Raw genomic sequence first — 57,123 nt, 5'->3', positions numbered from 1 at the left:
TCTCCTACAGAAATTGTAAACTTCTCACGACGTAAAACTCCTTGTAAGTCGTTTACTTTAATCTTATAGTTATGAACTAACTCAACAACTAATTGATTTAAGTCTTTATCGGTAGTCCAAGTTCCACTTAAATGTGTAAAGTCTTCAACAGAGTTTAACATTTTTTGTGTGAACTTTTTACCTTTTGGTAATACTTCTTCTCCTAAATCATTAAACACTCCTTGAGAAGTTTTACCTGATACTAAGTTGAATAATTTCTCAACTAAAACATCTTTTAACTCTTCAAATTTAGATACATAAGATGCTTCTAAAGCTGCAATTGCTTCTTTATCACGAGCACGCTTATTCTTATCTTTTACTGCGCGTTTGAATAATTTTTTATTAATTACAACACCTCTTAATGATGGAGAAGCTTTTAATGATGCATCTTTTACATCACCTGCTTTATCACCAAAGATAGCACGTAATAATTTTTCTTCTGGAGTTGGATCAGATTCTCCTTTTGGTGTAATCTTACCAATTAAGATATCACCTGGATTTACTTCTGCTCCAATACGAATCATTCCATTTTCATCTAAGTCTTTTGTAGCCTCTTCAGAAACGTTAGGAATATCGTTTGTTAATTCTTCAGCTCCTAATTTCGTATCACGAACATCTAATGAATATTCATCAATATGAATAGAAGTAAAAATATCTTCACGAACTACTTTTTCAGAAATCACAATCGCATCCTCAAAGTTATACCCTTTCCAAGGCATAAAGGCTACTTTCATGTTTCTACCTAAAGCTAATTCTCCTTTTTGTGTTGCATATCCTTCACAAAGCACTTGACCTTCTTCAACTCTATCACCAACTTTTACAATTGGTTTTAGGTTTATGTTAGTACCTTGGTTAGTTTTTCTAAACTTAATTAAGTTATATGATATTTCGTCAGAATCAAAGCTTACCATACGCTCTTCTTCTGTTCTATCATACTTAATTGTTATTTTATTTGCATCTACATACTCTACAGTACCTGCTCCTTCAGCGTTGATTAAGATACGAGAGTCTTTTGCTACTCTACGCTCTAAACCTGTACCTACGATTGGAGATTCTGGACGTAATAATGGAACTGCTTGACGCATCATGTTTGATCCCATCAATGCACGGTTCGCATCATCATGTTCTAAGAAAGGAATTAACGATGCTGAAATCGAAGCAATTTGGTTTGGAGCAACGTCCATATAGTTAATTGCTTCAGGACTTTCAACTGGGAAATCACCTTCTTCACGTGCAATTACTCTATCTCTCTCTATCTTACCATCTTCTGCTATTGGTAAATTAGATTGAGCAATCTTCATTCCTTCTTCCTCTTCTGCACTTAAATAAATAGGCTCTTCTCCTAAAACACTTCCTTCTTCTACTTTCTTATATGGTGTTTCAATGAATCCCATATTATTTACTTTAGCATAAACAGCTAAAGAAGAAATAAGTCCAATGTTTGGTCCTTCAGGTGTTTCAATAGGACATAAACGACCATAGTGTGTATAGTGAACGTCACGAACCTCGAAACCTGCTCTTTCACGTGATAAACCTCCAGGTCCTAATGCCGATAAACGACGCTTGTGAGTAATCTCTGCTAATGGGTTGGTTTGATCCATGAACTGAGATAACTGGTTGGTACCAAAGAAAGAGTTAATTACTGAAGATAAAGTCTTAGCGTTAATTAAGTCGATTGGAGTAAATACTTCATTATCACGAACATTCATTCTTTCACGAATTGTACGTGCCATACGAGCTAAACCTACACCAAATTGACCTGCTAATTGCTCTCCAACAGTTCTAACACGACGGTTAGATAAGTGATCGATATCATCTACTTCAGCTTTTGAATTGATTAACTCAATTAAATACTTAATAATTGTAATGATATCGTTCTTAGTTAATACCTTTTGATCTAAATCTTCATTTAACTGAAGTTTAGTATTCATTCTAAAACGTCCTACCTCACCTAAGCTATAACGTTGCTCTGAGAAGAATAATTTTTCAATAATTCCTCTTGCAGTTTCCTCGTCTGGCGGTTCAGCATTACGTAATTGTCTATATACGTGCTCTACAGCTTCTTTTTCAGAGTTTGTAGGGTCTTTTTGTAATGTATTATGAATGATGGCATAATCTGCTTGCTGGTTGTCTTCTTTATGTAATAATACAGTTTTAGCTCCAGATTCAATTATTTCATCAATATGTTCTTTTTCTATAATAGTATCACGGTCGAAAATAATTTCGTTACGTTCAATAGATACAACTTCTCCTGTATCTTCATCTACGAAATCTTCGTGCCAAGTTTTTAATACTCTTGCTGCTAATTTACGCCCTAATACTTTCTTTAATCCAGCTTTAGAAACTTTTACTTCTTCTGCTAAATCAAAGATTTCTAAAATATCTTTATCTCTTTCAAAACCTATGGCTCTGAATAACGTTGTTACTGGTAATTTTTTCTTTCTATCAATATAAGCATACATTACTTGATTGATATCTGTAGCAAATTCGATCCAAGAACCTTTAAATGGAATTACTCTTGCTGAGTATAGTTTGGTTCCGTTAGCGTGGAAAGATTGCCCAAAGAATACACCTGGTGAACGGTGTAATTGTGACACAACAACTCTTTCTGCACCATTTATAATAAAGGTACCAGAGTTTGTCATATAAGGAATTGTACCTAAATAAACATCTTGAACGATTGTTTCGAAATCTTCGTGTTCTGGGTCGGTACAATATAATTTTAAACGTGCTTTTAGAGGTACACTGTGAGTTAATCCACGTTCAATACATTCTTGAATGCTGTATCTTGGTGGATCTACAAAGTAGTCTAAAAATTCTAATACAAATTGATTACGTGTATCTGTAATCGGGAAGTTATCCATGAAAGTTTTATACAAACCTTCTTCTCCTCGCTCTTCAGCTTTAGTTTGCAATTGGAAGAAATCTTGGAAAGATTTTACCTGAATATCTAAAAAATCTGGATAATCAGCTCCTAACTGCGATGACGCGAAGTTAATTCTTTCAGTAGTATTTATCGTTGCCAAAAGAGATGCTATTTTTAATTAAAAATATTATTTTTGAAACTTAACAGTTTCAATACTGCAATTTTAATTGCTGTTACTGATTAAAAATCAGCACTTTATAATCGTAAATTCACAATTCTGCAAATTGTGAAAAATAAAGAACGAATATATACACAAAATGGTTTAGGCCTAAAAACATAAGTTTTTAGTACCTAAACCTTTATTGTTTTTTCCCGTTTTTTAATAATTCGGGAGTATAGCTTACTTAAGCTCTACCTCAGCTCCTGCTTCTTCTAAAGACTTCTTAAGACCTTCTGCCTCATCTTTAGATACAGCTTCTTTAATTGGTGCTGGTGCGCTATCTACAATACCTTTAGCTTCTTTTAATCCTAATCCAGTTAATTCTTTAACTAATTTTACAACTGCTAATTTAGAACCTCCTGCTGCTTTTAAGATTACATCAAACTCAGTTTTTTCTTCAGCTGCATCTCCACCACCTGCTGCTGGTCCTGCTACTGCTACTGCTGCTGCTGCTGGCTCAATACCATACTCTTCTTTTAAAATATCAGCTAATTCATTAACTTCTTTTACTGTTAAGTTAACTAATTGTTCTGCGAAATCTTTTAAATCTGCCATTTTAATTGTTTTTTAAAAATTTTATTTATTTAGTTTATTAGTGCGCGAAATTATTTTTCTGATAATGTCTTTAAGATACCTGATAACTTACCACCACCTGATTGTAATGCTGAAACAACATTCTTAGCAGGAGATTGTAATAAGGTAATAATATCTCCAATAAGTTCTTCTCTAGATTTGATGTTAACAAGAGCGTCTAGTTGGTCATCTCCAATATAAACTGCTTCTTCAACATACGCTCCTTTTAATAAAGGACGATCTTTTGATTTTTTTCTGAACTCTTTGATAACTTTTGCTGGTGCATTAGCTGCTTCAGCAATTAACATTGAAGTATTTCCTTTTAATACATCTGGTAACTCTCCAAAATCTTTATCAGAAGCTTCCATTGCTTTTGAAAGCAATGTGTTTTTTACAACAGCCAATTGTACGTTTGCTTTAAAACAAGCTCTACGTAAGTTAGATGTAGTTGCTGCATCTAAACCAGAAATATCTGCTAAATAGATGGTACTTGTATCTGCTAATTGTGCTGTTAAATCTTGTATTACTTGTGATTTTTCCTCTCTAGTCATAATTAAAAAGTTTTAACTGCCTTACGATACAGATTTTACATCTATAGCAACACTAGGACTCATTGTAGAAGACATAAAGATGCTTTTAATATATGTTCCTTTTGCCGCTGTTGGCTTTAATTTAATTAATGTTTGTAATAACTCATTTGCATTTTCTTCAATCTTCGTAGCATCGAAAGACGCTTTTCCGATTGCAGCGTGTACAATACCAGTTTTATCTACTTTAAAGTCGATTTTACCAGCTTTAACTTCTTGTACTGCTTTTGCAACATCCATAGTTACTGTACCAGTTTTTGGGTTAGGCATTAAACCACGAGGACCTAATACACGTCCTAAAGGACCTAATTTACCCATTACACTTGGCATAGTAATAATAACGTCTACATCAGTCCATCCTCCTTTAATTTTTTGAAGGTATTCATCTAACCCAACATAATCAGCACCAGCTTCTTTAGCTTCTGCTTCTTTATCTGGAGTAACTAATGCTAAAACTTTTACATCTTTACCTGTTCCGTGAGGTAATGTTACAACACCACGAACCATTTGATTAGCTTTACGAGGATCTACTCCTAAACGTACTGCTAAATCAACAGACGCATCAAATTTTACGTTTGTAATCTCTTTAACTAATGCTGATGCATCTTGTAAGCTATAAACTTTAGAGCTATCTACCTTAGCACGAGCTTCTTTTTGCTTTCTAGTAATTGCCATTTCTAAATATCTTTTAAAGTTTAAGCAGGTGCATCACCTGTTACTGTTAATCCCATAGAACGAGCAGTTCCAGCAATCATTCTCATTGCAGACTCAACTTCAAAGGCATTCATATCTACCATTTTGTCTTCTGCAATTCCACGAATTTGATCCCAAGAAACGCTTGCTACTTTTTTCCTATTAGGTTCTCCTGAACCTTTCTTAATTTTGGCCGCTTCTAATAATTGTACTGCGGCTGGTGGAGTTTTTACAACAAATTCAAATGATTTGTCTGTATAAACTGTAATAACAACAGGTAATACTTTACCTTGTTTGTCCTGTGTACGAGCATTAAACTGCTTACAGAACTCCATGATGTTAACACCGGCAGCACCTAAAGCGGGTCCAACTGGTGGCGACGGATTCGCTGCACCTCCCCTAACTTGTAGTTTAACTAATTTACTTACTTCTTTTGCCATTGTTTAAGATTTAACGATGTGTTTAAATTGGAAGCTTAAACACCATCTAAATATAGGTGTAACTATTATATTTTCTCTACTTGCATATAGTTTAACTCTAATGGTGTTTTTCTTCCAAAAATCTTAACCATTACTTCTAACTTACGCTTTTCTTCATTTACCTTTTCAACAGTTCCATCGAACCCATTGAAAGGACCATCAATTACTTTTACAGTTTCTCCTACTGTATAAGGAATTGCGATATTTTCATCTTTAACAGAAAGTTCATCTACTTTACCTAACATCCTGTTTACTTCTGACTTACGCATTGGTACTGGATCTCCTCCTTTTGTTTCACCTAAGAAACCAATAACTCCTGTTACTGATTTAATTACGTGAGGAACCTCTCCTGCTAAATTAGCTTCTACCATTACATAACCTGGAAAGTAAACTCTTTCTCTGTTAATTTTCTTTCCGTTTCTTACTTGAATAACTTTTTCTGTAGGAACAATTACTTGGTTCACAAAATCAGACAACCCATGACGAGCAATCTCAGTCTCGATATAAGTTTTTACCTTATTTTCTTGACCTCCAATAGCTCTAACCACATACCACTTCATCACCGAATCAGCCATCATTAAAACATTTTAAAGAAGTTATCTAACCCTGTTTGAAAAACCCAATCTATTCCAGCCACAACTAGAGCAAATACAATTGTAAATGCTGCTACTACGACAGTAGACTTTTGAGCTTCTTCACGAGAAATCCAAGTCATGTTGGTATTTAATTCTTCAAAAGAATCTTTAATGTATTGTACAAAGTTACTCATATTTTATCCTTTTAACGAGTTGCAGTTTTCACCACAACTCGTTTTAGTTTTTTGCACGGGTTGAGAGACTCGAACTCCCGACACCTGGTTTTGGAGACCAGTGCTCTACCAACTGAGCTAAACCCGTATTTTAAAGGAGTCTCTCTCTTAAAAAGAGACTCCTTATACTTTATTATTAAACTATAATTAGTCTAAGATTTCAGTTACCTGACCAGCTCCTACTGTTCTACCTCCTTCACGGATAGCGAACTGTAAACCTGTGTTTAATGCGATAGGTTGGATTAAATCAACTGTAATAGTTAAGTTATCACCTGGCATTACCATTTCAACACCTTCTGGTAAGTTAATGTTACCTGTTACGTCAGTTGTACGTACGTAGAACTGTGGACGGTAGTTGTTATGGAATGGAGTGTGACGTCCACCTTCTTCTTTCTTTAAGATATACACCTCAGCTTTAAACTTAGCGTGTGGAGTAATAGAACCTGGCTTACAGATTACCATTCCTCTCTTAATTTGAGTCTTTTCAATACCTCTTAATAAGATACCTGCGTTATCTCCAGCCTCACCTCTATCTAAGATTTGACGGAACATTTCGATACCAGTTACAGTAGATGTTAACTTTTCATCTCCCATACCGATAATCTCTACAGGATCTCCAGTATTTACGATACCAGTTTCGATACGTCCAGTTGCAACTGTACCACGACCAGTAATAGAGAATACATCTTCGATAGGCATTAAGAAATCTTTTTCAGTATCTCTTGGTGGCTCTTCGATCCAGTTATCAACAGCTTCCATTAATTCTAAAACTGTATCAACCCACTTTTGCTCTCCGTTTAATGCACCTAAAGCAGAACCAGCAATTACAGGACCATTATCTCCATCATATTCATAGAAAGATAATAAATCTCTTACTTCCATTTCTACTAATTCTAACAACTCCTCGTCATCAACCATATCAACTTTGTTTAAGAAAACAACGATACGTGGAATACCTACCTGACGACCTAATAAGATGTGCTCACGAGTTTGAGGCATAGGACCATCTGTAGCAGCTACTACTAAGATAGCTCCATCCATTTGTGCAGCACCAGTTACCATGTTCTTTACGTAATCGGCGTGACCTGGACAGTCAACGTGTGCGTAGTGACGGTTTGCTGTTGCATACTCTACGTGAGAAGAGTTAATTGTGATACCTCTTTCTTTTTCTTCTGGAGCGTTATCGATTTGATCAAAAGCTCTCTGCTCAGAAAATCCAGCATCTGCTAATACTTTAGTAATTGCAGCAGTTAAAGTAGTTTTACCGTGATCTACGTGACCAATAGTACCTACGTTTAAGTGCGGTTTCGAACGATCATAAGTTCCTTTTGCCATGATTATTAATTTTAATTCTTAGTTAAATATATTTAGTGTTATTTTTAAACTCTTGTCAAATAAACTCTAAAATAGAGCCAACAACGGGATTTGAACCCGTGACCTCATCCCTACCAAGGATGCGCTCTACCAACTGAGCTATGTCGGCAACGAATTTAGAGCGGGAGACCAGGTTCGAACTGGCGACATTCAGCTTGGAAGGCTGACGCTCTACCAACTGAGCTACTCCCGCAATAAAATTTTATTAAGATAGTGGGGAGAGCAGGATTCGAACCTGCGAAGTCGTAAGACAACGGAGTTACAGTCCGTCCCATTTGGCCGCTCTGGAATCTCCCCTAAACCTTAAATAGTATTTTAATGAACTTTTATTTTTTTAGAGCCGATGGAGGGACTCGAACCCACGACCTGCTGATTACAAATCAGCTGCTCTAGCCAGCTGAGCTACATCGGCTTTTGCTATAAAAAAACAATCCGCTATTTCTAACGGACTGCAAATGTAAAAAGTAATTTTTAATTTTTAAAACTTTTTTAATTATTTTTTATTGTTTTTATGACACTAAGGCATCCTTTGATTTTTCTTTTGATTTTTGCAACTGTCGTTTTAAAGATTCAACAGATACACTAATCCCTTCTTCAAAGGTTTTAGTTTGCTTTTTTACGATTAATTCATTTCCAGGTATGTTAATTTTTACTTCAGTTATTTTATTTTCTTTTTCACTCGTTTTTTGCACTTTCAAAAAAACTTCTGCATCAACGATCTTATCATGAAACTTTTCTAATCCCCCTACTTTTTTCTCAATGAAGTCTATTAATTTTTTGTCTGCTGAGAAATTTACTGATTGCGTGAATACCTTCATAATTCTTCGATCTTTTAAGTTGACCCTCTAGGATGAGCCTTATTATACACTTTCTTTATTTGCTCCAAGCTATTGTGCGTATACACTTGGGTAGAGGCTAAACTTGAATGTCCTAGCAATTCTTTAACCGAATTTAACGACGCACCGTTATTAAGTAAATGTGTCGCAAAAGCATGCCTTAATATATGAGGGCTTTTTTTTGCTTTTGTTGACACCCTACTAAAGTACAAATTTATTATTCGGTAAACAAGGGTTTCATAAATTTTAACTCCTTTTTTAGTCACAAAAAGCACCTCCATATCCACCTCTTTAATCTCTCTTTTTTGCCTTAAATATTCCTGTAAAGTTTTATATACCGATGGTAAGATTGTTACATACCTTTCTTTATTTCTTTTACCTAATACTTTTATTGTTTTACTAGTGTGATCTATATCTTTTTCTTTAACATTTATTAACTCAACCCTTCTCATCCCTGTTGAATACAACATTTCGACAATCAATCGATCTCTTATTGATTCAAAATCGGAACCTTCTCTTATTAATTCTAAAACTTCTTTTACTTCATTTTGATCAAAAGGTGTTTGGATTTTCTTTTGAACTTTTAACGCTTTATGACTTGATAATGGATTCGTTTCTATTTCACCTATTTTTTGTAAAAACTTATAGAAGGTTTTTAAAGAACTTATCTTCCTGTTAACACTTCTATTTGATATATTATTATTAACCAAACTAACTATCCATGTTCTAATTTGATTGTAATGAACATTCTCTAAATCCACTTGATCAAACTCAACCTCACAAAAATCTTTAAATGCAATTAAGTCTGTTTTATATGCTTGAATTGTATTTTTTGAATATTTTTTCTCAAATTCTAAATATTCCAAGAAAGCTTCTATCAGCATTATTAACTTTATTTATTAATTGAAGATACAAAAAAAACCTGTATTGATATCAATACAGGTTTTTATACTTTTTTTAGGATTATTACTATCCTACTTCTTCTTGAGTTCTTAATCTCTGAACGTAAGATGCTTTAATCATTTGAGCACGTTTTGCTACAGATGGCTTAGTAAATTGCTTTCTGTTACGTAATTGCTTCATCGTTTTTGTACGATCAAATTTACGCTTATAACGTTTTAACGCTCTATCGATATTCTCTCCTTCTTTAACTGGAATGATTAACATATTTTTGCACCTCCTTTCATCGTAGAATCTATATCTTTTTAAAAACTGACAACAAACAGTATATCAGCTATTTATATTATTTTATTTGATTTTGGACGGCAAAGATACAAAGTATTCTTTAAAATAAAATTATTTTTCCTCTTTTTAGTTAAAAAACAGTTGAAATAAAAAATCCTGCAAATGCAGGATTTTTCTTTCATCAACAGACTATATTGCTGTATTTACTCTTTTTATTATCAATAATCATTTTTGCAAATATGGAAATATTATGTAGCTGGTCTATACTCCTTCTTATCAATCACCATTTTTGCAATAATCTCTTTTAATATTTCAGAGGTTCCTCCTCCAATTGGACCTAATCGGCTATCCCTTAATAAACGTGCCATTGGATATTCTTCCATATACCCATACCCTCCTAACAATTGTAAAGCATCATATATAACCTCATCTGCCATTTTAGTTGATAGTAATTTACTCATACTAGCTTCTTTTACTACATAAATACCATCGTTTAAACGTTTTGCTATAGAATAGTTGTATTCTCTACACATATCTACTCTACTTGCCATTTCCGCTACTTTATGGCGTAAGGCTTGAAATTTATCTAATGTTTTCCCAAAAGCTTCACGTTCACTCATATATTGCACTACATAATCTACAGCATATTCAGCACGTGCATGAGCATTAATTCCCATAACCAAACGCTCTAATGCAAAGTGTTGCATAATATAGGGAAATCCTTTCCCTTCTTCTCCCATTAAGCTTTCAGCAGGTATCACTACATTATCAAATGCTATTTCAGCAGTATCTGAAGCTCTCCAACCTAATTTATCTAACTTGGTCGATGATATCCCTGGAGTATCTCTATCAACAATAAAAATACTCATTCCTTTATGTTTATCTTCTGGATTTGTTTTAGCAGCTACCACTAGATAATCAGAGTATACTCCATTTGTAATAAAGGTTTTTGATCCGTTGATTACATAAGTATCTCCTTTTTTAATTGCTGTAGTACGCATTCCTGCTACATCACTTCCTCCAAAAGGTTCTGTGATACATAAACACCCTATCTTATCTCCTTCAATACTTGGTGTTAGGTATTCTCTTTTAATTCGATCGTCTCCTTCTTTATTAACATGAGTCATTGCTAAATATGCATGTGCCCACATGTTCGCTGCAAAACCTCCTGAATTTATTTTCTGCAACTCTTCTAAAAAAATAACAGTATAAAAAAGGTCTAAACCTAATCCTCCATATTCTTCTGGCTGATTTAAACCAAAGTACCCCATTTCACCGAACTTCTTCCAGATAAAACGCTCTACCGTACCTTCTTTCTCCCATTTATCTATATGAGGAACTACCTCTTTTTGTAAAAAATCTCTAAAACTCTGACGAAAGGCTTCATGCTCTTCGGTAAAGTACATACTATTCATAGTGGTTTGTTTATTAAATTTTGTTGCTTGTTTATTTTGCTTCCAAATATAAGATTATTCTATCGTATTTATTTAACGGAAAATCTTTAATATTTCTTAATTCTGATATGTCTTGTAATTCTGCTACTTCATCTCGGTATTCAAAAATCTTTTTACATAACTCATAATTAATATATGGATTTTTCAACACCTCTTTAAATTTAGCTGTATTTACATTAACTTTTTTAATAGTTGGTTTTTCTATTACAGCAAAGGTTTGCATAACTCTATCTGCTATAACTTTATCTAAACCCCAAACTTCATATAATTGTTTAGAGTATGAGTATCCTTGTAGTTTATTTCTATATTTTACTATTCGAGAGGATAACACTTCTCCTACTCCACTAATAATCTCTAAATCTTGTTGAGTAGCTTTATTAATATCGTTTGTAGAAGTTTTATACTCTTTATTATACGAATGTATTTCAACTGAACTTGATTTGATTACACTTTTCTTCTTTTGATTTTCTTTTTTTACAACCCAATCCGGAAACTTAAAATACGGAGCTATTTTACCTAATAAACTATCCGATACTTTTGTTACTTGTTTAAAATCTTTAGCTGAGTTTATCCACTTGCCCTGTTTTCTATAATTATGTAATCTATCAATCTCTTCTACCGACATCCCTAATTGATAACCTTTAAAGTCCGTTATATAATTTGGATTGAATGGATATAGTTTTGGCTTCCTATTATCCTGTTCAATTCTTTTCAAACTATCAATACTTCCCTGAAAAGCTATCAACTCTTTCTTATTTACATTATATATTCTTTCTGAAGAAAAATCTACACAAACATATACAACCTGTAAAACAACTATTGTTAACAGTAAAAAGAAAACCCCATTTCGTTGGCGTTTGTTATACCAGAAATGGGGTTTAAATATTTTCATTAATTATATAATTTACATATGTTCTGTGACATCAATTGCACCGTCTTCTATCGCCTCTTCTTTCTTATTAATTGCATTCATATACTTAGACAGTTCTTTTTTAATCACTGGCGACAACATTACCACTCCAATAATATTTGGAACTACCATTGCAAAAATCATTGCATCTGAAAAGTCAATTACAGCTCCTAAACTAATAGATGCACCAACAACTACAAAGAATAAAAATAAAATTTTATATACTAAATCTGTAATTTTCCCTTTTCCGAATAAGAACTTCCAACCTTGCATACCGTAATAAGACCATGATATCATTGTTGAAAAAGCAAAAAGAATTACAGCAATGGTTAATACAATCGAAAAATGAGGTATTACAGAATCAAAAGCTACCGCTGTTAGCTCAACTCCTTCTTTAATTGGAACTCCATATTCCATAAACTGACCATCAAAGTTTGTTATAATAATAACTAAAGCTGTCATAGTACAAATTACAACTGTATCTACAAAAGGCTCTAATAAAGCTACGATACCTTCACTCGCTGGATACTTTGTACGAACCGCTGAGTGTGCAATCGCTGCCGAACCTACACCTGCTTCATTTGAAAAAGCTCCTCTTCGAATACCTTGAATCATTACACCAATTAAACCTCCTGCAATTCCTAATCCTGAAAATGCTCCTTCAAAGATTAACCCAAAAGCATCATCTATCAACGTAAAGTTTGCAAATAAAATAATAATTGCTGCTAAAACATAAATCCCAGCCATAAAAGGAACTACTTTTTCAGTTACAGAAGCAATTCTTTTAATACCTCCAATAATTACTATTGCTACTAAAACAGCCATTACTAATCCAAAATACAACCCTGCATTAGGACCTGTTAAGTCAAAAAGTTTAGTAAATTGAGCTGCAGCTTGATTAGCTTGAAACATATTTCCTCCACCAAAAGAACCTCCAATAACAAAAACAGCAAATAAAACCGCTAAGATCTTACCTAATTTACCAGCTCCCTTTTCTTTAAGTCCTTTTGTTAAATAATACATTGGCCCCCCATATACTACTCCATCTTCATCTACATCTCTATATTTAACTCCCAAAGTACATTCAGCAAACTTAGAAGCCATTCCTAATAATCCTGCTAATATCATCCAAAATGTAGCCCCAGGCCCTCCTATGGACAATGCAACTGCTACTCCAGCAATATTACCTAAGCCTACTGTGGCAGACAACGCAGCTGTTAATGCCTGAAAGTGAGACACCTCTCCTTCTGCGGAATCATCTCGAATGGTTTCAAAAATATCTCCTCCAGGAGTTTGATCTCCATACAAAGTATCTACCCCGTGCTTTTCAATGTCTTCGTATTTTCCTCTTACAACTTGAATTGCTGTTTTAAACCCTACAAAATTGATAAACTTAAAATACAACGTAAAATACACTGCACCACCTACTAAAACAATTAACACCCAAGGTATCTTAAAATTTTCTGAAAAAGGAATTTCATAAAATATTGCATTAACAAACCACCCTGTATAATCTTTAAAAATTGAATCTATTTTTTCTGTTGTACTTTCGGATGCGAAAGTGAACATTGGTGCTAAAGTAAAAAGCAACGTCAGTATTCTTTTATTCATGATTTGTATGATTAGATTTTTGAATTAGTAGCCCGCAATATCATAAAAAAATGTACTTACAACAAGTTTTCATTGTTAAATATAGTTTTTACGTTAGCTTTTCTTTAAATTTTTGTAAATCTTCGTGAAATGATTTTGGATTTAAGCCTAGATACTTCTTTGTTCTTGTTAAATCAAAGCCAGTTATTGCTGGGCGTTTAGCTCTTTGACTTAGAGTAGCTGTAGTAATTGGCTTTATTAAGCTTTTATTTAACTTAAAAACTTCTGCTATTTGTTGTGCTATTTCATAAATACTCAACAAAGTATTCGACGACACATTAAAGACTCCTAATGCTCTTTTATCAATTGAAAGCTTGCATGCTAACGCCAAATCTTCGACATAAGTTGGCATACGAAATTGATCATTCACAATAGTTATTTCTTTTCCCTCTTCCAACATTTTTTTTACCCACAATACTATATTACTACGAGACATATCGTATACTTTTCCATATACTAATATGGTGCGTAAAATAGTGTAATCTATTGTAGATTTTGTTAAAACCTCTTCTGATTTTAGTTTTGATATCCCGTAATGACTTAACGGGTTTGGGACATCAGTCTCTTTATATGGACCGTTTTCACCACCAAAAATAAAATCTGTAGAAATATGAATTAAATGACTATTGTTTTCTTCTGCATAATTTTTTAGGTACTGAACAACACCTATATTCAATTCATCACAAGCCTCTTGATTTGTTTCACAAGCATCAACATTTGTCATTGCAGCTGTATTAACTATTACATCTGGCTTATACTCAAAAAGTTTTCTATAAATCAAATCTTCATTTGTAATATCAATTGATATATATTCAAAATCACTTCTTCCACTTCTATTTTCTCCTCTAGAAAAACCTATTACTTGGTATTTTTCTTTCTCTTCTAATAAAAGGTTTACTAAAGTTTGCCCAAGCAAACCATTACTTCCAGTTACAACAACTTTCTTCATTAAAAAATTCTTCTAAGCGTTTCTATTTGCTCTGGTCGTCCTAAAACGATTAAATTTCCACCTGCTTCTAATTTTACAGATGCTTCTGGATTGATGATATAGTCTTTATCTGGTGTACGATATCCAATTACTGTACATCCTGTCTTTTTTCTTAAATCTAAGTCTAAAATTGTCTTGTCAATATATTTTTCAGGTAAGCCATTAATAGCTACTTCTTCTAAATTTGCAGTAGTTTCTCCTTCTATAGTTAACCTATCAACAAACTCAATAACATCTGGAGTTACTACTAAAGACGCCATGTGTGAACCTCCTAGCTTATCAGGCATTATCACATTATCTGCTCCTGCAATTTTTAGTTTACTATATGAAGTTTCTTTTGATGCTCTACTAATTACTTTACAATCTTTATTTAATTGTTTTGCTGTTAACACTACAAACAAGTTATCTGCATCAGAAGGTAAAGCAGTTATTAAATTCTTAGCATTCATAATACCTGCTCTCAACAATGTTTCGTCAAGCGTTGCATCTCCTTGAATAGTTAAAGCTCCTTTTTCATCTAATTGCCTCACTATTCCATCAAACTTTTCAACTATTACTACTTGCTTCTTGTAGTTTTTTAATTTTGAAATAGCTTGTTTACCATTTCTTCCATAACCACACACAATGGTATGTCCTTGTAACTGTTCTATTTTTTTTTGCACTTTTTTTACTTTTAGTTGATGGAAAAATTGTCCGCTAATTAAATATTCTGAAAATGAAGAAACCGCATAACCAAAAATAAATAAACTAGATATTATCAGTCCTATAGTAAATATTTTCTCTCCTGTACCAAAAGGATGTACCTCTCCGAAACCAATAGTACTAATGGTTATAATTGTCATATATAAGGCATCTATTAAAGAATACCCAAAAAACACTATATAACCTAACATTCCTATCGAAACAATCAATACAGAATAAATTATAGCTTTATATAATCTTGACTTAAATACGGTGTTTATCATAAATCGAAAACAGAAGTTCTTTTAGTGTAAATCATATCTTTTAATCTCAGTAAAAATGCCATAGTTAAATACAAACCAAAAGATAAACCTACTGTTACAAACGATATGTATATAAAAAACAAACGCACATTGGTAGCTCGCATACCCAAACGGTCTGCAAACCTAGAAGACACGTTAAAACCATGTCGTTCAAAAAAATGTCGTACAGAATGTATAAATTTCATTACACTATTTTTTTCAAGATATAAAAATTCTCATTTAAAATTAAATCTTTTTCTAACTTCACTTCATTATTATATTTTTCTGAAAGACTAAAATAATCTTGATGATTTAATAATTCATAGTTCTTATTCGTTCTATAAAAATCATCTTCTATTCTCTGCCAATCTGATGCTTCAGTTTTCACCATTTCTTTATTACAAAAATCGAGTAATTTTTTAAACCCTTTAGATTTTTTTAAATCTTTTTGAAATGAAGCACTTCCTATATAATCTCCTTTTCTTTGTAACATCGAGAAGAAATCAAAAAGCTTATCGGTATCTTTTCTTGATAAAAAGAACAATACTCCTTCTATTAAAACAAATGAGGTTTTATTTTTCTTGATTCGTTTTATTTTTTCTAGCAAAACCCCTACATAATCCTTACTAAAATCAACCCCTATAAAATGAATTATTCTATCAGGTAATTCTCCTTTCTTTTGAAATTCATTTACTCTCTCTTCCTTATAACCAATAATTTCTTCCTTATCAATTTCAATATTAATTATACTTTTATCCAACAAAAACGGATACATGCTAAAACCAGATCCAAAATTAATAACTACGGCTGGTTTTAACCTTTCTATCTCCTCTAGAAAAAACCTATTTCTTAAACAATGAGCTGAAACTTCTTCTTCACAAACGTTATTAAGATATTTTTTCACTAACTCGTCTGTCCGAGAGTTACTCCAAAGTCTCGCATATACATCTCTACTTAGCTCAGCATTTAAAGACCTAAATGTTGATGTAACAAACGCTGTTTCATGTATTTCTATTCCTAAACCACTCATTAATACGCAAGATACTATTTTCAACTTATTTGTTAACAATGGTTACTTCAAAATAAATTTGGTTTTGGTAACTTTGCTGTTTTTGGTAAAATCCTCACTTTGAAAGAACAAGAATACATAGAAGTTTACGGAGCACGCGCTCATAATTTAAAAAACATTGATGTTAAAATTCCTCGTGAAAAACTAGTTGTTATTACTGGTTTAAGCGGTAGTGGAAAATCTTCTTTGGCTTTTGACACCATTTATGCTGAGGGACAACGTCGTTATATCGAAACGTTTTCTGCTTATGCTCGTCAATTTTTAGGTGGATTGGAGCGTCCTGATGTTGATAAAATCGACGGACTTTCTCCTGTAATTTCTATTGAACAAAAAACTACCAATAAAAGTCCACGTTCTACAGTAGGTACTATTACTGAAATTTATGATTTTCTCCGTTTATTATTTTCTCGAGCAGCAGATGCTTACTCATACAACACAGGCGAGAAAATGGTTAGCTATTCTGACGAACAAATCAGAAATTTAATCTTAAAGGATTTTGACGGAAAGCGCATTGCTATTCTTGCACCTTTAATTAAATCGAGAAAAGGACATTACCGTGAATTATTCGAACAAATTTCTAAACAAGGTTTTGTTCGTGTTCGTGTGGATGGTGAAATTCGTGAGATTGAAAAAGGCATGAAACTCGATCGTTATAAAACACACGATATAGAAGTAGTTATTGATCGTTTAGTTGTAAATAACACCGCAGAAAAACGTTTAGAAGAAACTATAAAAACTGCTTTATACACTGGCGACAATATCTTAATGGTGATTGATGTTGATGATGAAAAACCACGTTATTTTAGCCGTGAATTAATGTGTCCTACCACAGGGATTGCCTACCCTAATCCAGAACCAAATACTTTCTCTTTCAATTCACCAAAAGGAGCTTGCTCTCAGTGTAATGGGCTAGGAATTACAAATGAAATAAATCATCAAAAAATAATTCCAGACAGTAGTATTTCTATTAAAAATGGAGGAATTGCTCCACTAGGCGAACAAAAAAATAGTTGGATTTTCAAACAACTTCAAACTATTGCTGAACGCTATAGTTTTAAGTTAACCGACCCTATTAAAAGTATTCCAAAAGAAGCTATGGAAATTATTCTTCATGGTGGAAAAGAAAAGTTTGAAATACAATCAAAAACTGCTGGTGTTACCAGAAATTATGAAATTGATTTTGAAGGAATCATTGCCTTTATTGAAAATCAATACAAAAACTCAGAAAGCACTTCCATAAAACGTTGGGCTAAAGGTTTTATGGATGAAGTTTCTTGTTCTTCCTGTGATGGAAAGCGCTTAAAAAAAGAAGCACTTCATTTTAAAATTACCGATAAAAATATTAGTGACTTAGCGCAAATGGATGTGCTAGAATTAGCTAATTGGTTCAAGAATGTAGATAAAAAACTATCAGAAAAACAATTAACTATTGCTGCTGAAATTTTAAAAGAAATACGCACTCGAATTCAGTTTTTGTTAGATGTAGGACTAGATTATTTAACATTAGACCGTACATCAAAATCACTATCTGGTGGAGAAGCACAACGTATCCGACTTGCAACACAAATAGGTTCACAGCTAGTTGGTGTTTTATATATTTTAGATGAACCTAGTATTGGCTTACATCAACGCGATAACCAAAAATTAATTGATTCTCTAATCAAACTTCGTGATGTTGGTAATTCTGTTTTAGTGGTTGAACACGATGAAGACATGATTAAAAACGCTGACTTTGTCCTAGATATTGGCCCGGGCGCTGGCCGACATGGTGGAGAAATTGTTAGTGAAGGTAATTTTGACGATTTAAAAAGTCATGATACCCTTACTGCTGATTATTTATCCGGAAGAAAAGTAATTGAAGTTCCTAAAAAACGTCGTGAAGGAAACGGAAAAACAATTTCTTTAAAAGGTGCTTCTGGAAACAACTTAAAAAATGTTTCTGTTGAGTTTCCTTTAGGTAAAATGATTTGTGTTACTGGCGTTTCAGGTAGTGGTAAATCTACTTTAATTAATGAAACCCTCTACCCTATTTTAAATACTCATATTTATCGAGCAGTAAAAAAACCAATGCCTTATAAAAAAATTGAAGGTTTAGAGCATATTGATAAAGTAATTGATATTGATCAATCTCCTATTGGTAGAACTCCTCGTTCAAACCCCGCTACTTATACTGGAGTCTTTAGTGAAATACGAAGTTTATTTGCAAAAACTCCAGAAGCTTCAATTCGAGGTTATAAACCAGGTCGTTTTAGTTTTAATGTAAAAGGAGGACGCTGTGAAACTTGTCAAGGAGGTGGTGTTCGTGTTATTGAAATGAATTTCTTACCAGATGTTCATGTAGAATGCGAAACCTGCCAAGGAAAACGTTTTAATCGAGAAACATTAGAAATTCGCTATAAAGGAAAATCTATTTCTGATATTTTAGAAATGACAATTAATGAAGCTACAGCTTTTTTTGAGCATATCCCTAAGATATACAGAAAACTAAAAACAATTAAAGATGTTGGCTTAGGTTATATTACACTCGGACAACAATCTACTACTCTCTCTGGTGGTGAAGCACAACGTATTAAATTAGCTTCAGAACTTTCAAAAAGAGATACTGGAAATACTTTTTATATTTTAGATGAACCAACTACCGGTCTTCATTTTGAAGACATTCGTGTATTAATGGATGTTTTAAATAAATTAGCAGATAAAGGAAATACTGTCTTAATAATTGAGCATAATTTAGATGTTATTAAACTAGCCGATTATATTATAGATATAGGTATGGAAGGTGGTAAAAAAGGCGGTAAAGTACTGACTTTTGGGACTCCTGAAGAGGTTTCTGAACACAAAAAAAGCTACACTTCGAAATTCCTAAAAAAAGAGTTAAAAAAATAAAATTACAATATTTCTCATTAATAGATAGTTTATTTTATACATATTTTTTTTGATTTTAAATTAGTTTATATAAATTTATGAGCTGATTTTTTGAATAAAAGAATCAATTAAATAGTATTCCCCCCGAAATTATTTAAACATGAGAAAAGAAAAACAATCTGCCTTATTAGCGGATAATTGCCCGCTTATTTGCGAAACGTATAAGAACATAATATCTAAAATAGCTAGATTAAACCCTAATTTTAATTTTAACACGGACATTACATACAATTGTAATGGAGCTTACGATATTATAAAAAAGACAATTGAAAAAGAAACCTCTCTAAACTTTGTTGTTTTAGATTTAAAACTTTCACCTGCTAAGAACAGAAAAATTTTATCCGGTGAAGATTTAGGCCTTTTAATCAGGAAACTACTACCAAGTACAAAGCTTATTGTTTCAACTGATTGTAATGACAACTATAGAATTCACAATATATTTAAAAGCTTAAATCCTGAAGGTTTTCTTGTTAAAAGCGATTTAACTTCAAAAGAGTTAAAAAACGCTATAAAAAATGTGACAAACAATATTCCTTATTATAGTAAAACTGTTTTAAGCCTTTTGAGAAAAGAAGTTTCTAATAACTTCTCTATTGATTCAATAGACCGACAAATTCTATATAAACTTTCATTGGGTTCTAAAATGAAAGACATGCCTAATTACATACCACTTTCTGCAGCTAGCATTGAAAAACGAAAACGACATTTAAAGAAAATATTCAATGTTAAAGCTAAAGGAGACAGAGAGTTAATATTAGTAGCCAAAGAGAAAGGCTTTATTTAAGAAAATAAAAATTACGGTTTTTCCGTACTTTTTTTATGGTTTTTTTTATAAAAAAATAATTATCAACATATAGCTTTGGGAAGATTAAAAATAGCTATCCTTAAAAAACTTATTTACTTTTGAAAGACACATTAATCAATTTAGTACAAAAATTACTTAAGAAAAACAGTATTTCTTTTGACAAAGAAGAATTAGCTTTTCAAATTCAAAGCCATCCTTCTTACCCTAGTTTACATGCAATTACAGGAGTGTTAGATCATTTTAATATTGAAAATGTTGCTGCTGATGTTCCTGTTAACTCAGAAACTCTTTCTCAACTACCCGACTGCTTTATAGCTCAAATAAATGGAGACCATGGTCAAGATTTAATTGTGGCAGAAAGGAAAAGTTTAGATTACATAATTTATGATTCTGAAAACAAAAAAACAAAACTAACAGAAGGTGAATTTCTAAATAAATTTACAGGAATTATTGTTGCTGTTGAAGAAACTGAGGATTATCAAGCTTCTAAAAACAGCTCCAAACTAGTAAAAACTATTGGTTTCTCTCTACTTGCTGTTTTTGCTTTATTTTTTGTTTTTAACAATTCAACTTCGTGGTATAACACTTTTTATTTCCTACTGTCAATTACTGGAGCTGTTATTAGTGTTGCAATTATAAAACAAGAGCTTGGATTGAAAACATCTATTGGTGATGCCTTTTGTTCTGGAGCCGATGATAAAAAAGATTGTGACGCCGTATTAACTTCAAAAGGAGCGGAAATTTTAAAAGGGTACAAATTAAGCGACTTTAGTATGCTTTATTTTATTGGATTATCTCTTTTAACTTTTACTCAAATCTCTAACCCTACAATTTCATATACTATTAGTTTACTAGCTATACCTGTTACTCTCTACTCATTATATTATCAATATGCAGTAGTAAAAAAATGGTGCCTTTTATGTTTAAGCATAGTTGGAGTACTTTGGCTACAAGCATTAGCTCCTATATTAACAAGTAATTACATTAATACTTTTATACTTAGTGATTTTGTTACTTTAGGCCTTGTTGCTTCTTTTACTTGGTTAGCTTGGAGCTATATAAAACCTTTGTTTACTGAAGTACAAGAGCTTAAAAAAGAAAAAATAGCAAGTGTTAAATTTAAAAGAAACTACGCGCTATTTGATAGCCTTTTACAAAAGTCGCCTCAACTTGATACTCAGTTAACCGATAGCAAAGAAATTGTTTTTGGTAACCCAAACTCTAATCTTGAAATAACAATAGTTACCAATCCTTTTTGTGGACACTGTAAACCTGTTCATGCTCATGTTGATGAAATTATCAAAAGGTATCATAACAATGTAAAAATTAAAGTAAGGTTTAATATAAGTGTAGAAAATAAGGATAGTGATGTTGTTAAAATTACTAGTAGACTCATAGAAATTTATAATACTAAAGGAGATAAGGAATGCCTCTTAGCTATGGATGCCATTTATGAGGGACAAAAGCCTGCTGCTTGGTTAAAAAAATGGGGAGAATGTACTGACAAAGAAGCTTATACTTCAGAACTCGAAAAAGAAAAAGATTGGTGTACAAAAAATGCGATCAACTTTACTCCAGAAATTTTAGTAAACGGGAGATCATTCCCTAAAGAATATAACAGAACTGATTTAATATTATTTATTGAAGATTTAGAAGAAAACTCTCAAACTTCTAATGTTTCATTAAAAACAGCTTAAAAAAACAAAGCCCTAAAAAGGGCTTTGCGTTTTGAACAAAATTCTCTCGCGAAGAATAGACACATTGGTGAGTGTCTTTAAATGTTCGCCGCAAAAGTAACCTTAATATTTTAATTATGAAAAAACAAATTCTAAATTTAGGTAAAGCTTTAAAAAAAGCGGAACAAGCTCAAATTAACGGAGGTAGAATGCAATGTGACTCTAACAGAGATCGTGTATGTGAATACTATGGTTGGCAATGTGCTGAAACTTACTGCAGACTAATACTTGAATAGTTATGAAAAAGCAAATTTTAAACTTAGGAAAGACTTTACAAAAAGCGGAACAAAAGCAAATCAATGGAGGCAAGAGACAGTGTATTACTCCTTGGAGTAATGGTGAGTGTACCGAATACGGGTTACAATGTGCAGAACGTGAATGTCAATTAATTCCTTTTTAATCATGAAAAACCAGATTTTAAACTTAGGAAAAGCTTTAAATAAAGCAGAACAAATGTATATTAACGGAGGAAGAGATAAATGTGACTATAATAGCGATGGTACATGTGAAAGGAAAGGTCCTTTATGTGCTGAACTTTATTGCAGAATAGTCCCTTTATAGTAATAGTATAATTCTTAATTTAAAGCATAATCATGAAAAAATCAATTTTAAACTTAGGGAAATCCTTAAATAAAGCTGAACAGATCCACATTAATGGTGGTAGAAAAATGTGTGACACAAATAAAGACCAAGTATGTGAGGATTATGGTGATCACTGTGCTGAATTATATTGTGCCTTTGGACCTTTTTAGATAAAAAACATCAAAATGAAAAAACAAATTCTAAATTTAGGTATAGCTTTAAAAAAAGCGGAACAAGCTCAAATTAACGGAGGTAAAGAGCAATGCGACAGTCATTACCAATGTGGAAGTGGATATTGCTGTAATACTGCTGGTTGGTGCCAGTTATTTGGTGATCAAGGAAACACAGGGTATTTATGTGATGGAAGTATAATTTAACTAAACTAATTATGAAAAAAACGATATTAAATTTAGGTAAATCTTTAAATAAAATAGAACAAAAATTAATCAATGGTGGCGGAGCTGTAGGTTTTTGTGACGGTCAAGGTAATTGTCCATCAGGTCAATATTGTGAAGGCATATATTGTTATATAGATGATGGAGGTAGTAATGACCCTGGTGGCAACAACTGCACAGGCCCTTGGGAATTTTGTCCTAATGGAGGCGTTAGTTGCACTGGATGTTAATTATAAAAAAACTAATATTATGAAAAAACAAATTTTGAGCCTAGGAAAAGCTCTAAATAAAAACAATCAAAAAAAAATAAACGGAGGAAAAGAAATCCCTGGAGGGTGTAGAACAGACAAAGGTTATTATTGGGATCCTGTAAAAAACTGCTGTTGGACAGACCAATATGATTGTTGTTATGGTACTCCTGAATGTCCTGCCCCTTACTTATAAACCTAATTTTAAATTTAGGTAAAGCTTTAAGTAAGAATAATATCACACCTCTAGAGTTACATTTTTCTCCTGAGTGTTTAGAAACAGTAATTATTACACTAGTAAAACATGTACAATTATAGAGTACAAATCTTTTTTAAACCATATTATTCTTAGAAATTTTTTAATAACTAGGTTAGAAACTGTATATTTTTAGCCTAGTTATATCTTATACCAAAATTGAACTTGAAAAAATTCCCAAATTATAAACAAACTGAGGCTAAAGATTGTGGGCCTACTTGTATAAAAATCATAGCTAAACACTATGGTAAAACTATTAACACACAACAATTAAGAAAGCTTAGTGAAACTACTCGAGAAGGTAGTAGTTTACTGGGTTTAAGTGAAGCTGTTGAATCTATAGGCTTTAAGTCTTTAGGTATAAAATTAGCTTTTAACAAACTAAAAGAAGCCCCTTTTCCTTGTATTGTTCACTGGAACAAAAACCATTACGTGGTTCTCTACAAAATAAAAAAAGATGTTGTTTATATCTCTGATCCTGCTCATGGACTCATTACTTTTACTAAAGAAGAGTTTATCCAACACTGGATTGGTAATAACGCTGACGAAAATACAGAGGAAGGAATTGCCTTATTAGTTGAACCTACTCCTAAATTTTATCAAGAAGAGTTTGAAGAAGATGAGAAGTTTGGATTCTCATTTATTTTCAAATACCTATACAAATACAAGAAGTTTATAGCCCAATTAATAATAGGACTTCTTGCTGGTAGTTTATTACAATTAATCTTACCTTTTTTAACTCAAAGTGTGGTTGATGTAGGTATCAAAAACCAAGATTTAAACTTTGTATATCTAATTTTATTTGCTCAACTATTTTTATTCGTTGGAAAAGCTTCCTTAGAAATTATTCGAAGTTGGATTTTGCTTCACCTAAGTACTCGTATCAACATATCTTTAATTTCTGACTTTTTTATCAAACTAATGAAATTACCTATCTCTTACTTTGATGTGAGAATGACAGGAGATTTATTACAAAGAATAAATGACCATAAGCGTATTGAAAGAATTTTAACCACATCCTCTTTAACTGTGTTATTTTCTTTTTTTAATCTTATAATTTTCAGCTTAGTTTTAGGTTATTATAGTTTACAAATATTTGGAGTTTTTGTATTAGGAAGCGTACTATATTTTGGATGGGTATTGTTCTTCTTTAAAAAACGAAAAGAGCTTGATTATAAGCGTTTTTCTCAAGTAAGTCAAGAACAAAGTAAGGTTATTGAGCTTATTAATGGAATGCAAGAAATTAAACTTCATAACGCTGAAAGACGCATGCGTTGGAATTGGGAATACGTACAAGCTCGTTTATTTAAAGTAGCGACCAAAAGCCTTGCTTTAGAACAAACCCAAAGTGTAGGATCAAATTTTATTAATGAGCTTAAAAACATGTTCATTACTATACTTTCGGCAAAACTAGTTATAGATGGACAAATTACTTTAGGTATGATGATGGCTATTAGCTATATAGTTGGTCAATTAAATGGACCTATTACACAGCTAATAAATTTCATGAGAGACATACAAGATGCACAAATCTCTTTAGATAGACTAGGTGAAATACATAACATGGAAGATGAAGAAAAGCCTGGTGATGAAAAAGTAACTACCATCCCTGAAAATGCATCCATAAAATTAAATAATATTTCATTTAGATACACTGGTGGTTTAGAACCTGTTTTAAAAGATTTATCTCTTGAAATTCCAGCCAATAAAACAACGGCAATAGTAGGTGTTAGTGGCAGTGGTAAAACTACCTTAATGAAACTATTACTTGGTTTCTATCAAGTTGATCAAGGTGATATAATGATCAACAACTTTAACTTAAAAAATGTTTCACAAAAGGAATGGAGAAGGAATTGCGGAGTTGTAATGCAAGAAGGTTACATCTTTAATGATTCCATAGCTAAAAACATAGCTGTAGGTGAAGATTATGTCGATAAAGAAAAATTAGCTCATGCAATCGATGTAGCAAACATTGGAGATTATATTGAAGGCTTACCTTTAGGCTACAACACAAAAATTGGTAGTGAAGGTAACGGATTGAGTACAGGTCAAAAACAACGATTACTAATTGCTAGATCTGTCTATAAAAACCCTAAATTTTTGTTCTTTGATGAAGCTACTAGTGCATTAGACGCCAATAACGAAAAGGTTATTATGGGTAAGCTTAATGAGTTTTTTGCTGACAAGACAGCTGTGGTAATTGCACACCGATTAAGTACTGTTAAAAATGCGCATCAAATAGTAGTCCTTGAAAAAGGAAAAATCATAGAGAAAGGAAGTCACGAAGAACTAATCAAATTAAAAGGAAGTTATTACCATCTAGTTAAAAACCAACTAGATTTAGGCAAATAAAAATATTCTCTCGCGAAGAATAGACACAAACCTTGAGTGTCTTTAAATTGTTCAAGGGTTTTATCAAATTTAAATTACTTAAAATGAAAAAATCAATTTTAAACTTAGGTAAAGCTTTAAATAAAGCTGATCAAAAACAAATTAATGGAGGTCGTATGTTTACCTGTGATGAATTCTGTAGTGCTTCGCCACAAGCACAACAACTTCAAATTGACCTCTATGGTTATGATGCTTTTCAAATGTGCCCTTGTTAATATCAAACATTTTTAACTATGAAAAAATTAATCTTAAATTTAGGTAAAACTTTAAACAAAGCTGAACAACAAAAAATTAATGGAGGGTATGGTATTCCCGTAGGCGATTCAGATGGTGAGTGCGATCAAGAATCACAATCTAGAATTAGGTGTTATAATAATAGTAATTGCGATATGGATGCTATATGTAATAACCAAGGTTACTGCGAATGTGCCATCTAAAAACAAAATAATATGAAAAAATCAATATTAAATTTAGGAAAAGCTCTTAATAAAACTGAGCAACAACAAATTAGTGGAGGAAAGGTAATTGGCTTTCCTTGCTCAAGCTACTTTTTTTGCGCTTTAGATTGTGAAGAAGGAGATGCTTGTGCTGTACCAAATGGTATGGGAGGTGCCAATAGAGGTATTATAAAAAACGGACAATGTTGCCCCGCTTAACCCTTTAAATAAATAATTATGAAAAAATCAATTTTAAACCTTGGTAAAGGTCTAAGTAAAATAGATCAGAAAACAATTAACGGTGGAGGAAATGAATCATGTCCTCCAATTAACTGCTACTATGGTAATAGTGACACAGAGTTATTTGGTGGTGCTGTTTATTGTGGGAGTTGTAGTGACTATAACAACCTTCCTTCTAGCTGTCAAAACAGAGTTAGAGTTGGGTATTATTGTTTTGGTGTATAATTTTAAAAAAATAAAAATGAAAAAATCAATTTTAAACTTAGGTAAAGCTTTAAGTAACATAGAGCTAAAACAAATTAAAGGAAGTATTGGTTTTGGTGAATTTGGATGTAAAACCGACTTAGACTGTGATACAGCCAGACTAAGATGTTGTTATGGAATTTGCCTAACCTTTGACTCTCAATACGATAAAACATGTAATCTTCTTTAAAAAATGAAAAAATCAATCTTAAACTTAGGTAAAAACTTAAGCAAAACAGAACAACAGAGTATTAATGGAAGTATTAACGAGTATGGAGAATGTAAAGAGAAATACAGTTTCTTTTGTGGAGTAGAAAATCACGTCTGCTGCAATTATATGTGTGTACTTCCAACTCATGCCGCCTGTAATTCCTAAAAACAAAAAGCAATAGAGGGAAAGTTTTTTCCCTCTATTTTAATCCCTAAATATGCCAAACAATACCCAAGACATAGAAATTCGTAGTGAAGAAGTTCAAGAAATTTTAACCCATGTTCCTAATTGGATGATTCGTTGGGGCAACACCTTGCTTCTTGGACTAATTATAATGTTATTATTCATTTCATGGTTTGTAAAATACCCTGATGTCATATCTACAGAGGTAATGGTTACTACCTCTACTCCACCTGAAAAAATTTATGCAAAATCAACAGGTCAATTTGAAACTTTTTTAACTAGTGAAGGTAAAGATGTTTCTGAAGGTGATGTTTTAGCTGTAATTGAAAACAGCGCTTCTTACAAAGATGTCTTACTACTAAAGAGTATTGTTGATACTATCGAAGTAAATCAACAAAAGTTCTTTTTCCCTGTTGATAAAGTTCCACCTTTAATTTTAGGCGACATAACTTCTAGCTACTCTCAATTTGAAAACGACTATTCTGAATATGTTTTAAACGAAAAATTAACTCCGTTTAAATCTGAGAACTTTGCAAATCAAATGTCTGTTATAGAAGCAAGAGGTAGACTACAGATTTTACTATCACAAAAAGAGCTAAACTTAAAAGAATTAGAGTTTAAAGAAAAGGACTTAGAACGCAGTAGAAAAATGTTTGGTCAAGGGGTTATTTCTGCTAAAGAAAAAGACCAAAAAGAAATAGAATATTTACAAGCTAAACGATCATATAAAACTCTAGAATCATCTATCTCACAAATAAGAGAGTTAATCAATAATTCTGCAAAAAACTTAGAAGGAACTTCTATTAAAAAAACACAACAAGATACCCGATTAAAAAAGAAAGCTATTCAATCTTTTTTATACTTAAAAAAAGCTATTAAAGATTGGGAAAAACAGTATGCGCTTACTTCTTCTATAAACGGAAAAGTATCTTTTCTTTCCTTTTGGAATAAAAACCAAACTGTTAATACGGGGGATCTAATATTCACCATTATTCCTAACAAAGGAAATTCATTTATCGGAAAAATAGAAGCTCCTGCAGCCAACTCTGGAAAGATAAAAAAAGGTCAGAAAGTTCAGATTAAACTATTAAACTACCCTTCTGATGAATTTGGTGAATTAAACGGAAAAGTAAAATCTATATCTCTTATACCTAATGAAAAAGGCAACTACCTCGTAGATGTAGAGTTGCCCCAAAATTTAGAAACCACATACAATAAAAAAATCCCCTTTAGGCAAGAAATGAAAGGTGCTGCAGATATAGTAACTGAAGATTTACGCTTGATAGAACGTTTTTTCTATCAACTTAAAAATATTATTAAATAAAAATTCTCTCGCGAAGAATAGACACAAACCTTGAGTGTCTTTAAATAGTTCAAGGGTTTTTATCAAATTTAAATTATTTTAAAATGAAAAAATCAATTTTAGACTTAGGTAAAGCTTTAAATAAAGCTGATCAAAAACAAGTTAATGGTGGAATCGGATCTGGTTCTTGTACTGGAAGTGGAAGTAGATGCTGTGTACAAACTCAATGGGGACAATTCTGTGATGCAGGAAGATGTACACAATATGGTTGCATTTGGTATTAATATCTAAAAATAAATTATGAAAAAATCAATTTTGAGCCTTGGTAAATCTTTAAATAAAACTGACCAAAAACAAATTAATGGAGGTATCGCTCGTGGCTGTACTCAAGACGGCGTAATGTGTTGTGAATCTACTTCATGGGGTAATTTATGTGCTCCTGGTAGATGTGATAGATTTGGTTGTATTTGGTATTAACATTAAAGTTTTAATCATGAAAAAATCAATCTTAAACTTAGGTAAAGTTTTAAATAAAACTGATCAAAAACAAATATCAGGTGGGTACCCCCAAATACCTGATGAAGAGAAATGTAAAGACTACTGTTTTTTTCAACGTTTTGATAGTGTCTTTTATTTAGACTGTTGCCCTACATAAAAATTAAACTAATATTTTATAGTACTCTCTACATTACAACTGATAGAGGGAACAAATCCCTCTATCTTTAGTTTTTAAATAAAAAAACCTTTCGCGAAGAATAGACACAAACCTTGAGTGTCTTTAAACGGTTCAAGGATTTTATCAAATTTTAAACTTTTTAAAATGAAAAAATCAATTTTAAATCTAGGAAAACCTCTTAATAAGCGTCAACAGAAAATTATTAACGGAGGTAATCAATCATGCCCACCAAGAGGATGCTATTACTCTGACGAACCACTCAACACACCTGCTACCCTTTGTGGCACCTGTCAAGATTACCATAACTTAACACAGGAGTGTCAAAATATGACGCTCGTTAATTATGACTGTTTTTCTTAATAATAAGAAAACAATGAACCATTCTATAAATATTTAATCTAAAAAAACAATAAAATGAAAAAATCAATTTTAAACTTAGGTAAAGTTTTAAATAAAACTAACCAAAAACAAATTAATGGAGGTTATATCCCTACTTTATACCAATTTTGCTGTACTAGAACACAAGGTTTTTGGCTAAGTAATTATCCTTTTTTAGGTAATGACCCTTATTATACATGTACTGAAGGTATTTGTAGTAACGGAGTTGAATTTTAATTGTTATGAAAAAGTCAATTTTAAACTTAGGGAAAAGTTTTAAATAAAACCAACCAAAAACAAATAAACGGTGGTAGCATACCAAGATGTTGTTTAGATTGGGATCCAATTAAACGTATTTATTGCAAATGGCAAAGTGGCTGTTTATAGACTTTTAACTAAAACTCAATGCAAAAAACAAACAACTAGACTTAACCTTCTAGTTGTTTGTTTCTAAAAAATTAATTAAATCTTATTTGAAAATGAAAAAATCAATCTTAAACCTAGGAAAAGCTTTGGATAAAAAAAAGCAAACAAAAATTACAGGAGGATACCCTCAAGAAGATTGCGAGTTCCCAAAGTATTCTTGTTTTAACATATTTGGTCAACAAACTTGTTGTGACCCCTTAAAGTAATATACATTAAATTAACTAAATTAAAACTACCTTAACATTAAGGTAGTTTTTTTCTTTTATCTTTTTTCTAATATTAAAAACCACTAAATTAGCGAGCTTGCTAAAAATGTAATTTTGGCAGTTTAATTTGTTATTTAATATAAAAGTAGAAGAATTATGAGTCCGAATGATGACAGAAAAATTAGAGAAAAACTACAACAAAAAACTTGGAACGAGATAAAAACAAATGACTCTTGGGCAATATTTAAAATTATGTCTGAATTTGTTGAGGGTTATGAAAAGCTAAGCAAGATTGGTCCTTGTGTATCAATTTTTGGATCAGCACGTACAAAAACCGATGATCCTCACTATAAATTAGCAGAAGAAGTAGCTTTTAAATTAACACAAAGTGGTTTTGGAGTAATTACTGGCGGTGGTCCTGGTATTATGGAAGCTGGTAATAAAGGAGCTCACAGAGGAAAAGGTACCTCAGTAGGTTTAAATATAGACCTCCCTTTTGAACAACACGACAATCCATGGATTGATAGAGATAAAAACTTGAACTTTGATTATTTCTTTGTTCGTAAAGTAATGTTTGTAAAATACTCTCAAGGGTTTGTTGTAATGCCTGGTGGTTTTGGCACAATGGATGAGCTTTTTGAAGCAATTACCTTAATTCAAACTAACAAAATTGGTCGCTTTCCTATTGTCCTAATTGGTAGAAAGTTTTGGGCTGGTTTATTAGACTGGATTAAGAATACCTTAATTGAAGAAGGTAACATTAGTGAAAAAGATTTAAACTTATTTAGAGTTGTTGATACTGCTGATGAAGCTGTTGAACACTTTAATAAATTCTATGCTAAATATCAGCTAAAGCCAAACTTCTAAAAATATTTATCTTTAAAGCTCATTGGAATTCCAATGAGCTTTTTTATTTTCACAAGGTTTTTTAAATATTTTTATAACCCTACTTAAAACAAACCTTAAAATAATATTGAAACAGAAAACGCTACTCTTATTATGTACTATTATCTTGTATTGCTTTAAAATAGTAGCACAAGAAAACTCTGTTGAAATAAAAGCTAAATTAGATATAGATAAAGATGTAATTCATATTCTACAAAAAACAACCTTCTACAATCATACTTCTTCTAATTTAGATTATTTTTTTTTGCATAATTGGGCAAATAGTTATAAAAACGATGATACTCCCCTAGCTAAACGCTTTATTGAAGACTATAGGAAAACTTTTCATTTTTCAAAAGATAAAGATCGAGGCTACAGTAAAATAAGAAACTTAACAGTTAACTTTAAACAAGTTTCATTCAAAGAGCTAAAGAATCAACAAGACATTATTAAAGTATCTCTTAATAAGCCTTTAAAACCAAAAGATAGTTTAATACTCCGTACCTCATATTCTGTAAAGGTACCAAATGCAAAATATACGGGATATGGAAAAACAAAAACAGGGTATCATTTACGTTTCTGGTACATAACTCCAGCTGTATATGATAAAAAGTGGCAGTTAATGAGTAACTTAAATTTAGATGATTTATACGAAGAACTATCTAATTACTCAATTTCTATAGATATACCTAAGAATTATCATATAGAAAGTAACTTATATCAGTATAAAACTGAAAATGATAATTATACCAACTACTATTTAGTTGGAGCAAAAAAAAAGGATATTATACTTCATATTGATACAGTAAGAACTTTTAAATCTTTTAAGATAAAAAATAAAGAGATAAAAACAGATGCTTACCTAAGAAAAATATCTAATAACGAAACCAACAAAATTATAAATAGACAAATACAATTTATAGAAGACTTTATTGGCAAACACCCACACCCTGAAATCCTTGTAGATTCACGTACCATAAACAAAAACTCTCTACATGAAATTTATGGTCTTCCTAGTTGGTTAAAACCTTTTCCTAAAAACTTTAGATGGGAAACAGGATTTTTTAAAGCACTTACTCAAAAGTATTTCGATGATATAATTATTCAAAAACCGAGAAAAGATTATTGGTTAACCGATGGATTACAAACTTATTTAATGATGGAGTATGTAAAAAAATACTATCCAGAAGTTACTTTTCTAGGTAAATACTCCAAGTATTGGCCTATAAAAACCTATAACATTGCCAAATTTAAACAGAACGATAAGTATCCTCTTGTTTATCAATTTAGTTCTCGTAAATTTTATGATCAACCTTTAACAACCTCTAGTGACTCTCTTTCTAACTTTAACAGAAAAGTAGTAAGTAAGTATAAAGCAGGCTTAGGAATTAAGTATTTACATGACTTTGTTGGTGACAGTATTTTAAAAGAAACTGTAAAAGAATTTTATATTAAAAATCAATTAACGCCTTCAAGCAGTAAATCCTTTGCTGAGATTCTTCAAAAGAAAACTTCAAAAGATTTACAATGGTTTTTTGGTGATTATCTTACTACAGATAAAAAAATTGACTACAAAATAAAAAAGGTATCCTACTCCAAAAACAAAGATTCTCTGTTTGTCACCATCAAAAACAAAAGAGATTTTACAGCTCCCGTAGCACTTTATGGTATTCAAAAGAAAAAAATAAAACTTAAAACTTGGGTTACCAATGTAGATTCTACCAAAACAATCAAAATTAAAAGAGGCAACTTTAATAAACTAGCTTTAAATTACGAAAACAACTACCCTGAATTTAATTCCCTTAACAATTTTAGAAATGTAAATAATAGCATTATAAGCAAACCTATTCAATTTCGTTTTTTTAAAGATTTTGAAAATCCCTATTACAATCAATTGTTCTATTACCCAGATATTAAATATAATTTATATGATGGTTTAATACTTGGAGTAAACATAAATAACAGATCACTAGTTAGTCATAATTTTCAATTTAGCTTAACCCCTAACTATGGTCTTAAAAGTAGAAATTTAACCGGATCTTTTTCTGTAGGGTACAATCATTTTTTAAGAGACTCTAAGGTTTATAAAATACGGTATGGAATTTCAGGAAGTAACTTTCATTACGCACCTGAATTAGGATACAATACTTTAAGCCCATTTATTAATTTTCAATTCAGAAGAAATACGCTCCGTGATATTGGTTCTAAATTCTTAATAGCCCGTATGGTTAGTGTTGATAAAGAAGTTGCTCCTAACAACACTCAAAGTGACCAAGACAAGTATAATATTTTTAACCTACGCTATATCAACAACAAATTTGATGCTATACACAGAATTAGATATGCTGCTAACCTTGAGATAAACTCTAATTTTAGTAAAATATCTACTGATTTTCGTTATAGAAAGTTTTTTACCGCTAATGAAAGTTTTGAAGTTCGTTTTTTTGGTGGACTCTTTTTATTTAATAAAACAGAAGGAAATTACTTTAGCTTTGGATTAAACCGTGGTAACGATTATTTATTTGAACAAAACTTATTTGGACGCTCAGAAAATGAAGGCTTCTTCAGTCAGCAATTCGTAGTAGGGCAAGGAGGCTTCAAATCTAAATTTAAAGAACCTTACTTTGCTAATCAGCTTATAACATCTATTAACACTAGTGTAAGCGTATGGAAGTGGGCTGAAATTTATAATGACGTTGCTATGCTGAAAAACAAAAATACTTCTCCTAAGTTTTTCTATGAAAATGGTATTCGATTAAACTTCCTTCCCGAAATATTTGAATTTTATCTTCCCATTTACACCAACGAAGGTTTTGAAATTAACAAGAGAGCCTATCCTTCAAAAATTAGATTCATCATTACAACAGATATTGATAGAATTTATAACTTTATTAGAAGAGGTATATTATAGATACTTCAATAATATTTGATTTTTTCTCGTTTTTTTGAAAAATATTCAATGAAAATAGAAATTTTTAAATTTCGACTAAAAAACCTATCTTTGTAACCATACCTAAATTAGATGATTATGACGCAAAATACCGAAATAGCTAATACTCAACAGCTTTCTTTTCAAGATTTTAAAAATGAAGTTTTAAAGGACTATAGAATTGCTCGTATTAGTCGAGAATGTAGTTTATTAGGAAGAAGAGAAGTTTTAACAGGTAAAGCTAAGTTTGGAATTTTTGGAGATGGTAAAGAAATACCTCAATTAGCTATGGCTAAAGCTTTTCAAAATGGAGACTTCAGATCAGGTTATTATCGTGATCAAACATTTATGATGGCTATTGGAGAATTAACTCCACAACAATTTTTTGCAGGTTTATATGCTCATACTGATATTAATGTTGAGCCTATGTCTGCTGGTCGTCAAATGGGAGGACATTTTGCAACGCATTCTATAGATGAAAACGGTAACTGGAAAAACTTAACAGCTCAAAAAAATTCATCAGCAGATATTTCTCCTACAGCAGGTCAAATGCCTCGTTTGTTAGGATTAGCACAAGCATCTAAAATTTACAGAAATGTTGAAGGTTTAGAAAAACACACTAATTTTTCAATCAATGGTAACGAAGTTGCTTGGGGTACTATTGGTAATGCTAGTACTAGTGAAGGGTTGTTCTTTGAAACAATTAATGCTGCTGGTGTTCTACAAGTTCCAATGATAATGAATGTTTGGGATGATGAGTACGGAATTTCAGTACATGCACGTCACCAAACAACTAAAGAAAGTATTTCTGAAATCTTAAAAGGATTCCAACGTGAAAATGAAAGTAACGGATATGAGATTTTCGTAGTGAATGGTTGGGATTATGTTCAGTTAATTGACACTTACAATAAAGCTTCTCAAATCGCAAGAGAACAACATATCCCTGTATTAATTCATGTAAAAGAATTAACACAACCTCAAGGGCATTCAACTTCAGGTTCACATGAACGTTACAAATCAAAAGAACGCTTACAATGGGAGCAAGAGTTTGATTGTATTGCCCAAATGCGTAAGTGGATTTTAGAATTTGAATTAGAAAATGAAGATGGAGAAACTTTAAAGTTTATTGATTCTGAAGAAGATTTAATCAATATTGAAAAAGAAGCAAAAAAAGAAGTAAGCAAGGCAAAGCGTGATGCTTGGAGTGCTTATACAAATGAAATAAAAGCAGAAGTAGCTGAAGCTGTTTCTTTATTAGAAACCATTTCTCAAAAAAGCAATAATGGTTCTTTCATTACGAAATATAAAAATGATTTAGCCGCTATTTCTGAACCAATCAGAAAAGATATTTTAGTAGCTGCTCGTAAAACTTTACGTTATTTAAGAGATGAAGAATTTACTGAAAAAACAGCACTTAAAAACTTCATCAAAGCTTCAATTGACAAAGCTGCTGTAAAATATTCTGCACATTTATTAAGTGAAACTGAATTAGCAACTGAAAATATTGCTGCAGAAGCTCCAACTTATGCTGCAGAAAAAAATATTGTAGATGCACGTATTATTATGCGTGATAATTTTGATGCTATTTTAGCTAAACACCCAGAAGTATTAATTTTTGGTGAAGACGCTGGATATATTGGTGATGTAAACCAAGGATTGGAAGGCTTGCAAGAAAAATTTGGTGAGTTACGTGTTTCTGACACAGGAATTCGAGAAGCTACCATTTTAGGTCAAGGTATTGGAATGGCAATGCGTGGATTACGTCCTATCGCTGAAATTCAATATTTAGATTATTTATTATATGCTTTACAAATTATGAGTGACGATTTAGCAACGCTACGTTATCGTACTTTTGGAAAGCAAAAAGCTCCATTAATTATCCGTACCCGTGGACATCGTTTAGAAGGAATTTGGCATTCAGGTTCACCAATGGGTGGAATAATAAACAACGTAAGAGGAATTCATGTATTAGTTCCTCGTAACATGACGAAAGCTGCTGGTTTCTATAACACTTTATTAGAAGGTGACGATCCTGCTTTAGTAGTAGAGTGCTTAAACGGATATCGTTTAAAAGAAGAGTTACCAACAAACTTAGGAGACTTTAAAACTCCAATTGGTGTTGTTGAAACAATCAAAGAAGGAACTGACATTACAATTGTTTCTTACGGTTCTACCTTAAGAATTGTTGAAGAAGCTGCTAAAGATTTAGCGCAAGTAGGTATAGATGTAGAAATTGTAGATGCGCAAAGTTTATTACCTTTTGACTTGAATCATGATACTGTAAAATCGGTTGCAAAAACAAATCGTTTATTAGTTGTTGACGAAGATGTTCCTGGTGGAGCTTCAGCATATTTATTACAAGAAATTGTTGAGAATCAAAATGGTTACAAACATTTAGATAGCAAACCACAAACCTTAACTGCTAAAGCACATAGACCTGCTTATGGTACCGATGGAGATTATTTCTCTAAACCATCTGCAGAAGATGTTTTTGAAAAAGTATACGAAATCATGAACGAAGCAAACCCTGCTAAATTTAAGAGTTTGTATTAGTAACTATTCTTCAAATAGATAAAAAAACGATTTTAGAAAATTCTAAAATCGTTTTTTTACTCGTGTTTTATATGATTATTCGGCAGTTTTTTCTGCAACTTCCTCAGTTGCTATTGCTGCTTCCTGAGCATCTAAAGGTTGATTTTTTGACTCGTAATCTTCTATTTTATTCTCTATAACTGTAATAAACTTAGAAGAAGATAAATCTGAATTATTTATAACATCTTTCAATGCCTTTATTCTTTCTGTCATTGTTGGTTGAGTATTTGCTATTCCTGCAAATTTAGCCGTTGCTATATCAACTTGATCATTTGTAATGTTAGAAGTTTTTACCCAACCTTCTTCAATATACTTTCCTTCAGATCTTTTTCCTTTAACCTTAATCCAATCTCCTTGAGTTTCAGTTACAGCAATGATATCCATAATGCTGTATTTTTTTTCTGTCTTAGTAAGTAAGTCTGGTCTTTTATAAACTACTGCTTCTTCTAACATAGCTCCCACTTTACCATTAACAGCTAAAAAGGTAGATCTAGTCCATCCTTCTTTTCCGTCAATCAACTTTACCTTGTAATACTCCTTCTTCGAAACAGAATCTATAGTTTCTTCTCCTGTTAAGGTTACTTTTTCACCTAAACTAATAGAGGTAATCCATTTCCCTTTGGCAGAAGCACTTTCTCTAATAGATAGTTTATCTAATAAACAAATTGCTGAAGCTGATTTTTCTTCTTTTTCACTAATAGATTCTTCAATTGTTGAAGTTCCTCCATTGTTTTTTGAATTTTTGTTGTCTTTACAACCTACACAGATAGTAGATACTAATGTAATAGCAATTAATACTTTTTTCATTTTTATAAATTTTTGTCGCAAATATATCATTTTATTAATTAACTTGATATGTTTTTTATATTGACACTACTACAGCTATAACTGAAATTAAAAACAAAAAGGCTGTTAAAGCGACTGGAAAAAAATAATGCTTCAGATCAACAATAGTAGCTTTACTCATATCCTTTTTATGTACATAAACCTTTATCGTTTCTCCTTCCATGCAATGCATTTTAAACATGTGCTTTTTAGCATCGCTATTCTCCGTTCGTTCATACAATTCACCTCTTACAGTATAATTATATGTTATTTTTGCAGTTGGTACTCTAGTTTTTATTCCTATAACTTCATACTTTACATCAACAACCTTTCCCTTAACTACTTCTCCAAACTTAAAAAGAAGGTAATTACGTAATGTATAAACAAATACTACAAGAGACAAAACGCTAGTTATAACTACAAATATCATATTGTTTATTTTTTTAATAACTTACTTCCTATAGCGCATTGTAAACAACATTTCTTTGCGCAATAATTATTTTTAAGCTCTAATAAAGCTTGAGATTCAAATGCATTATTTGCTTTAATTTTTAACTCCAAAAACTTACTTATAATCGAATTATTTTCTGGTTTCAACTGTTTTATTAATTGTAACAAACCTTCTTGATCAACCTCTCCTCTAGCCTGTTCATAAACAAACTTTAAAGGAATAATCGTATTAATAATCAACAAGTCAATAAATGACTTTGAAAGTCTTTTATCCGTTTTTTTAGATGCTGTTTCAAATGTATAATGCGTTTTCCAAAAGTCATTCACTTCACCTGTAAATAAATCATAAAAGCCCTCTACTTTGTTTACATCTATTAATCTTGAAAATAAGTTTTGATACTTGTTATATAAAGCTATTAATTGAGCTATTCTAATCGTAGGAAAGTTATTCGGCCGCATTCTAAAAAACTGAAATCTATGCTTAGCTATTGGTTCTAACCTATATTTATGCCTTATGTAAGCATATTCTTTTTGTAGTTGTAGATAATAAGCCTCCTCTAGTTCTTGCTCTAAGAATCCAGCTTGCCCAAACAATAAAGCTGATAATTGTTCTTCATTGAATCGAACTTTACGCAACACAGAAAAATCAAATGATTGTGCTAGCTGCAGAAATGCTTCTCCATTTACTTTTAATCCGAAGTTTTTAGCTAATAGCTGAAACAATACAGCCTCAAAGTTGTTATTGGATTTTTGCAATAATTCTTTTATTACAACCGATTTGTTTTCCAGTCGTTCAAAGTATAAACGTTCTAACCAGTTATTCAATATAAAAGAACTAGTTTCAGCTATTTGCTTTTCACATGGAATCCATCGCTGCTCTTTTAAAAACAGTTTTTTATAGTTTGCCAATACTTCTTTTTGAACAAAACTTTGTAATTCTACTGTCGGAATCGGGTGATTATTTTTCATAAACACATCAGAATCATGCTCCCATACAACATGTAAAATAACCGCATCGTAATTCACATCTTTTTCATGATGATGTGCATACCAATCTAATGATTTTATATGAATTTCTACATTTCCAACCCATAACTGCTCATCAATTTTTAATTTTGCATTTAGAAAATCAGGTCCTGAATTTGTATTATAACTTCCAGAATCTATAACCTCAACGATTTCTCTTTTTACTGATATTAAATTTGTACTGTTAAATAATTTGTATTGCCACAAAAAGTGTAAAAATTCTTCTTTCATATGCTTTCTTTTTCATTCTCAATGTACAAAATATTTCTATGACACTATCAATATTAATTATTCGAAGTATTTTTGGGCAACTTTTTATTCCTCTATTTTTGCTAAATAAGTTACTGTAGGGAAATCTACAAGGTAATTAAGTGAAGGAATATATTAATTTCAAGACAAATCTTGAAGTATTGTAACTCTCAAGTATTTGAGAACAAAAATTAAAACCACATGAATAGTATAGAAAATTTACAATGGCGATACGCTGTTAAAAAATTTGACGAACATAAATTTCTTTCAGAAGAACAAATCAATATTTTAAAAGAAGCTTTTAATTTAACTGCTACTTCTTATGGATTACAACCTGTAAAAATGGTTGTGGTTAAAAACAAAGATTTACAACAACAATTGGTAGCACATTCTTGGAATCAACACCAAGTTGCACAGGCTTCTCATTTATTGGTATTATGTACCCCTAAAGAACTTACTACTAAAGATGTTGAGAGCTATTTTAAATTAGTAAAAGACATTAGAAACACACCCGATGAAATTTTAAATCCGTTCAAAGAGTTTTTAACTAACGATATAGAAAGTAAATCTCCTGAAGTATTATTCCATTGGATGAAAAACCAAGCATATATTGCTTTAGGAAATCTAATGACTGTTGCTGCTAATGAAAAAATTGACAGTTGTCCTATGGAAGGTTTTGTTCCTGAAAAATATGATGAAATTTTAGAGTTAGATAAATACAACTTACAATCAGTTTTAGTATTACCTGTTGGTTTTAGAGCAGAAGATGACTACATGAAAGACTTAAAAAAAGTTCGTAGAAAAACCGAAGAAGTAGTTATTGAGCTTTCTTAGACAATGCTAATTATGAATTACGAATGATAATTTTAGTACATTCGTAATTCATAATTTAACTATATGCAACCATTACATATACTTCTCCTTATTTTAGCCTATTTTGGTGTATTAATTCTTATCTCATACATCACAGGTAAATCGGCAAATAATCAAACATTTTTTAAAGCAAACAACTCATCTCCATGGTATTTAGTTGCCTTTGGTATGATTGGAGCATCATTATCTGGAGTTACCTTTATTTCGGTTCCTGGCTGGGTTGAAGGTGACAAAATGAGTTACATGCAAATGGTTCTAGGGTATGTATTAGGTTATGCCGTAATTGGATTGGTGCTACTTCCACTATATTACCGATTAAATTTAACTTCAATTTACACCTATTTAGAAGGACGTTTTGGTAGATATTCGTATAAAACTGGGGCTTCTTTTTTCTTACTTTCAAGAACTATTGGTGCTGCCTTTCGCTTGTTTTTAGTGGCAAATGTATTACAGCTAATTTTGTTTGATGCTTATGGAATTCCGTTTTGGGTAACGGTAACAATTACCATTTTACTTATATGGCTATATACTTTTAAAGGAGGTATAAAAACTATTGTATGGACAGACACTTTACAAACGTTATTCATGTTAATTGCTGTTGGAGTTTGTATTGTAATGATAAAAGATGAAATGCAAATTGACAATTTGTTTTCATATGTAACAGACAATAGCTTATCTAAAACTTTCTTTTTTGACGATGTAAAAGCTGGTAACTATTTTTGGAAACAATTCTTTTCGGGTGCTTTTATCTCAATTGTAATGACAGGTTTAGATCAAGATATGATGCAAAAAAACTTGACCTGCCGCAATTTAAAAGATGCTCAAAAAAACATGTTTTGGTTTACCATTGTGCTAGTCATTGTTAACTTCTTCTTCTTAGCTTTAGGAATCTTGTTAACTGATTACGCTACAGCAAATGAACTAAACGCTCATAAAGACAACTTATTCCCTACTATAGCAATGAGTGGTGATTTAGGACTGGCTACTTCTCTATTCTTTTTACTTGGTTTAATTGCAGCTGCTTATTCTAGTGCAGATAGTGCTTTAACTTCGTTAACTACGTCCTTTAGTATTGATATTTTAGAAATTGATAAAAAAGATAATCAAGAAGAAAGGGAAAAGACACGAAAGAAAATCCATGTACTATTCTCTTTTATTTTAGTCGCTACCATCTTAATTTTTAAGTATTTTATTGCTAACGAGAGTGTAATTGCTAAAATATTTCAGTTTGCTGGTTATACTTACGGACCTTTGTTAGGCTTGTATGCCTTCGGATTATTTACCAAACTGAACGTTAAAGACAAATTGGTTCCTATCGTTTGTTTAATCGCTCCTGTATTAACGTATATTATCAGTTTTTACTGCAAAGAAAAGTTCGGATTTGATTTTGGATTCTTTGTATTGATATTAAACGGATTCTTAACTTTCTTGGGATTATTAGCTATTAAAACATCAAAAAATGTCTAAAAAAGGAAAAGCAAAAAATACCGTAAACAAAGCGAAGCATACACGCTTGATGAAACAAAAAGAAAATAAGCTTCGATTAGAAAAACAACGTACCAAAGAACGTTTAAAAGCCATTATTAAAAAAGTGAATGAACAAAAAGAAAATGACAGCACAACAGATAGTTAAAAAATTCAATCTAACAGAACATCCCGAAGGTGGTTTTTACAAAGAAACATACAGAAGTAACGGAATAATTAAAAATGAGCAATTAAGTTCTAATTTTATCGGTGATAGAAATTACAGTACTTGCATTTATTTTTTATTGACTTCTGAAAAATTCTCTGCTTTTCATAAAATCAATCAAGATGAAATTTGGCATTTTTATAAAGGAAGTACCTTAAAACTACATATGATTTCGCCTGAAGGAAGCTACTCTTTTGTTTTGATTGGAAATAATATAGAAAATGATGAACAACCACAGTTTGTGGTCCCTGCTGGTTATTGGTTTGCTGCTGAAGTTAGTAAAGAAAACTCATACGCTTTTACAGGTTGTACTGTTGCTCCTGGATTTGATTTTAAGGATTTTATTTTACCTAAAAGAGAAGAACTCACACAACTGTTTCCTCAACATAAAGAAATTATAAGTAAGCTGACACACTCTTAGTAATTTCAACTTTATTATCTATTGGTTAAATTAGTTAGTGATTACAAAATTCTAAAAAAATGATAAAAACCGATAGCGAAGTTTTCAATCACTATCGGTTTTTATTTTTACATAAACGCTATCTGTAAGCCCATCAATACAAATATTGCACCTGATACTTTGTTTAGTCTAACTCCTATTTTTTCGTTCTCTTTAATTTTAGTTGAAAATGATCCTGCAAATGATGTTAAAACTAAATACCAAACAGTAGTCATCGTTGCATAAATTACTCCCAAAACAATAAAAGGAACTGGATTTTCTATTTCTGTTGGACTTATAAACTGCGGAAAAAAAGCTATAAAGAATAATGCAACTTTCGGGTTTAATATATTTGTAACAAATCCTGATGTAAAACTACTTTTTGCTGAATCTTTCTTTTGTTCTTCATTTGTATCAGCTATTAATCCTTTTTTAGACATCACTTTTGCTACTCCTAAATAAATTAAATAAGCCGCTCCTAAGTACTTAATCAATGCAAAAAATATCGCTGACTTCGCTACCATAATAGACAAGCCTAATGCTCCAAATAAAGTATGCACTAAAGCCCCAGTATTTAGACCAAAGCTAGTATATATACCAGACCTTCGTCCTTGGCTAATTGACTTATTAATTAAAAAAACAGTTTCTATTCCTGGTGTTAACACAAAAAGAACAGTTGCTACTAAAAATGCGATAAAATTCTCAATTCCCATTTCCTTACTTTTTAAAAATGATTACAAAGTTTTTTTATGCAAAGCAACTACGGTTCTCTTTATTAAAAAATACTTATTTTTGACTGATTAATGCAAAAAACGCATTAAAATGACATTTCAACAGATTCGATATTTTTTAACGCTAGCTGAAGAGCTACATTTTTGGAAAACAGCAGAGAAAGTTTACACCTCTCAATCGTCATTGAGTAGGCAAATTCAGTCTTTAGAAGAAGAATTAGGTGTTACTTTATTTGAGCGAGATAAAAGAAATGTAAAACTTACAGAAGCTGGTGTATTCCTTAAGAAAAAATGGGACGTTTTATTAGACGAGTTTGATCGTACACATCAGCATGCTAAAAAAATTGACGATGGTTCTTCTGGGCTTGTTAGTATTGCCTACCCCGGTTCTATCTCTTATAACTATTTACCTGAGTTACTCAAAATATTTTCAGAAGAGAAACCTGATTTAAAAGTAGAACTTATGGAGCCTACTGATATTACTCTTGAAAAACTACTTTCTAGTTATCAAATAGATTTTGCTTTTAGCAGAAATGAAGTTTTAAATGCTTCTATTTTATCTGAAAGACTATATGCTGAACCTGTTTGTCTTGTAGTTCCAAAAGATCATTGGATAACGGAAGATTCTTTTATAGATTTAAGAGATGTAAAAGATGAAAAGTTTATTCTTTCAGGTTTACATCATACAACTTATTTTTCTTCGTTGTTACGCAATATTTTTAATACTTACGGTTTTGAACCCCAAACTCATATTGAATCTGATTTTGGTAGCATGATTTTAAATTTAATTGGTAGAGGTTTGGGTATTTCTATTTTACCTTACTCGTATCAGTTTTCTTTAAATACCAATCTTCGTTTTATCACACTACCAGAAAGTACCGAACTATACATTAATTGGCGTAAAAATGACAATAGAAAGATTATTAAAAACGTTATTGACTATTCGGTAAAACTAGGTAAAAACTATAACCAGAAATTCATATAGAATCAACCAACTTAAAATTGTTAAACCACATTTATATTGAGTGTTTATTTTTAAATAACTTTTTTTAATATAAATTGTAAGAAAGGGAAATATAATTCGTTATTAATACAATAAAATAACAATCCGATGAATAAAATAACAATTGTCATCTTTTTTCTAATAGGCTTAAGCACTACTTATGCCCAAGATTGGCAAACAGATTTTTTAAAAGCAAAAGAAATAGCTTCGCAAGAAAATAAACCTATCATCCTTGTTTTTCAAGGGTCAGATTGGTGCATTCCATGTATGAAGCTGAATAAAGAAGTTTGGAACACAAACACTTTTAAAAAGTATGCAAAAGAACATTATGTAATGTTACAAGCAGATTTTCCTAGAAAAAAGAAAAATAAATTATCTAAAGAACAACAGAACACCAATGCAAAACTGTTTGAAACTTATAACAAGAAAGGTTTCTTCCCTTTAGTTGTAGTATTAGATAAAGATGGAAAAGTATTGGGTGAAACAGGATATAAAAAAACAACTCCAGTATCATATATTGACGAATTAAATGCTTTCATTAAATAAAACAGTCTCTTTTCTTCTACTGTTTTTAGTAGTTACTAGTTATAATTACGGTCAACAAACATATCAACGTACTCTCAAACTAATGGGTAGTCGTTTTGACATTACAGTAGTTGCAAATGATTCGGCATTAGCAAACAAAAATATTGATATTGCCGTATCTGAAATTACAAGAATTGAAAAACTAATTTCTTCTTGGGATATTAACTCACAAACATCAAAAATTAACAAGAATGCAGGTATTAAACCTGTTGTCGTTGATTCAGAACTATTTAAACTTATTAAAAGAGCAATCTCTATCTCAAAATTAACCGATGGTGCTTTTGATATTAGTTATGCTTCAATGGACCGAATATGGAAGTTTGATGGTAGTATGACAAAAATGCCTCCTCCTAATAAGATAAGTGCTTCTGTAGCTAAAGTTGGTTTCCAAAATATTATACTAGACAAAAGTAAAAATACTGTCTTTTTAAAAGAAAAGGGAATGAAAATTGGCTTTGGTGCTATTGGAAAAGGATACGCTGCAGATAAAGCCAAAACATTGCTTATTTCTAAAGGTGTTTCTGCTGGTATTATCAATGCTTCAGGCGATATGAATACTTGGGGAAGTAAACCTGATGGTAAACCTTGGAAAGTTGCTATTACCAACCCTTTAAACAAGAACAAAGTATTTGCTCTTTTCCCTTTAATTAATAGTGCTGTAGTTACTTCTGGAAATTATGAAAAATTCGTAAATTTAAACGGAAAAAGATACACTCATATTATTGATCCCAGAACAGGGTATCCTTCTAGCGGAATTATTAGTGTTACTGTTTTTGCTCCTAAAGCAGAACTAGCAGACGCCTTAGCTACATCAATCTTTGTAATGGGGAAAAATGTTGGTATAAACAGAGTTAATCAATTACCAAAAGTTGAATGCATTATTATTGATGATAAAGGTGAAATTTCAACCTCAAAAAATATAACGATAGACAAAATATGAAAAAATTAATAGTTGCTAGTATAAGTATTTTCTTCTGCACAAGCTGTGTGGCTGTAAAAGAATACGAAAAAATAAACATCAACGATCCTGACATGGCACTTACGGAAAAAAAATGTGATCGCTATGTAACCACTATGCATTCATATAGAGAAGCAGCTTCTGGAGCTAATGGAGGTAAAACAGGAGGCGGTTGCGGCTGCAATTAATGTGTTAAATCTTTTAATAATTATAATTTGAAATATTTTTTATCAATAACTTTTTTGTTTACATCATTCTTTAGCTTCTCTCAACAAGCTAAAGACTCAGTTAAGGTGTACAAAAAACGTGTTTTAGAAACTACCGAAGTAGATTTTTTAACAAGCTATTATAGCCAAGATGGTGATAATGCTGCAGTAAGTGGAGGTGTTGGTACGGAGGAATTAACCGACATAACTGCTAACATTATTGTTTCTATTCCTTTAAATGATGATGATGTACTAACTTTAGACACAGGTATTTCTGCCTATACCTCAGCTTCTTCAAGTAATGTAAATCCTTTTGATAAAGGTACTGCTGACCCTTTTCAAGCATCTACAGGAGCCTCAAGTTCAGATTTATGGTTTAATTTTACAGGAAATTATAGCCATAGTTCTGATGACAGAAACCAAATTTGGGTAGCAAAAGCCTCGGTTTCTTCAGAGTTTGATTACTCTTCAATAGGTTTCGGTGGAAGTTACACGATACTTTTTAATGAAAAAAACACTGAACTTAGTATTAGTGCTAACATATACTTAGATACTTGGAAAACTATTTACCCTTATGAATTAAGACCTTTTTCTGATGGAGGTGATGGTATAAATGATGCGTTATTTATCCAAAATACAGTTACAGGAAACCCTAATTACAATCCTATTTTTAATGATTTTTCTGATAAAGGCAGGAACTCTTATTCCTTTGGGCTAGGTTTTTCTCAAATTTTACATAAAAACGTACAAGGTTCATTAGCTTTTGATCTTACTAAGCAAAGTGGCTTGCTTTCTACTCCTTTCCAAAGAGTGTATTTTAGTGATATAGACGATTCGTTTATTGACAACTTTCAATTAGCAGATGCTAACGAAAAACTACCAAACAATAGGCTTAAAATTGCCTTAGGTGGTAGACTAAATTGGTACTTGAACGAGTTACTTACAATTCGAACTTTTTATCGTTACTATTTTGACGATTGGGGAATTAACTCTCATACAGCAAGTATTGAAATTCCTGTAAAGATTACAGATAAGTTTACATTATACCCTTCATACCGATTTTATAACCAAACTGCGGCAGATTATTTTGCAGCTTACGAAAAACATTTGTCTACAAACAATTTTTATACCTCAGACTATGATCTTTCAAAATATTCTTCTAATCAATTTGGTTTTGGTGTTTCTTATACTGATATATTTTCAAAAGCACATATATGGAAGTTTGGACTAAAAAGCATTGATGTGAAGTTTTATAAATACGACAGAAATACAACTTTTAACTCAAGTTTAATTACGGCAGGTTTTAAGTTTATTATGGACTAATAAAATTCTCATAAAATAAACGCCTTGAATTATAATTCAAGGCGTTTATTTTTAACACAAAAGTTATATCCAATAAGAGTTTTAACCAAAACTCTATCTAAATCTTAAATCATAAGATATTCCTAAGGTGTATAGTAAAAAATATTCGCCGCGATCAAAACTTTTTTCTTCTCGTAAAATATTTACTGATGCTTTCCAAGCATGCTTTTTACTTTTAGATGTAAATGCATATTCACCACTAATTTTTTGTGTTTTTAAATCAAAAACAACCGTTTGCTCTGTATTTACAGGAAATCTGTCAATTTCTGGAGAGAATCCTGCCCCTACTGCAACGCCAAAATAGTTATCAGCGTCACTATAATATCTACGATAGGTTAGTGTAACGGATTTACTTGTACCATTATCATTAGGTGTAAAATAAGGTCTTAATGACCAGTAACTATTTCCTGTATACCAACCTACAGATCCTGTATAAATAGTTGTTGTTTCAGAAAATTTTAATCCTCTAAAACCTAAAGAAACTTCTAAGCCAAGTGGTAACGACTTATATAATTCTACTCCATAACGCACTTTAGGAAATAAACTAGAATTTGAAAAACCTGCACTCACGTACGCATATAAACCATCTGTTATTCTTGGGTATAAGTCTACTTCATATTGTAAATTATCTGTATCAAAACGTCTTGAGTAGTTTATTTTAGCTATAATACTACCATATTTTGTTTGTCTTGTATAATTAAGTGTGCTGTAGTGAGATGCATCTCTTTCATTTTTATTATATAAAACTGTTGAATAACTCAATCCAACGCTATTAAAACGCAATGTATTGATTAAGCTTTCTTTGTAAGAAATTGCATTAGAATTGTTAGCATCAATACTAATTATTTTATCTAGAGTTATTAAAGCTTCTTCTGGGTTTTGCAGTTTTTCTTCTGACTTTGCTTTTAGGTATAATAAATCTGTATCGTCTGGAAAATATGATAATGCTTTTTTCACCAAGTCATTTGCTTTATATGGCAGTAAAGCGTACAACTCGTTTTTAATTGTTGCTATCCAATCATTTTTCCTTTTTGGATCTTTTTTCAACACATATTCAAACTCTTTTCTAGCTTCTTTATAGTTTCCATCCCAAGAATAAGTACTTGCCAAAAAGGAACGCACATCTAAATAATTTGGATATTTTGTTAAAATAAATCGTAAGGTATCTTGAGCTTCCTTTCGTTGTTTATTAAAAGCTATTTTTCTCGCTTTTTCAAAAGCTACATCAGGGTCACCTTGAAATACTTTCTGTTGTGAAAAAACAGAGCATACAAACAAAGTTAACAGTATACAAAGGTGATACTTTATACTTTTTAGGATCATTCTTTTAATGCTTTTTCTAATTCTACATACTCTTTATTGTCTGGATATATTGTTAAGAGACTATCCATAATTTTTAATGCCTGATTTTTTTGTTTCAATCGTTGGTGTGCTTTTGCTAGCTTAAAACTTATGTCTGGATTTTTGACTTCATTTACATAAGCTTCTTTAGCTACAGCTATACTTTTACTTTCTTGACCAGACCACCAGTATAAATCTAACAAAGCAACATACGTATCATCATAAAACGGATGCCTTTCAACGGCATTCAACAAGAGTTTTTCTGCTTCTTTATATTCTCCATCCCAAGACAAAGTTCTAGCCTTTAAAATTCTTGCATCTGCATGATTTGGCATATTATTTAAGATGAAATCGCATAATAGTCTCGCTCCCGCCCTATCTCCATCAAAAGCCTTTGATCTTGCTATTAAAAACACCTCATCAAACGTTTTTCCTTCGGTTATTTCTCTTATACTTTTTTGTTCTTCTTGTGTAAATTGAATTTTGGTTTGCTTCTTTTCATAAATAACATCTGGATAAATTTTATCTTGCTGAGTTACATATTTATTGATTGCTTTAAACTCTTCAAAAGACTTTTTTACCTCGGTAAGTATTTTTCCATCATTAATTTTATGGGTATCGAAAGCTTCATCTATTTTATACAAATCTCCATCAGAAAGTAAATATTCTCCATCAATAAAATCTTTCAAACCTCCTTTGTAACGCATTAAGCCTATTTGATGAATATTTCTAAACCTTTTTGTAGTATCTAAACCTATTCCTACCCACGCAGTTTCTTTTAATGGTTCTAGCATATAGTTATTCGTTAAAAAGGAATAGAGACTCGGAACTACATCTAAATGAGAAGAAACAGATTTAAAGCGTTCCGCTTTTTTTAACATGGAACTATATATTAGCAACGGTACATGAAATCTACACAGTTTATCTTTTTGTTCTATCGGAATTAATCTGTGATCACCCGTAATCACAAAAATTGTATTATCAAAATCTGCTCTTTCTTTATAACTCTCCATAAAGTTTTTTAGAGAGTTGTCACTGTAAAGTAGTGTTGCATAAATATCTTTTTTATTTTCTATTTCTTTTTTAGAAACTCTAAAAGCCCGCGAAGTACTTAATATACTGTCTACTTTCTTTTTATAGGTCTCTTTCTCTGGAAACACAAAAGGTTCGTGATTACTAAGTGTTGCTATTACATCTAATCTAGGTTGCTTTTTATTTTTTATAGTGCTTAGTACTTTTTTAAACATTTCTGCATCTGAGTAGCCCCAAGAAAAACCATCTACTCCACCTGTTTTTACATATGATGGTCCATATTTATTTTCATCGACTATAAAATCAACGTTATTATATTCTAAAAAGTTAATGATTTTATCAAAGCTAGATTGGGTTCCTGTATAATACGATGTTGTATATCCGTTTGCTTTTAATATATTAAATAGCGATAGGTGTGATGGTGTTTTGGGTATTTCTAAAAAACCTGTATCTCCAAAAGGTAACGATCCAAGCAGTGAAGGTAGTACCCCAAAGGTTCGACCGGTGTTACTAACAAAATTCTCCCAATATAACGATTGTGTTATTAGGTTATCTAAATATGGAGTAAATCCGCTATATGAATTGCCATCTACAAACTCACTCCCTAATCCTTCCATTATAATTATAACTATATTAGGTTTTTGCAACTTTTTATTAAAAAAAGCTCCTAACACATCTTTTGTTTCTTCTGATGGTTTTAAAAAGGGATACTCTTTTATTTCTCCTGGTTGATAGCTGTATGTTTGTGCTTCGTCTAATTTAAATTTTAAAATATCTGTTGCTAAAAAACTTATTTTATTTTGATATTTAGCCTCATTAAATTCTAAACTAAAGAGCCTTAATAGTGCTGCAACTATTAGCAATCCTAGAGCTGTTTTTAGAAAAAGCTTTTCTGGTATTTTCTTTTTGAATAGGTATACAACTACTAAAAATAATAACGGAATTACTAGGAAAAGTAGATAGTTGACAACAGAAAACGATTCTGAAGATTCAATAGTTTTATAAATATCGTCATACGAATACCCTAAAAGATCTGCTCCTAAATTTAACAGAGTAGTTGTACTATATTTTACCAAAGAAAACTCTCCTATAACAAGAAGTACTCCTAGGGCTATGGCTGTTATTTCCGCTATTTTTTTATTTCCTAGCCCTACTAAATAATATATCGGCAAAAATAACACTCCTATTATTACAACTGTTATAAAAGCATGTAATAGCTTATACATAACAAGTTTTGTAACGTAAAATATTGTATGTGTTTCTTTAAAACTAGCAAAAACCTCTACTACACCCAGCAACCAAAACATTACTAATAATGCTGCAAGTACTTTTAAATATATTGATAGGCTTTTTTTCATAATTCATTACTTGTTACTCAATCCTTTTCTAGTCATTTTTCCCCACTTAAGCTTTTTATTAAAATAGTAGTCTTTATTTCCTTTTAACGCTGCATACAAGACTACCGGATGTAATAGAAATGGTTCTATAAATGCTGACTTTATTAACTGAAAGCCTACTCCCTTTTTTTTATATTGATGAAAGCTAAATTCTTCTGAAAAAATTGCTAATAAGGTGTAAATTACTGAAGAAAAATAAGCTGCTAAGAAAAATCCAAGTACATAATTCCAATGAACACTTCCTATAAAAAGTAATACTGTAAAGTATATAATTCCTAATACTTCAATTATGGGCGCTAGTCGCTCAAAAAGAAACCAATAAGGAAAACTTAACATTCCTAAAACTCTATATTTAGGGTTGAATCCTATTACTCTGTGTGTTTTTAATGTTTCAATTGTTCCTCTTGTCCATCTATTTCGTTGTGATATAAATGTTCTATAACTTTCTGGAGCTTCCGTCCAACATAAAGGGTCTGGAATATATGCTACTTTATATTTTTTGTTTTGCTCTTCCATATACCTACGCATTCGAACAACAATTTCCATATCTTCTCCAACTGTTTCTGTACTATATCCGCCTACTTTAATGGCTATGTTTTTATCGAACATTCCAAACGCTCCTGAAATTACCAACAATCCATTTAATTTACTCCATGCCATTCTACCTAATAAAAAAGATCGTAAGTATTCTAGTATTTGTAATCTAACTAAGGTTGCTTTTGGGTAGTTTATATCTATTAATTTCCCGTTTTTTATAATACACGAGTTAGCTATTCTTATAACTCCTCCAGATGCAATTACTTTTCTATCTGTATATTCTAAAAAGGGTTTAATCATTTTTTGTAGTGAGTCTTCCATCAGCAAACAATCTACATCAATACAAGCCACATAATCATTCTTACTAATGTTTAACCCTACATTAAGTGCGTCTGCTTTTCCTCCGTTTTCTTTATCAACTACAATAAGCCTTTCAAAGGCTGGATTTTTTGATTTAAAAACTCCTGCTCTTATTGGTTTTGTTTTAATACGCTCATTAATTAAGTATTCTACTTTCTCTAAATTGTAAGCTTTAATTAACTTTTCTAAACTATCGTCTGTACTTCCATCATTAACTATGATTACATCATAATCTGCATAGTGTGTAGAAAGTAATGACCTTACATTTTCTACGATGTTTAAACTTTCATTATAGGCTGGAGCTATTATTGAAATGCCTGGTGCTAACCTTGATGATAAGATATCTTTATAATTAACAAAGCTATTTTTTCGCAGATATGAAATTGTTTCTTTTCTAGAATAAACAGCCAGTATTCCATAGGATATTAAAACCAAAAATGAGTATCCTAAAAATAAAAAGTGAATGATTAACAACATGTAATATGCAACACTTGAAGTATCCATAGTTTTCTTTTTTAATTACTGGGTATTTTCTAAAAAATCAATAACCTTAAAATTTCCTAGCCTACTTATTTCTTTTTTAATACCTATGAATTTAGGAGAGTCTATTTGTTTTAAAATTTTTAAGGCTAAAACTTTTATTTCAAAAACCTTACTAGCAACATGTTTTAAAACAAAAGATTCCTCTTCTTTTGCTCCCATATTTTCCAACAACTTAAATACTGCTATTTGTTCTTTTACCGTTAAAGTTTCATAAGCATTAATTAGCAATTCTTTTGCTTCTGTTATATACAGGTAGTTTAAAACATTAATTGCTTTAAGACGAATCTCACTATTTTTATGCTGTATTAGTTGTAATAACTCTTCTTTTGTTCCTCTTAAATTATAAACTCTTACTAATTCAAGGACTAACAACACAACATAATCATTTTTAGAACTTAACCATTTTCTAGTATCAAGGGTTTCTTGGGATTTTACTCCTTGCAAAGCACCTAGAATTCCTATTCGATCCCAAACGGAAATTGATGACTTTAAGTTATCTAAAAAGTCAAGTCCTTTAAAACCAAACAAGTTTATAAAGTATAAGTAGGCTTGTCTACGAACTTCCATTTTAGAATGATTGATATACTTTTCTACTTCACTTTGAACTTCTAATACTTTAAACCTTCTTAAATCTCTAATTCCTATTGCAATTATATGCCATTTACTACTTTTTAATTTAGATAAGGCTCGTGTGTCTAATTCTAGTTTCTTATACAATTGATTAATAACATCAATCATATTACCAGAAACCTCTCCTTTTAATTTTAAAAGTGTATTAACAAATGTTTTTCTGTTTATACTAGTTGTTAAACTAAGTTTTATTTGTGAGATGAGTTTCTCTTGAGTAGTATTTAATTCTATACAGTCTTCGCATGCATAGAGGTAGTCTACAATGTAAATTTCATATTGCTCACTCTGGTTTTTAATAAATTCTTCTTTTTTTCTTAAACGAAACCTCACCACTTTTAAAAAAAGGACAAGACTTAGTAAAACAAAAAAGAAGACTGTAGCAAGTATCCAGATTATTTTGGCAATAGACGGAAGATCTTTTAAAAAAGAATCGATAAATTGAGGGGGGACCATAAAGTTGAGGGATAAATTTATTTTACATAAGCATTCGTTTTACCCTTATCACCAACTCATTAGGCATTAATGGTTTTACCATAAAATCATTAGCACCTAAATTAAACGCTTGTGTTACCATTTCTTCTTGACCTGAAGCCGAAAAAACAAGAATAGGGACATCCATTTTTAATACATTTCTAACATGACTTATAACTTCCAAACCAGAAAGGTAATCCATCATTATATCTGTTAAAATCAAATCAGGTTGATGAGCTTCTATGAGTTCAATTGCCTTTTTTCCATCTTCAGCAACAAACAACTCATAACCTTCCTTTTCTAATTTCAATTTAATTAATAATAAAAACACTGAGTTATCCTCAGCTATAACAATTTTCTTTTCCTTACCCATTAAATTATTATTTACATACTTTTTTTACTAATTTTATAGAAAAATCACACTTAATACTCAAATATAACAAAAATATACTAGTTTAACTACTTAATTATCTGTATTAAAACCGTGTTTAAAAAACTGTCCCCCCATGTTAAAAAACAATTGTTTTCATAGTGAAATTGTTGATTTAGATTTTCTAAACAGGAATCTTTCTGATGATATTGATTTATATGTTGAGATGATTTCTGTCTTCTTAACAGAAAGTAAAAAGAAAATTGCTACTCTAAAAAAAGCTAGTGATGAAGAAGATTTTACTTTAATTAAAGAAGTAGCTCATTTTTTAAAGTCTTCCTTTACCATTATGGGGCTAAAATCTAAAGATTTACTTATTGAAATTGAAGAACTGAGTTCCCAATCAAAAGATATTAAAAGAATAAAATTGCTTATAAATTTAGTTATAGATAATTATCACGAAAGCATTATTGAATACGAGAGAATGCTCTCTTGCTTTTCAAAAAAACAATAATTAACCTACTTACAGAGTCCCTCACTACATGAAATCACAAAAACTTAAATACATAAGTTACTTGTTCACATATTTAGTTTTGCTCTTTAGCCTTTTAACTATGTTTGAATGGGCTTTTCATAAACAACTCATATTTACAACTAACAAAGATGGGGCTACAACTAAATTCAATACTGCCTTATTATTTTTATTATCTATAATAAGTTTAATTATTTGTAGAATAAAACAAAGAGAATACAGGAAACCTTTCTTTATTCTAACATATACCATACTACTTATCAGTACACTAACTCTTGTAGAATATATTTTTAGAGTTAACTTACATATAGACAATCTATTTGTAAAGGACACCTTTTCAGCAGTTAATCCTGGTAGAATGTCAGAAGCTACAGCCGTATGTTTTATTTTCTTTTCTATTGGGCTTACAGGTCTAAAATCAACCAACAGAGCTTATATAGCCACCACCCAACATGTTGCCCTTGTAACTTCAGTTATTTCATTAATTAGTATCCTTTATTTTATTTTAGGAATTCCAATGGAATCAAAAATTGGTTTCTTTAAAACCATGTCTATTCAAACGGCAGTATCTTTTATTTTTATTTCTTTTTTATTGGTGTTTAAATCATATAACATAGGCTTTAAAGAAACAATTTTAGGTAATAGTGATGGTAGCAGGTCTCTTCAAAGACTATTACCTTTTATTATCCTAATTCCTTTTTTCTTGAGCTTTTTCATGTTAACCTTAATAAATGAAAATATTATTGGAGCTCAATCCGGTATTATTGTATATACCCTAGTACTGATTCTCTCTGGTTTTTTATACACATACATTATCTCTATAGGGTTAAATAAATCTGATTTTCTGAGAAGAGTATTAGAAAAAAACCTAATTAATAAAAATTCAGAGCTACTACAGTTTAAAGAAGCTTTAGATAAAATAGCTATTGTTGCCATTACTGATGAAAATACATTTATTAAATATGTAAACGATAAGTTTTGTGAAATTTCAAAATATTCTAGAGAAGAAATTCTAGGACACACAAACGAAATTGTTCGTTCAGATTACCATCCTGATTCATTTTTCACAGAAGCTTGGCTAACTGTATCTTCAGGAAAACCATGGTTTGGTGAAGTAAAAAATAGAGCTAAAGACGGCTCTTTATATTGGACAGAAACTGCAATTGTTCCTCTAAAGAAAAGAACCGACTATATTAGAGAATACATGGCTATTCAATTAGATATTACAAAGCGTAAAGAAGCTGAAGAATTACTTGCATCTAAATATGTAAAAACCTTAGAACAAAAAAATCAAGAACTAGAACAGTTTAGTTATATTACTTCTCACGATTTACAGGAACCTTTAAGAACTATTGCTGCTTTCTCTGACATACTTTATGAAGAATATAACGATCAATTAGACGACAATGCTAAACAACTTTTTCTTTTTATAAAGAAAGCTACTAGTAGAATGAGTAGTTTAATTAAAAACCTATTAGATTACTCTAGATTAGGTCGTCAAAGAGAAATATCAAAAGTAAACTGTAATCTTCTAGTAAGTGATATTATAGAAGACTTAAACAGTAGCATTAAACAAAATAAAGCAACTGTAGAATATATTGATTTACCTATTATTGACGCCTATCCTACAGAGCTTAGGTTATTATTTCAGAACCTTATTAGTAATGCCATAAAATTTTCTAAAAAAGATGTTCCTCCTCAAGTTTCAATTAAAGCAAAAAAGAAAAATCATGCATGGAAATTCTATGTAAAAGACAATGGTATTGGAATACCTGAGCAATTTCAAAAAAAGATTTTTTCAATCTTTCAACGCCTACATTCAGAAAATGAATATGAAGGTACCGGAATTGGTCTTGCACATTGTCACAAGATAGTAGGAATGCATGGAGGAGAAATCGGAGTTAAGTCAAAACCAGGAAAAGGTAGTACCTTTTTCTTTACAATACCAAACCAATAATTATGAAAAAACTACACACTATTTTATTAATCGATGACGATCCTGCAACTAATTTTCTTCATAAGTTAATTATAGAAAAAGAAAACTGTACTGAACATGTTGTATGTAAACAAAGTGCTGAAGATGCTCTTGTTTATTTAAAATCTAAAGTTGATGACAAATCTCCTCATCCTGAGCTTATTTTTTTAGATATTAATATGCCTAAAATGAATGGATGGGATTTCTTAGAAGAGTATAAAAAGTTTGATAAAAATCGACAAGCTAAAAAGATTGTTATTATGCTTACTACATCTTTAGATCCTAACGATAGAGAAAAAGCTAAATCTATTAATCAAATAAATGAGTTTCAATCAAAACCCTTAACTTCAGAAAAACTAAAAAGTATTTTAGCTTCAAATTTTCCAACTATATTTAATCACTCATAAAAATAAAAAATCCCAGTTAACAGTTAACTGGGATTCTATAAAATGTCTTTCTAAAAACTATTGGTCAATTGAACCTAAAACGCGTTTCATAAAGTTATTTAACGCTTCTTTTTTAGGTGTTCCGTCTTTTATCATTTTATCAACTTCAATTGCTCCGTACATATTAGAGATTAACTCTCCTATTACGTCTAATTCTTCGTCTTTTAACGATGGAACTTCCGTTAAAGCTTCAAGAGTTTCAATAGTTTCTAGTACGTAATCTTGATCGTTTTCTTCAATAAATGAAGTTAAGTGTTTAATTACTGGTAATTTCATAATTAAGCTACTTCGTTTACTAAATCCTTCAACACATCAAACTTGTTAGTTTGAG

General features: G+C 31.2%; 67 protein-coding genes and 5 tRNA genes (2 of these 72 only partly in view). 38 read left to right on the top strand and 34 right to left on the bottom strand.

The genetic code is table 11. The features are described 5' to 3' along the window. From rpoB to C8N27_RS14215, 23 genes are all read right to left on the bottom strand, one after another. Positions 1–3,065, bottom strand: the 5' portion of a protein-coding gene (gene rpoB, locus C8N27_RS14325) for a DNA-directed RNA polymerase subunit beta (protein WP_099214077.1). The gene continues 745 nt to the left of window position 1, outside the view; the window shows 3,065 of its 3,810 coding nt (coding positions 1–3,065); the start codon lies at positions 3,063–3,065; its stop codon lies off the left edge, out of view. A gap of 240 nt (positions 3,066–3,305) precedes the next feature. Next, positions 3,306–3,680 carry a 50S ribosomal protein L7/L12 gene (gene rplL / locus C8N27_RS14320; RefSeq protein WP_099214076.1) on the bottom strand — a complete coding sequence of 125 codons (375 nt, stop codon included), beginning with the start codon at positions 3,678–3,680 and terminating at the stop codon, positions 3,306–3,308. A 50-nt stretch (positions 3,681–3,730) separates the two neighbouring features. Continuing rightward, the gene (rplJ, locus tag C8N27_RS14315; RefSeq protein ID WP_099214075.1) at positions 3,731–4,249 is read right to left on the bottom strand and encodes a 50S ribosomal protein L10; all 519 of its coding nucleotides are present in this window, start codon (positions 4,247–4,249) and stop codon (positions 3,731–3,733) included. A gap of 21 nt (positions 4,250–4,270) precedes the next feature. Beyond that, positions 4,271–4,960 (bottom strand): 50S ribosomal protein L1, encoded by a 690-nt coding sequence (rplA, locus tag C8N27_RS14310; RefSeq protein WP_099214074.1) that lies wholly within the window; start codon positions 4,958–4,960, stop codon positions 4,271–4,273. Between the two features lie 20 nt (positions 4,961–4,980). Next, a complete protein-coding gene (rplK, locus tag C8N27_RS14305; RefSeq protein ID WP_047790105.1) occupies positions 4,981–5,418 on the bottom strand; it encodes a 50S ribosomal protein L11 in 438 nt (145 codons plus the stop codon). 65 nt (positions 5,419–5,483) lie between these two features. Then, positions 5,484–6,032, bottom strand: coding sequence for a transcription termination/antitermination protein NusG (gene nusG / locus C8N27_RS14300; protein WP_099214163.1), 549 nt, complete (start codon positions 6,030–6,032; stop codon positions 5,484–5,486). A 2-nt stretch (positions 6,033–6,034) separates the two neighbouring features. Next, complete coding sequence (gene secE, locus C8N27_RS14295; protein ID WP_099214073.1) at positions 6,035–6,226, bottom strand: preprotein translocase subunit SecE; 192 nt, start codon at positions 6,224–6,226, stop codon at positions 6,035–6,037. 54 nt (positions 6,227–6,280) lie between these two features. Then, positions 6,281–6,353 (bottom strand) — tRNA-Trp (locus C8N27_RS14290). A gap of 59 nt (positions 6,354–6,412) precedes the next feature. Then, positions 6,413–7,600 carry an elongation factor Tu gene (gene tuf / locus C8N27_RS14285; RefSeq protein ID WP_099214072.1) on the bottom strand — a complete coding sequence of 396 codons (1,188 nt, stop codon included), beginning with the start codon at positions 7,598–7,600 and terminating at the stop codon, positions 6,413–6,415. 75 nt (positions 7,601–7,675) lie between these two features. Further along, a tRNA-Thr gene (locus tag C8N27_RS14280) sits at positions 7,676–7,748 on the bottom strand. 11 nt (positions 7,749–7,759) lie between these two features. Further along, positions 7,760–7,832, bottom strand: a tRNA-Gly gene (locus C8N27_RS14275). A gap of 21 nt (positions 7,833–7,853) precedes the next feature. Beyond that, positions 7,854–7,936: transfer RNA gene (locus tag C8N27_RS14270), tRNA-Tyr, on the bottom strand. A 41-nt stretch (positions 7,937–7,977) separates the two neighbouring features. After that, positions 7,978–8,051 (bottom strand) — tRNA-Thr (locus C8N27_RS14265). Between the two features lie 97 nt (positions 8,052–8,148). Then, positions 8,149–8,457 (bottom strand): ribosome hibernation-promoting factor, HPF/YfiA family, encoded by a 309-nt coding sequence (hpf, locus tag C8N27_RS14260; RefSeq protein ID WP_099214071.1) that lies wholly within the window; start codon positions 8,455–8,457, stop codon positions 8,149–8,151. 14 nt (positions 8,458–8,471) lie between these two features. Then, positions 8,472–9,359 carry a tyrosine-type recombinase/integrase gene (locus C8N27_RS14255; RefSeq protein WP_121148332.1) on the bottom strand — a complete coding sequence of 296 codons (888 nt, stop codon included), beginning with the start codon at positions 9,357–9,359 and terminating at the stop codon, positions 8,472–8,474. 85 nt (positions 9,360–9,444) lie between these two features. Then, positions 9,445–9,642, bottom strand: a complete 198-nt coding sequence (rpsU, locus tag C8N27_RS14250; RefSeq protein ID WP_028892869.1) for a 30S ribosomal protein S21 — start codon at positions 9,640–9,642, stop codon at positions 9,445–9,447. 266 nt (positions 9,643–9,908) lie between these two features. Continuing rightward, positions 9,909–11,075, bottom strand: coding sequence for an acyl-CoA dehydrogenase family protein (locus tag C8N27_RS14245; protein ID WP_121148330.1), 1,167 nt, complete (start codon positions 11,073–11,075; stop codon positions 9,909–9,911). Positions 11,076–11,106: 31 nt separating this feature from the next. Next, complete coding sequence (locus C8N27_RS14240) at positions 11,107–12,006, bottom strand: helix-hairpin-helix domain-containing protein (protein ID WP_121148327.1); 900 nt, start codon at positions 12,004–12,006, stop codon at positions 11,107–11,109. A 12-nt stretch (positions 12,007–12,018) separates the two neighbouring features. Next, positions 12,019–13,635, bottom strand: a complete 1,617-nt coding sequence (locus C8N27_RS14235; RefSeq protein ID WP_099214067.1) for an alanine/glycine:cation symporter family protein — start codon at positions 13,633–13,635, stop codon at positions 12,019–12,021. Between the two features lie 88 nt (positions 13,636–13,723). Next, positions 13,724–14,623, bottom strand: a complete 900-nt coding sequence (locus C8N27_RS14230; RefSeq protein WP_121148324.1) for an SDR family oxidoreductase — start codon at positions 14,621–14,623, stop codon at positions 13,724–13,726. Continuing rightward, positions 14,623–15,627, bottom strand: coding sequence for a potassium channel family protein (locus C8N27_RS14225; RefSeq protein WP_099214065.1), 1,005 nt, complete (start codon positions 15,625–15,627; stop codon positions 14,623–14,625). Before C8N27_RS14225 ends, C8N27_RS14230 begins: the two co-directional genes overlap by 1 nt. After that, a complete protein-coding gene (locus C8N27_RS14220; RefSeq protein ID WP_099214064.1) occupies positions 15,624–15,851 on the bottom strand; it encodes a PspC family transcriptional regulator in 228 nt (75 codons plus the stop codon). Before C8N27_RS14220 ends, C8N27_RS14225 begins: the two co-directional genes overlap by 4 nt. Continuing rightward, positions 15,851–16,699: a class I SAM-dependent methyltransferase gene (locus tag C8N27_RS14215; protein WP_244174759.1), complete on the bottom strand. Its 849-nt coding sequence runs from the start codon at positions 16,697–16,699 to the stop codon at positions 15,851–15,853. Before C8N27_RS14215 ends, C8N27_RS14220 begins: the two co-directional genes overlap by 1 nt. A gap of 75 nt (positions 16,700–16,774) precedes the next feature. On the opposite strand from C8N27_RS14215, the gene uvrA reads away from it, so the two are divergent. The 26 genes from uvrA (at position 16,775) to C8N27_RS14125 (ending at position 36,722) form a co-directional block, all read left to right on the top strand. After that, positions 16,775–19,600, top strand: a complete 2,826-nt coding sequence (gene uvrA / locus C8N27_RS14210; protein WP_121148319.1) for an excinuclease ABC subunit UvrA — start codon at positions 16,775–16,777, stop codon at positions 19,598–19,600. A 139-nt stretch (positions 19,601–19,739) separates the two neighbouring features. Continuing rightward, on the top strand, positions 19,740–20,423 hold the full coding sequence (locus C8N27_RS14205; protein WP_121148317.1) for a response regulator transcription factor: 684 nt from the start codon (positions 19,740–19,742) through the stop codon (positions 20,421–20,423). Positions 20,424–20,542: 119 nt separating this feature from the next. Further along, complete coding sequence (locus C8N27_RS14200) at positions 20,543–22,141, top strand: vitamin K epoxide reductase family protein (RefSeq protein WP_121148315.1); 1,599 nt, start codon at positions 20,543–20,545, stop codon at positions 22,139–22,141. A gap of 116 nt (positions 22,142–22,257) precedes the next feature. After that, entirely contained in the window at positions 22,258–22,416 is a 159-nt protein-coding gene (locus tag C8N27_RS16005; protein ID WP_164723453.1) for a hypothetical protein, read from the top strand. 2 nt (positions 22,417–22,418) lie between these two features. Further along, a complete protein-coding gene (locus C8N27_RS16000) occupies positions 22,419–22,580 on the top strand; it encodes a hypothetical protein (protein WP_164723454.1) in 162 nt (53 codons plus the stop codon). 2 nt (positions 22,581–22,582) lie between these two features. Next, entirely contained in the window at positions 22,583–22,741 is a 159-nt protein-coding gene (locus C8N27_RS15995) for a hypothetical protein (protein ID WP_167444766.1), read from the top strand. Between the two features lie 32 nt (positions 22,742–22,773). Further along, complete coding sequence (locus tag C8N27_RS15990) at positions 22,774–22,932, top strand: hypothetical protein (RefSeq protein WP_167444765.1); 159 nt, start codon at positions 22,774–22,776, stop codon at positions 22,930–22,932. A 15-nt stretch (positions 22,933–22,947) separates the two neighbouring features. Continuing rightward, a complete protein-coding gene (locus C8N27_RS14195; RefSeq protein ID WP_099214058.1) occupies positions 22,948–23,139 on the top strand; it encodes a hypothetical protein in 192 nt (63 codons plus the stop codon). An 11-nt stretch (positions 23,140–23,150) separates the two neighbouring features. Further along, positions 23,151–23,387: a hypothetical protein gene (locus C8N27_RS14190; RefSeq protein ID WP_121148312.1), complete on the top strand. Its 237-nt coding sequence runs from the start codon at positions 23,151–23,153 to the stop codon at positions 23,385–23,387. A gap of 19 nt (positions 23,388–23,406) precedes the next feature. Then, the gene (locus C8N27_RS14185; protein WP_121148310.1) at positions 23,407–23,601 is read left to right on the top strand and encodes a hypothetical protein; all 195 of its coding nucleotides are present in this window, start codon (positions 23,407–23,409) and stop codon (positions 23,599–23,601) included. 225 nt (positions 23,602–23,826) lie between these two features. Continuing rightward, positions 23,827–26,013 (top strand): peptidase domain-containing ABC transporter, encoded by a 2,187-nt coding sequence (locus C8N27_RS14180; RefSeq protein WP_121148308.1) that lies wholly within the window; start codon positions 23,827–23,829, stop codon positions 26,011–26,013. Positions 26,014–26,096: 83 nt separating this feature from the next. After that, a complete protein-coding gene (locus C8N27_RS15985; RefSeq protein ID WP_167444764.1) occupies positions 26,097–26,267 on the top strand; it encodes a hypothetical protein in 171 nt (56 codons plus the stop codon). Positions 26,268–26,285: 18 nt separating this feature from the next. Next, the gene (locus C8N27_RS14175; RefSeq protein WP_121148306.1) at positions 26,286–26,489 is read left to right on the top strand and encodes a hypothetical protein; all 204 of its coding nucleotides are present in this window, start codon (positions 26,286–26,288) and stop codon (positions 26,487–26,489) included. Between the two features lie 12 nt (positions 26,490–26,501). Further along, the gene (locus tag C8N27_RS14170; RefSeq protein ID WP_121148303.1) at positions 26,502–26,708 is read left to right on the top strand and encodes a hypothetical protein; all 207 of its coding nucleotides are present in this window, start codon (positions 26,502–26,504) and stop codon (positions 26,706–26,708) included. Between the two features lie 18 nt (positions 26,709–26,726). Further along, a complete protein-coding gene (locus C8N27_RS14165) occupies positions 26,727–26,954 on the top strand; it encodes a hypothetical protein (protein WP_099214051.1) in 228 nt (75 codons plus the stop codon). Positions 26,955–26,970: 16 nt separating this feature from the next. Next, a complete protein-coding gene (locus C8N27_RS14160) occupies positions 26,971–27,162 on the top strand; it encodes a hypothetical protein (protein WP_099214050.1) in 192 nt (63 codons plus the stop codon). Positions 27,163–27,165: 3 nt separating this feature from the next. Further along, a complete protein-coding gene (locus C8N27_RS15810; RefSeq protein WP_141554021.1) occupies positions 27,166–27,348 on the top strand; it encodes a hypothetical protein in 183 nt (60 codons plus the stop codon). Between the two features lie 52 nt (positions 27,349–27,400). Beyond that, positions 27,401–28,690 (top strand): HlyD family secretion protein, encoded by a 1,290-nt coding sequence (locus tag C8N27_RS14155; RefSeq protein ID WP_099214049.1) that lies wholly within the window; start codon positions 27,401–27,403, stop codon positions 28,688–28,690. A gap of 83 nt (positions 28,691–28,773) precedes the next feature. Further along, positions 28,774–28,953 carry a hypothetical protein gene (locus tag C8N27_RS14150; protein ID WP_121148301.1) on the top strand — a complete coding sequence of 60 codons (180 nt, stop codon included), beginning with the start codon at positions 28,774–28,776 and terminating at the stop codon, positions 28,951–28,953. A gap of 31 nt (positions 28,954–28,984) precedes the next feature. Next, positions 28,985–29,146, top strand: a complete 162-nt coding sequence (locus C8N27_RS15980) for a hypothetical protein (protein WP_167444763.1) — start codon at positions 28,985–28,987, stop codon at positions 29,144–29,146. 16 nt (positions 29,147–29,162) lie between these two features. Further along, entirely contained in the window at positions 29,163–29,324 is a 162-nt protein-coding gene (locus C8N27_RS15975) for a hypothetical protein (protein WP_167444762.1), read from the top strand. A gap of 435 nt (positions 29,325–29,759) precedes the next feature. Beyond that, positions 29,760–29,960, top strand: a complete 201-nt coding sequence (locus C8N27_RS14140; protein ID WP_121148296.1) for a hypothetical protein — start codon at positions 29,760–29,762, stop codon at positions 29,958–29,960. Between the two features lie 242 nt (positions 29,961–30,202). Continuing rightward, entirely contained in the window at positions 30,203–30,355 is a 153-nt protein-coding gene (locus C8N27_RS15970; protein ID WP_164723463.1) for a hypothetical protein, read from the top strand. Positions 30,356–30,511: 156 nt separating this feature from the next. Continuing rightward, the gene (locus C8N27_RS14135; RefSeq protein ID WP_099214047.1) at positions 30,512–31,222 is read left to right on the top strand and encodes an LOG family protein; all 711 of its coding nucleotides are present in this window, start codon (positions 30,512–30,514) and stop codon (positions 31,220–31,222) included. A gap of 106 nt (positions 31,223–31,328) precedes the next feature. Further along, positions 31,329–34,151 carry a gluzincin family metallopeptidase gene (locus tag C8N27_RS14130; protein WP_121148293.1) on the top strand — a complete coding sequence of 941 codons (2,823 nt, stop codon included), beginning with the start codon at positions 31,329–31,331 and terminating at the stop codon, positions 34,149–34,151. Positions 34,152–34,268: 117 nt separating this feature from the next. Next, positions 34,269–36,722 carry an alpha-ketoacid dehydrogenase subunit alpha/beta gene (locus C8N27_RS14125; protein ID WP_121148291.1) on the top strand — a complete coding sequence of 818 codons (2,454 nt, stop codon included), beginning with the start codon at positions 34,269–34,271 and terminating at the stop codon, positions 36,720–36,722. Positions 36,723–36,797: 75 nt separating this feature from the next. On the opposite strand, the gene C8N27_RS14120 is transcribed toward C8N27_RS14125, so the two are convergent. From C8N27_RS14120 to C8N27_RS14110, 3 genes are read right to left on the bottom strand one after another with little or no spacing between them, the layout of a single operon-like run. Further along, complete coding sequence (locus C8N27_RS14120) at positions 36,798–37,568, bottom strand: SH3 domain-containing protein (RefSeq protein WP_167444761.1); 771 nt, start codon at positions 37,566–37,568, stop codon at positions 36,798–36,800. 55 nt (positions 37,569–37,623) lie between these two features. Further along, complete coding sequence (locus C8N27_RS14115) at positions 37,624–38,016, bottom strand: DUF3592 domain-containing protein (RefSeq protein WP_121148286.1); 393 nt, start codon at positions 38,014–38,016, stop codon at positions 37,624–37,626. A gap of 5 nt (positions 38,017–38,021) precedes the next feature. Next, a complete protein-coding gene (locus tag C8N27_RS14110; protein WP_121148283.1) occupies positions 38,022–39,293 on the bottom strand; it encodes a DUF2851 family protein in 1,272 nt (423 codons plus the stop codon). Between the two features lie 219 nt (positions 39,294–39,512). On the opposite strand from C8N27_RS14110, the gene C8N27_RS14105 reads away from it, so the two are divergent. The 4 genes from C8N27_RS14105 to C8N27_RS14095 all read left to right on the top strand — a co-directional run bounded on the left by C8N27_RS14105 (position 39,513) and on the right by C8N27_RS14095 (position 42,295). After that, on the top strand, positions 39,513–40,145 hold the full coding sequence (locus C8N27_RS14105; protein ID WP_099214044.1) for an NAD(P)H-dependent oxidoreductase: 633 nt from the start codon (positions 39,513–39,515) through the stop codon (positions 40,143–40,145). Positions 40,146–40,208: 63 nt separating this feature from the next. Continuing rightward, the gene (locus C8N27_RS14100; RefSeq protein WP_121148281.1) at positions 40,209–41,651 is read left to right on the top strand and encodes a sodium:solute symporter; all 1,443 of its coding nucleotides are present in this window, start codon (positions 40,209–40,211) and stop codon (positions 41,649–41,651) included. Beyond that, positions 41,644–41,817 carry a hypothetical protein gene (locus tag C8N27_RS15965; protein ID WP_167444760.1) on the top strand — a complete coding sequence of 58 codons (174 nt, stop codon included), beginning with the start codon at positions 41,644–41,646 and terminating at the stop codon, positions 41,815–41,817. The genes C8N27_RS14100 and C8N27_RS15965 overlap by 8 nt, the downstream gene beginning before the upstream one ends. Then, on the top strand, positions 41,780–42,295 hold the full coding sequence (locus tag C8N27_RS14095) for a cupin domain-containing protein (protein ID WP_244174758.1): 516 nt from the start codon (positions 41,780–41,782) through the stop codon (positions 42,293–42,295). The genes C8N27_RS15965 and C8N27_RS14095 overlap by 38 nt, the downstream gene beginning before the upstream one ends. 107 nt (positions 42,296–42,402) lie before the next feature. Here C8N27_RS14095 and C8N27_RS14090 read toward each other — a convergent pair whose 3' ends face one another. Then, positions 42,403–43,026, bottom strand: a complete 624-nt coding sequence (locus C8N27_RS14090) for a LysE family translocator (protein WP_121148276.1) — start codon at positions 43,024–43,026, stop codon at positions 42,403–42,405. Between the two features lie 109 nt (positions 43,027–43,135). On the opposite strand from C8N27_RS14090, the gene C8N27_RS14085 reads away from it, so the two are divergent. The 5 genes from C8N27_RS14085 (at position 43,136) to C8N27_RS14065 (ending at position 47,119) form a co-directional block, all read left to right on the top strand. Next, complete coding sequence (locus tag C8N27_RS14085) at positions 43,136–44,029, top strand: LysR family transcriptional regulator (RefSeq protein ID WP_121148273.1); 894 nt, start codon at positions 43,136–43,138, stop codon at positions 44,027–44,029. A 126-nt stretch (positions 44,030–44,155) separates the two neighbouring features. Beyond that, positions 44,156–44,593, top strand: a complete 438-nt coding sequence (locus C8N27_RS14080; RefSeq protein ID WP_121148271.1) for a thioredoxin family protein — start codon at positions 44,156–44,158, stop codon at positions 44,591–44,593. Next, entirely contained in the window at positions 44,577–45,572 is a 996-nt protein-coding gene (locus C8N27_RS14075) for an FAD:protein FMN transferase (protein ID WP_121148268.1), read from the top strand. The genes C8N27_RS14080 and C8N27_RS14075 overlap by 17 nt, the downstream gene beginning before the upstream one ends. Further along, on the top strand, positions 45,569–45,778 hold the full coding sequence (locus C8N27_RS14070) for a DUF4266 domain-containing protein (protein ID WP_099214035.1): 210 nt from the start codon (positions 45,569–45,571) through the stop codon (positions 45,776–45,778). The genes C8N27_RS14075 and C8N27_RS14070 overlap by 4 nt, the downstream gene beginning before the upstream one ends. 27 nt (positions 45,779–45,805) lie before the next feature. Further along, positions 45,806–47,119 (top strand): DUF3570 domain-containing protein, encoded by a 1,314-nt coding sequence (locus C8N27_RS14065; protein ID WP_394342570.1) that lies wholly within the window; start codon positions 45,806–45,808, stop codon positions 47,117–47,119. Between the two features lie 93 nt (positions 47,120–47,212). On the opposite strand, the gene C8N27_RS14060 is transcribed toward C8N27_RS14065, so the two are convergent. Genes C8N27_RS14060 through C8N27_RS14040 form a run of 5 tightly spaced genes read right to left on the bottom strand, consistent with a single transcriptional unit; the run spans position 47,213 to position 53,842 of the window. Further along, positions 47,213–48,481, bottom strand: a complete 1,269-nt coding sequence (locus tag C8N27_RS14060) for a YaiO family outer membrane beta-barrel protein (protein ID WP_121148264.1) — start codon at positions 48,479–48,481, stop codon at positions 47,213–47,215. After that, positions 48,478–50,889, bottom strand: coding sequence for an alkaline phosphatase family protein (locus tag C8N27_RS14055; RefSeq protein ID WP_121148261.1), 2,412 nt, complete (start codon positions 50,887–50,889; stop codon positions 48,478–48,480). Before C8N27_RS14055 ends, C8N27_RS14060 begins: the two co-directional genes overlap by 4 nt. Positions 50,890–50,895: 6 nt before the next feature. Next, a complete protein-coding gene (locus tag C8N27_RS14050; protein ID WP_121148259.1) occupies positions 50,896–52,329 on the bottom strand; it encodes a glycosyltransferase family 2 protein in 1,434 nt (477 codons plus the stop codon). Positions 52,330–52,344: 15 nt separating this feature from the next. After that, on the bottom strand, positions 52,345–53,451 hold the full coding sequence (locus C8N27_RS14045; protein WP_147431748.1) for a HEAT repeat domain-containing protein: 1,107 nt from the start codon (positions 53,449–53,451) through the stop codon (positions 52,345–52,347). A gap of 22 nt (positions 53,452–53,473) precedes the next feature. Further along, positions 53,474–53,842, bottom strand: a complete 369-nt coding sequence (locus C8N27_RS14040) for a response regulator (protein WP_099214031.1) — start codon at positions 53,840–53,842, stop codon at positions 53,474–53,476. 133 nt (positions 53,843–53,975) lie between these two features. Between C8N27_RS14040 and C8N27_RS14035 the strand changes: the two genes are divergently transcribed. The 3 genes from C8N27_RS14035 (at position 53,976) to C8N27_RS14025 (ending at position 56,753) form a co-directional block, all read left to right on the top strand. Further along, positions 53,976–54,353: an Hpt domain-containing protein gene (locus C8N27_RS14035; RefSeq protein WP_121148255.1), complete on the top strand. Its 378-nt coding sequence runs from the start codon at positions 53,976–53,978 to the stop codon at positions 54,351–54,353. A 100-nt stretch (positions 54,354–54,453) separates the two neighbouring features. Next, complete coding sequence (locus C8N27_RS14030; RefSeq protein WP_167444759.1) at positions 54,454–56,328, top strand: sensor histidine kinase; 1,875 nt, start codon at positions 54,454–54,456, stop codon at positions 56,326–56,328. A 2-nt stretch (positions 56,329–56,330) separates the two neighbouring features. Continuing rightward, on the top strand, positions 56,331–56,753 hold the full coding sequence (locus C8N27_RS14025) for a response regulator (protein WP_099214028.1): 423 nt from the start codon (positions 56,331–56,333) through the stop codon (positions 56,751–56,753). A 57-nt stretch (positions 56,754–56,810) separates the two neighbouring features. Here C8N27_RS14025 and C8N27_RS14020 read toward each other — a convergent pair whose 3' ends face one another. Both C8N27_RS14020 and C8N27_RS14015 read right to left on the bottom strand, forming a co-directional pair. Beyond that, the gene (locus tag C8N27_RS14020) at positions 56,811–57,068 is read right to left on the bottom strand and encodes a DUF6952 family protein (protein ID WP_028892839.1); all 258 of its coding nucleotides are present in this window, start codon (positions 57,066–57,068) and stop codon (positions 56,811–56,813) included. Positions 57,069–57,070: 2 nt separating this feature from the next. Beyond that, positions 57,071–57,123, bottom strand: the end of a protein-coding gene (locus C8N27_RS14015) for a thioredoxin family protein (protein WP_099214027.1). The gene runs 256 nt beyond the window's last position; only the last 53 of its 309 coding nucleotides appear in the window; its start codon lies off the right edge, out of view; it ends in the stop codon at positions 57,071–57,073.

Source organism: Tenacibaculum discolor (assembly GCF_003664185.1).
In the GTDB taxonomy this organism is placed as follows: Bacteria; Bacteroidota; Bacteroidia; order Flavobacteriales; family Flavobacteriaceae; genus Polaribacter; species Polaribacter discolor.
This window is presented reverse-complemented; position numbering and strand designations above follow the sequence as displayed.

What these genes read in the sequence shown, in the direction of transcription:
- rplL (WP_099214076.1), bottom strand. Translation starts at nt 3,680, where the DNA reads ATGGCAGATTTAAAAGATTTCGCAGAACAATTAGTTAACTTAACAGTA.
- rplJ (WP_099214075.1), bottom strand. Translation starts at nt 4,249, where the DNA reads ATGACTAGAGAGGAAAAATCACAAGTAATACAAGATTTAACAGCACAA.
- rplA (WP_099214074.1), bottom strand. Translation starts at nt 4,960, where the DNA reads ATGGCAATTACTAGAAAGCAAAAAGAAGCTCGTGCTAAGGTAGATAGC.
- rplK (WP_047790105.1), bottom strand. Translation starts at nt 5,418, where the DNA reads ATGGCAAAAGAAGTAAGTAAATTAGTTAAACTACAAGTTAGGGGAGGT.
- nusG (WP_099214163.1), bottom strand. Translation starts at nt 6,032, where the DNA reads ATGGCTGATTCGGTGATGAAGTGGTATGTGGTTAGAGCTATTGGAGGT.
- secE (WP_099214073.1), bottom strand. Translation starts at nt 6,226, where the DNA reads ATGAGTAACTTTGTACAATACATTAAAGATTCTTTTGAAGAATTAAAT.
- tuf (WP_099214072.1), bottom strand. Translation starts at nt 7,600, where the DNA reads ATGGCAAAAGGAACTTATGATCGTTCGAAACCGCACTTAAACGTAGGT.
- hpf (WP_099214071.1), bottom strand. Translation starts at nt 8,457, where the DNA reads ATGAAGGTATTCACGCAATCAGTAAATTTCTCAGCAGACAAAAAATTA.
- C8N27_RS14255 (WP_121148332.1), bottom strand. Translation starts at nt 9,359, where the DNA reads ATGCTGATAGAAGCTTTCTTGGAATATTTAGAATTTGAGAAAAAATAT.
- rpsU (WP_028892869.1), bottom strand. Translation starts at nt 9,642, where the DNA reads ATGTTAATCATTCCAGTTAAAGAAGGAGAGAATATCGATAGAGCGTTA.
- C8N27_RS14245 (WP_121148330.1), bottom strand. Translation starts at nt 11,075, where the DNA reads ATGAATAGTATGTACTTTACCGAAGAGCATGAAGCCTTTCGTCAGAGT.
- C8N27_RS14240 (WP_121148327.1), bottom strand. Translation starts at nt 12,006, where the DNA reads ATGAAAATATTTAAACCCCATTTCTGGTATAACAAACGCCAACGAAAT.
- C8N27_RS14235 (WP_099214067.1), bottom strand. Translation starts at nt 13,635, where the DNA reads ATGAATAAAAGAATACTGACGTTGCTTTTTACTTTAGCACCAATGTTC.
- C8N27_RS14230 (WP_121148324.1), bottom strand. Translation starts at nt 14,623, where the DNA reads ATGAAGAAAGTTGTTGTAACTGGAAGTAATGGTTTGCTTGGGCAAACT.
- C8N27_RS14225 (WP_099214065.1), bottom strand. Translation starts at nt 15,627, where the DNA reads ATGATAAACACCGTATTTAAGTCAAGATTATATAAAGCTATAATTTAT.
- C8N27_RS14220 (WP_099214064.1), bottom strand. Translation starts at nt 15,851, where the DNA reads ATGAAATTTATACATTCTGTACGACATTTTTTTGAACGACATGGTTTT.
- C8N27_RS14205 (WP_121148317.1), top strand. Translation starts at nt 19,740, where the DNA reads ATGAGAAAAGAAAAACAATCTGCCTTATTAGCGGATAATTGCCCGCTT.
- C8N27_RS16005 (WP_164723453.1), top strand. Translation starts at nt 22,258, where the DNA reads ATGAAAAAACAAATTCTAAATTTAGGTAAAGCTTTAAAAAAAGCGGAA.
- C8N27_RS16000 (WP_164723454.1), top strand. Translation starts at nt 22,419, where the DNA reads ATGAAAAAGCAAATTTTAAACTTAGGAAAGACTTTACAAAAAGCGGAA.
- C8N27_RS15995 (WP_167444766.1), top strand. Translation starts at nt 22,583, where the DNA reads ATGAAAAACCAGATTTTAAACTTAGGAAAAGCTTTAAATAAAGCAGAA.
- C8N27_RS15990 (WP_167444765.1), top strand. Translation starts at nt 22,774, where the DNA reads ATGAAAAAATCAATTTTAAACTTAGGGAAATCCTTAAATAAAGCTGAA.
- C8N27_RS14195 (WP_099214058.1), top strand. Translation starts at nt 22,948, where the DNA reads ATGAAAAAACAAATTCTAAATTTAGGTATAGCTTTAAAAAAAGCGGAA.
- C8N27_RS14190 (WP_121148312.1), top strand. Translation starts at nt 23,151, where the DNA reads ATGAAAAAAACGATATTAAATTTAGGTAAATCTTTAAATAAAATAGAA.
- C8N27_RS14185 (WP_121148310.1), top strand. Translation starts at nt 23,407, where the DNA reads ATGAAAAAACAAATTTTGAGCCTAGGAAAAGCTCTAAATAAAAACAAT.
- C8N27_RS15985 (WP_167444764.1), top strand. Translation starts at nt 26,097, where the DNA reads ATGAAAAAATCAATTTTAAACTTAGGTAAAGCTTTAAATAAAGCTGAT.
- C8N27_RS14175 (WP_121148306.1), top strand. Translation starts at nt 26,286, where the DNA reads ATGAAAAAATTAATCTTAAATTTAGGTAAAACTTTAAACAAAGCTGAA.
- C8N27_RS14170 (WP_121148303.1), top strand. Translation starts at nt 26,502, where the DNA reads ATGAAAAAATCAATATTAAATTTAGGAAAAGCTCTTAATAAAACTGAG.
- C8N27_RS14165 (WP_099214051.1), top strand. Translation starts at nt 26,727, where the DNA reads ATGAAAAAATCAATTTTAAACCTTGGTAAAGGTCTAAGTAAAATAGAT.
- C8N27_RS14160 (WP_099214050.1), top strand. Translation starts at nt 26,971, where the DNA reads ATGAAAAAATCAATTTTAAACTTAGGTAAAGCTTTAAGTAACATAGAG.
- C8N27_RS15810 (WP_141554021.1), top strand. Translation starts at nt 27,166, where the DNA reads ATGAAAAAATCAATCTTAAACTTAGGTAAAAACTTAAGCAAAACAGAA.
- C8N27_RS14155 (WP_099214049.1), top strand. Translation starts at nt 27,401, where the DNA reads ATGCCAAACAATACCCAAGACATAGAAATTCGTAGTGAAGAAGTTCAA.
- C8N27_RS14150 (WP_121148301.1), top strand. Translation starts at nt 28,774, where the DNA reads ATGAAAAAATCAATTTTAGACTTAGGTAAAGCTTTAAATAAAGCTGAT.
- C8N27_RS15975 (WP_167444762.1), top strand. Translation starts at nt 29,163, where the DNA reads ATGAAAAAATCAATCTTAAACTTAGGTAAAGTTTTAAATAAAACTGAT.
- C8N27_RS14140 (WP_121148296.1), top strand. Translation starts at nt 29,760, where the DNA reads ATGAAAAAATCAATTTTAAACTTAGGTAAAGTTTTAAATAAAACTAAC.
- C8N27_RS15970 (WP_164723463.1), top strand. Translation starts at nt 30,203, where the DNA reads ATGAAAAAATCAATCTTAAACCTAGGAAAAGCTTTGGATAAAAAAAAG.
- C8N27_RS14135 (WP_099214047.1), top strand. Translation starts at nt 30,512, where the DNA reads ATGAGTCCGAATGATGACAGAAAAATTAGAGAAAAACTACAACAAAAA.
- C8N27_RS14125 (WP_121148291.1), top strand. Translation starts at nt 34,269, where the DNA reads ATGACGCAAAATACCGAAATAGCTAATACTCAACAGCTTTCTTTTCAA.
- C8N27_RS14120 (WP_167444761.1), bottom strand. Translation starts at nt 37,568, where the DNA reads ATGAAAAAAGTATTAATTGCTATTACATTAGTATCTACTATCTGTGTA.
- C8N27_RS14115 (WP_121148286.1), bottom strand. Translation starts at nt 38,016, where the DNA reads ATGATATTTGTAGTTATAACTAGCGTTTTGTCTCTTGTAGTATTTGTT.
- C8N27_RS14110 (WP_121148283.1), bottom strand. Translation starts at nt 39,293, where the DNA reads ATGAAAGAAGAATTTTTACACTTTTTGTGGCAATACAAATTATTTAAC.
- C8N27_RS14105 (WP_099214044.1), top strand. Translation starts at nt 39,513, where the DNA reads ATGAATAGTATAGAAAATTTACAATGGCGATACGCTGTTAAAAAATTT.
- C8N27_RS14100 (WP_121148281.1), top strand. Translation starts at nt 40,209, where the DNA reads ATGCAACCATTACATATACTTCTCCTTATTTTAGCCTATTTTGGTGTA.
- C8N27_RS15965 (WP_167444760.1), top strand. Translation starts at nt 41,644, where the DNA reads ATGTCTAAAAAAGGAAAAGCAAAAAATACCGTAAACAAAGCGAAGCAT.
- C8N27_RS14095 (WP_244174758.1), top strand. Translation starts at nt 41,780, where the DNA reads ATGAACAAAAAGAAAATGACAGCACAACAGATAGTTAAAAAATTCAAT.
- C8N27_RS14090 (WP_121148276.1), bottom strand. Translation starts at nt 43,026, where the DNA reads ATGGGAATTGAGAATTTTATCGCATTTTTAGTAGCAACTGTTCTTTTT.
- C8N27_RS14085 (WP_121148273.1), top strand. Translation starts at nt 43,136, where the DNA reads ATGACATTTCAACAGATTCGATATTTTTTAACGCTAGCTGAAGAGCTA.
- C8N27_RS14080 (WP_121148271.1), top strand. Translation starts at nt 44,156, where the DNA reads ATGAATAAAATAACAATTGTCATCTTTTTTCTAATAGGCTTAAGCACT.
- C8N27_RS14075 (WP_121148268.1), top strand. Translation starts at nt 44,577, where the DNA reads ATGCTTTCATTAAATAAAACAGTCTCTTTTCTTCTACTGTTTTTAGTA.
- C8N27_RS14070 (WP_099214035.1), top strand. Translation starts at nt 45,569, where the DNA reads ATGAAAAAATTAATAGTTGCTAGTATAAGTATTTTCTTCTGCACAAGC.
- C8N27_RS14060 (WP_121148264.1), bottom strand. Translation starts at nt 48,481, where the DNA reads ATGATCCTAAAAAGTATAAAGTATCACCTTTGTATACTGTTAACTTTG.
- C8N27_RS14055 (WP_121148261.1), bottom strand. Translation starts at nt 50,889, where the DNA reads ATGAAAAAAAGCCTATCAATATATTTAAAAGTACTTGCAGCATTATTA.
- C8N27_RS14050 (WP_121148259.1), bottom strand. Translation starts at nt 52,329, where the DNA reads ATGGATACTTCAAGTGTTGCATATTACATGTTGTTAATCATTCACTTT.
- C8N27_RS14045 (WP_147431748.1), bottom strand. Translation starts at nt 53,451, where the DNA reads ATGGTCCCCCCTCAATTTATCGATTCTTTTTTAAAAGATCTTCCGTCT.
- C8N27_RS14040 (WP_099214031.1), bottom strand. Translation starts at nt 53,842, where the DNA reads ATGGGTAAGGAAAAGAAAATTGTTATAGCTGAGGATAACTCAGTGTTT.
- C8N27_RS14035 (WP_121148255.1), top strand. Translation starts at nt 53,976, where the DNA reads ATGTTAAAAAACAATTGTTTTCATAGTGAAATTGTTGATTTAGATTTT.
- C8N27_RS14030 (WP_167444759.1), top strand. Translation starts at nt 54,454, where the DNA reads ATGTTTGAATGGGCTTTTCATAAACAACTCATATTTACAACTAACAAA.
- C8N27_RS14025 (WP_099214028.1), top strand. Translation starts at nt 56,331, where the DNA reads ATGAAAAAACTACACACTATTTTATTAATCGATGACGATCCTGCAACT.
- C8N27_RS14020 (WP_028892839.1), bottom strand. Translation starts at nt 57,068, where the DNA reads ATGAAATTACCAGTAATTAAACACTTAACTTCATTTATTGAAGAAAAC.